The 56,811-nt window shown below is 62.6% G+C and carries 52 protein-coding genes and 2 pseudogenes; 24 read left to right on the plus strand and 30 right to left on the minus strand.

Annotation, left to right across the window (positions count from 1 at the left end; all coding sequences use genetic code 11):
* Nucleotides 1-181 precede the first annotated feature (181 nt).
* A complete protein-coding gene (gene thrS / locus F3J19_RS05810) occupies nucleotides 182-1,390 on the minus strand; it encodes a threonine--tRNA ligase (RefSeq protein ID WP_167038711.1) in 1,209 nt (402 codons plus the stop codon).
* A 361-nt stretch (nucleotides 1,391-1,751) separates the two neighbouring features.
* Between thrS and F3J19_RS05815 the strand changes: the two genes are divergently transcribed.
* On the plus strand, nucleotides 1,752-2,249 hold the full coding sequence (locus F3J19_RS05815; RefSeq protein ID WP_167038713.1) for a GNAT family N-acetyltransferase: 498 nt from the start codon (nucleotides 1,752-1,754) through the stop codon (nucleotides 2,247-2,249).
* 40 nt (nucleotides 2,250-2,289) lie between these two features.
* A complete protein-coding gene (locus F3J19_RS05820; RefSeq protein WP_167038715.1) occupies nucleotides 2,290-2,619 on the plus strand; it encodes a low molecular weight protein tyrosine phosphatase family protein in 330 nt (109 codons plus the stop codon).
* 32 nt (nucleotides 2,620-2,651) lie between these two features.
* Here F3J19_RS05820 and F3J19_RS05825 read toward each other — a convergent pair whose 3' ends face one another.
* From F3J19_RS05825 to F3J19_RS05835, 3 genes are all read right to left on the minus strand, one after another.
* Nucleotides 2,652-3,242 (minus strand): flavin reductase family protein, encoded by a 591-nt coding sequence (locus tag F3J19_RS05825; RefSeq protein ID WP_167038717.1) that lies wholly within the window; start codon nucleotides 3,240-3,242, stop codon nucleotides 2,652-2,654.
* Between the two features lie 216 nt (nucleotides 3,243-3,458).
* Nucleotides 3,459-3,791: a hypothetical protein gene (locus F3J19_RS05830; protein ID WP_167038719.1), complete on the minus strand. Its 333-nt coding sequence runs from the start codon at nucleotides 3,789-3,791 to the stop codon at nucleotides 3,459-3,461.
* Nucleotides 3,792-4,006: 215 nt separating this feature from the next.
* Nucleotides 4,007-5,776 carry a PLP-dependent aminotransferase family protein gene (locus F3J19_RS05835; protein ID WP_167038721.1) on the minus strand — a complete coding sequence of 590 codons (1,770 nt, stop codon included), beginning with the start codon at nucleotides 5,774-5,776 and terminating at the stop codon, nucleotides 4,007-4,009.
* Between the two features lie 110 nt (nucleotides 5,777-5,886).
* On the opposite strand from F3J19_RS05835, the gene F3J19_RS05840 reads away from it, so the two are divergent.
* The 3 genes from F3J19_RS05840 to F3J19_RS05850 all read left to right on the plus strand — a co-directional run bounded on the left by F3J19_RS05840 (nucleotide 5,887) and on the right by F3J19_RS05850 (nucleotide 9,568).
* The gene (locus tag F3J19_RS05840; RefSeq protein WP_167038722.1) at nucleotides 5,887-6,624 is read left to right on the plus strand and encodes a GNAT family protein; all 738 of its coding nucleotides are present in this window, start codon (nucleotides 5,887-5,889) and stop codon (nucleotides 6,622-6,624) included.
* Between the two features lie 348 nt (nucleotides 6,625-6,972).
* The gene (locus F3J19_RS05845; protein ID WP_167038724.1) at nucleotides 6,973-9,165 is read left to right on the plus strand and encodes a GNAT family N-acetyltransferase; all 2,193 of its coding nucleotides are present in this window, start codon (nucleotides 6,973-6,975) and stop codon (nucleotides 9,163-9,165) included.
* Nucleotides 9,131-9,568: a transcriptional regulator gene (locus F3J19_RS05850; RefSeq protein WP_167038726.1), complete on the plus strand. Its 438-nt coding sequence runs from the start codon at nucleotides 9,131-9,133 to the stop codon at nucleotides 9,566-9,568. The genes F3J19_RS05845 and F3J19_RS05850 overlap by 35 nt, the downstream gene beginning before the upstream one ends.
* Before the next feature lie 16 nt (nucleotides 9,569-9,584).
* On the opposite strand, the gene F3J19_RS05855 is transcribed toward F3J19_RS05850, so the two are convergent.
* The gene (locus F3J19_RS05855) at nucleotides 9,585-10,451 is read right to left on the minus strand and encodes a LysR family transcriptional regulator (protein ID WP_167038728.1); all 867 of its coding nucleotides are present in this window, start codon (nucleotides 10,449-10,451) and stop codon (nucleotides 9,585-9,587) included.
* Nucleotides 10,452-10,609: 158 nt separating this feature from the next.
* Between F3J19_RS05855 and F3J19_RS05860 the strand changes: the two genes are divergently transcribed.
* Entirely contained in the window at nucleotides 10,610-11,554 is a 945-nt protein-coding gene (locus F3J19_RS05860) for an AEC family transporter (protein ID WP_167038730.1), read from the plus strand.
* A gap of 13 nt (nucleotides 11,555-11,567) precedes the next feature.
* Here the strand turns inward: F3J19_RS05860 and F3J19_RS05865 are convergent, their stop codons facing one another.
* Nucleotides 11,568-12,023 (minus strand): VOC family protein, encoded by a 456-nt coding sequence (locus tag F3J19_RS05865; protein ID WP_167038732.1) that lies wholly within the window; start codon nucleotides 12,021-12,023, stop codon nucleotides 11,568-11,570.
* A 181-nt stretch (nucleotides 12,024-12,204) separates the two neighbouring features.
* Nucleotides 12,205-13,299: a porin gene (locus F3J19_RS05870; protein ID WP_167038734.1), complete on the minus strand. Its 1,095-nt coding sequence runs from the start codon at nucleotides 13,297-13,299 to the stop codon at nucleotides 12,205-12,207.
* Between the two features lie 290 nt (nucleotides 13,300-13,589).
* Between F3J19_RS05870 and F3J19_RS05875 the strand changes: the two genes are divergently transcribed.
* Complete coding sequence (locus tag F3J19_RS05875) at nucleotides 13,590-14,564, plus strand: zinc-binding alcohol dehydrogenase family protein (RefSeq protein WP_167038736.1); 975 nt, start codon at nucleotides 13,590-13,592, stop codon at nucleotides 14,562-14,564.
* Nucleotides 14,565-14,606: 42 nt separating this feature from the next.
* A complete protein-coding gene (locus tag F3J19_RS05880; protein ID WP_167038738.1) occupies nucleotides 14,607-14,783 on the plus strand; it encodes a DUF1427 family protein in 177 nt (58 codons plus the stop codon).
* Nucleotides 14,784-15,028: 245 nt separating this feature from the next.
* Here F3J19_RS05880 and F3J19_RS05885 read toward each other — a convergent pair whose 3' ends face one another.
* The 4 genes from F3J19_RS05885 to F3J19_RS05900 form a co-directional block, all read right to left on the minus strand.
* A complete protein-coding gene (locus tag F3J19_RS05885) occupies nucleotides 15,029-16,303 on the minus strand; it encodes an RNA polymerase sigma factor (RefSeq protein WP_167038740.1) in 1,275 nt (424 codons plus the stop codon).
* A 17-nt stretch (nucleotides 16,304-16,320) separates the two neighbouring features.
* Nucleotides 16,321-16,734: a VOC family protein gene (locus tag F3J19_RS05890; protein WP_167038742.1), complete on the minus strand. Its 414-nt coding sequence runs from the start codon at nucleotides 16,732-16,734 to the stop codon at nucleotides 16,321-16,323.
* Nucleotides 16,735-16,782: 48 nt separating this feature from the next.
* The gene (locus tag F3J19_RS05895) at nucleotides 16,783-17,196 is read right to left on the minus strand and encodes a YciI family protein (protein WP_167038744.1); all 414 of its coding nucleotides are present in this window, start codon (nucleotides 17,194-17,196) and stop codon (nucleotides 16,783-16,785) included.
* 185 nt (nucleotides 17,197-17,381) lie between these two features.
* Nucleotides 17,382-17,735: a YciI family protein gene (locus tag F3J19_RS05900; protein WP_167038746.1), complete on the minus strand. Its 354-nt coding sequence runs from the start codon at nucleotides 17,733-17,735 to the stop codon at nucleotides 17,382-17,384.
* Between the two features lie 435 nt (nucleotides 17,736-18,170).
* Between F3J19_RS05900 and F3J19_RS05905 the strand changes: the two genes are divergently transcribed.
* Nucleotides 18,171-20,132 (plus strand): carboxypeptidase-like regulatory domain-containing protein, encoded by a 1,962-nt coding sequence (locus F3J19_RS05905; RefSeq protein ID WP_167038748.1) that lies wholly within the window; start codon nucleotides 18,171-18,173, stop codon nucleotides 20,130-20,132.
* A gap of 126 nt (nucleotides 20,133-20,258) precedes the next feature.
* Here the strand turns inward: F3J19_RS05905 and F3J19_RS05910 are convergent, their stop codons facing one another.
* A complete protein-coding gene (locus F3J19_RS05910; RefSeq protein WP_167038750.1) occupies nucleotides 20,259-20,729 on the minus strand; it encodes a hypothetical protein in 471 nt (156 codons plus the stop codon).
* A gap of 1,065 nt (nucleotides 20,730-21,794) precedes the next feature.
* Between F3J19_RS05910 and F3J19_RS05915 the strand changes: the two genes are divergently transcribed.
* Together F3J19_RS05915 and F3J19_RS05920 are read left to right on the plus strand one after the other, a co-directional pair.
* Nucleotides 21,795-22,280 carry a GNAT family N-acetyltransferase gene (locus F3J19_RS05915; RefSeq protein ID WP_167038752.1) on the plus strand — a complete coding sequence of 162 codons (486 nt, stop codon included), beginning with the start codon at nucleotides 21,795-21,797 and terminating at the stop codon, nucleotides 22,278-22,280.
* Nucleotides 22,281-22,304: 24 nt separating this feature from the next.
* Nucleotides 22,305-22,667, plus strand: a complete 363-nt coding sequence (locus F3J19_RS05920; protein WP_167038754.1) for a DOPA 4,5-dioxygenase family protein — start codon at nucleotides 22,305-22,307, stop codon at nucleotides 22,665-22,667.
* A gap of 89 nt (nucleotides 22,668-22,756) precedes the next feature.
* Here the strand turns inward: F3J19_RS05920 and F3J19_RS05925 are convergent, their stop codons facing one another.
* From F3J19_RS05925 to F3J19_RS05940, 4 genes are all read right to left on the minus strand, one after another.
* On the minus strand, nucleotides 22,757-23,074 hold the full coding sequence (locus F3J19_RS05925) for a high-potential iron-sulfur protein (RefSeq protein WP_167038756.1): 318 nt from the start codon (nucleotides 23,072-23,074) through the stop codon (nucleotides 22,757-22,759).
* A 214-nt stretch (nucleotides 23,075-23,288) separates the two neighbouring features.
* Complete coding sequence (locus tag F3J19_RS05930; protein ID WP_167038758.1) at nucleotides 23,289-24,212, minus strand: hypothetical protein; 924 nt, start codon at nucleotides 24,210-24,212, stop codon at nucleotides 23,289-23,291.
* 101 nt (nucleotides 24,213-24,313) lie between these two features.
* Entirely contained in the window at nucleotides 24,314-25,138 is an 825-nt protein-coding gene (locus F3J19_RS05935) for a hypothetical protein (RefSeq protein WP_167038760.1), read from the minus strand.
* A 1-nt stretch (nucleotide 25,139) separates the two neighbouring features.
* A complete protein-coding gene (locus F3J19_RS05940) occupies nucleotides 25,140-26,270 on the minus strand; it encodes a hypothetical protein (RefSeq protein WP_167038762.1) in 1,131 nt (376 codons plus the stop codon).
* Between the two features lie 275 nt (nucleotides 26,271-26,545).
* On the opposite strand from F3J19_RS05940, the gene F3J19_RS05945 reads away from it, so the two are divergent.
* The 4 genes from F3J19_RS05945 (at nucleotide 26,546) to F3J19_RS05960 (ending at nucleotide 30,804) form a co-directional block, all read left to right on the plus strand.
* Nucleotides 26,546-27,265: a FadR/GntR family transcriptional regulator gene (locus F3J19_RS05945; RefSeq protein ID WP_167038764.1), complete on the plus strand. Its 720-nt coding sequence runs from the start codon at nucleotides 26,546-26,548 to the stop codon at nucleotides 27,263-27,265.
* A gap of 99 nt (nucleotides 27,266-27,364) precedes the next feature.
* On the plus strand, nucleotides 27,365-28,132 hold the full coding sequence (locus F3J19_RS05950; RefSeq protein ID WP_167038766.1) for an SDR family oxidoreductase: 768 nt from the start codon (nucleotides 27,365-27,367) through the stop codon (nucleotides 28,130-28,132).
* A gap of 101 nt (nucleotides 28,133-28,233) precedes the next feature.
* Nucleotides 28,234-29,532, plus strand: coding sequence for an MFS transporter (locus F3J19_RS05955; RefSeq protein ID WP_167038768.1), 1,299 nt, complete (start codon nucleotides 28,234-28,236; stop codon nucleotides 29,530-29,532).
* 24 nt (nucleotides 29,533-29,556) lie between these two features.
* The gene (locus F3J19_RS05960; RefSeq protein ID WP_167038770.1) at nucleotides 29,557-30,804 is read left to right on the plus strand and encodes an enolase C-terminal domain-like protein; all 1,248 of its coding nucleotides are present in this window, start codon (nucleotides 29,557-29,559) and stop codon (nucleotides 30,802-30,804) included.
* A 103-nt stretch (nucleotides 30,805-30,907) separates the two neighbouring features.
* On the opposite strand, the gene F3J19_RS05965 is transcribed toward F3J19_RS05960, so the two are convergent.
* Both F3J19_RS05965 and F3J19_RS05970 read right to left on the minus strand, forming a co-directional pair.
* Nucleotides 30,908-31,639, minus strand: a complete 732-nt coding sequence (locus F3J19_RS05965) for a PepSY-associated TM helix domain-containing protein (protein WP_167038772.1) — start codon at nucleotides 31,637-31,639, stop codon at nucleotides 30,908-30,910.
* A gap of 54 nt (nucleotides 31,640-31,693) precedes the next feature.
* Nucleotides 31,694-33,931 (minus strand): TonB-dependent siderophore receptor, encoded by a 2,238-nt coding sequence (locus F3J19_RS05970; protein WP_167038774.1) that lies wholly within the window; start codon nucleotides 33,929-33,931, stop codon nucleotides 31,694-31,696.
* A gap of 468 nt (nucleotides 33,932-34,399) precedes the next feature.
* Between F3J19_RS05970 and F3J19_RS05975 the strand changes: the two genes are divergently transcribed.
* Nucleotides 34,400-35,395, plus strand: a complete 996-nt coding sequence (locus F3J19_RS05975) for an aldo/keto reductase (RefSeq protein ID WP_167038776.1) — start codon at nucleotides 34,400-34,402, stop codon at nucleotides 35,393-35,395.
* Nucleotides 35,396-35,420: 25 nt separating this feature from the next.
* Here F3J19_RS05975 and F3J19_RS05980 read toward each other — a convergent pair whose 3' ends face one another.
* Entirely contained in the window at nucleotides 35,421-35,987 is a 567-nt protein-coding gene (locus F3J19_RS05980) for a YbhB/YbcL family Raf kinase inhibitor-like protein (protein ID WP_167038778.1), read from the minus strand.
* A gap of 230 nt (nucleotides 35,988-36,217) precedes the next feature.
* Between F3J19_RS05980 and F3J19_RS05985 the strand changes: the two genes are divergently transcribed.
* Nucleotides 36,218-36,673 carry a hypothetical protein gene (locus F3J19_RS05985; protein WP_167038780.1) on the plus strand — a complete coding sequence of 152 codons (456 nt, stop codon included), beginning with the start codon at nucleotides 36,218-36,220 and terminating at the stop codon, nucleotides 36,671-36,673.
* Nucleotides 36,674-36,729: 56 nt separating this feature from the next.
* Here F3J19_RS05985 and F3J19_RS05990 read toward each other — a convergent pair whose 3' ends face one another.
* The 4 genes from F3J19_RS05990 to F3J19_RS06005 all read right to left on the minus strand — a co-directional run bounded on the left by F3J19_RS05990 (nucleotide 36,730) and on the right by F3J19_RS06005 (nucleotide 44,163).
* Nucleotides 36,730-37,545, minus strand: coding sequence for an ROK family protein (locus F3J19_RS05990; RefSeq protein WP_167039319.1), 816 nt, complete (start codon nucleotides 37,543-37,545; stop codon nucleotides 36,730-36,732).
* Nucleotides 37,546-37,680: 135 nt separating this feature from the next.
* Nucleotides 37,681-39,300: a glucose-6-phosphate dehydrogenase gene (gene zwf / locus F3J19_RS05995; RefSeq protein WP_167038782.1), complete on the minus strand. Its 1,620-nt coding sequence runs from the start codon at nucleotides 39,298-39,300 to the stop codon at nucleotides 37,681-37,683.
* Nucleotides 39,301-39,381: 81 nt separating this feature from the next.
* Complete coding sequence (locus tag F3J19_RS06000) at nucleotides 39,382-42,102, minus strand: glucosidase (RefSeq protein WP_167038784.1); 2,721 nt, start codon at nucleotides 42,100-42,102, stop codon at nucleotides 39,382-39,384.
* A gap of 51 nt (nucleotides 42,103-42,153) precedes the next feature.
* On the minus strand, nucleotides 42,154-44,163 hold the full coding sequence (locus tag F3J19_RS06005; RefSeq protein ID WP_167039321.1) for an amylo-alpha-1,6-glucosidase: 2,010 nt from the start codon (nucleotides 44,161-44,163) through the stop codon (nucleotides 42,154-42,156).
* An 811-nt stretch (nucleotides 44,164-44,974) separates the two neighbouring features.
* Here F3J19_RS06005 and F3J19_RS06010 point away from each other — a divergent pair.
* Nucleotides 44,975-45,655 carry a hypothetical protein gene (locus F3J19_RS06010; protein ID WP_167038786.1) on the plus strand — a complete coding sequence of 227 codons (681 nt, stop codon included), beginning with the start codon at nucleotides 44,975-44,977 and terminating at the stop codon, nucleotides 45,653-45,655.
* 413 nt (nucleotides 45,656-46,068) lie between these two features.
* On the opposite strand, the gene F3J19_RS32970 is transcribed toward F3J19_RS06010, so the two are convergent.
* Together F3J19_RS32970 and F3J19_RS06020 are read right to left on the minus strand one after the other, a co-directional pair.
* Nucleotides 46,069-46,194 carry a hypothetical protein gene (locus F3J19_RS32970; protein ID WP_275691441.1) on the minus strand — a complete coding sequence of 42 codons (126 nt, stop codon included), beginning with the start codon at nucleotides 46,192-46,194 and terminating at the stop codon, nucleotides 46,069-46,071.
* A gap of 150 nt (nucleotides 46,195-46,344) precedes the next feature.
* Nucleotides 46,345-47,589, minus strand: coding sequence for an aromatic ring-hydroxylating dioxygenase subunit alpha (locus F3J19_RS06020; protein ID WP_167038790.1), 1,245 nt, complete (start codon nucleotides 47,587-47,589; stop codon nucleotides 46,345-46,347).
* Between F3J19_RS06020 and F3J19_RS06025 the strand changes: the two genes are divergently transcribed.
* The 3 genes and pseudogenes from F3J19_RS06025 to F3J19_RS06030 all read left to right on the plus strand — a co-directional run bounded on the left by F3J19_RS06025 (nucleotide 47,588) and on the right by F3J19_RS06030 (nucleotide 48,553).
* Nucleotides 47,588-47,749 (plus strand): hypothetical protein, encoded by a 162-nt coding sequence (locus tag F3J19_RS06025; RefSeq protein ID WP_167038709.1) that lies wholly within the window; start codon nucleotides 47,588-47,590, stop codon nucleotides 47,747-47,749. The genes F3J19_RS06020 and F3J19_RS06025 overlap by 2 nt on opposite strands.
* 133 nt (nucleotides 47,750-47,882) lie before the next feature.
* Nucleotides 47,883-47,975, plus strand: a pseudogene (locus F3J19_RS32545) (IS5/IS1182 family transposase); the annotation flags it as partial.
* Between the two features lie 170 nt (nucleotides 47,976-48,145).
* Nucleotides 48,146-48,553, plus strand: coding sequence for a DUF1493 family protein (locus F3J19_RS06030; protein ID WP_167038792.1), 408 nt, complete (start codon nucleotides 48,146-48,148; stop codon nucleotides 48,551-48,553).
* An 11-nt stretch (nucleotides 48,554-48,564) separates the two neighbouring features.
* Here the strand turns inward: F3J19_RS06030 and F3J19_RS06035 are convergent.
* Both F3J19_RS06035 and F3J19_RS06040 read right to left on the minus strand, forming a co-directional pair.
* Nucleotides 48,565-48,741, minus strand: a pseudogene (locus F3J19_RS06035) (transposase); the annotation flags it as partial.
* Between the two features lie 137 nt (nucleotides 48,742-48,878).
* On the minus strand, nucleotides 48,879-49,688 hold the full coding sequence (locus F3J19_RS06040; protein WP_167038794.1) for a class I SAM-dependent methyltransferase: 810 nt from the start codon (nucleotides 49,686-49,688) through the stop codon (nucleotides 48,879-48,881).
* Between the two features lie 356 nt (nucleotides 49,689-50,044).
* On the opposite strand from F3J19_RS06040, the gene F3J19_RS06045 reads away from it, so the two are divergent.
* A complete protein-coding gene (locus F3J19_RS06045; RefSeq protein WP_167038796.1) occupies nucleotides 50,045-51,304 on the plus strand; it encodes a multidrug effflux MFS transporter in 1,260 nt (419 codons plus the stop codon).
* 64 nt (nucleotides 51,305-51,368) lie between these two features.
* Here F3J19_RS06045 and F3J19_RS06050 read toward each other — a convergent pair whose 3' ends face one another.
* On the minus strand, nucleotides 51,369-52,112 hold the full coding sequence (locus F3J19_RS06050) for a hypothetical protein (protein ID WP_167038798.1): 744 nt from the start codon (nucleotides 52,110-52,112) through the stop codon (nucleotides 51,369-51,371).
* A gap of 372 nt (nucleotides 52,113-52,484) precedes the next feature.
* Here F3J19_RS06050 and F3J19_RS06055 point away from each other — a divergent pair, with 372 nt between their 5' ends.
* The gene (locus F3J19_RS06055) at nucleotides 52,485-52,901 is read left to right on the plus strand and encodes a DUF4279 domain-containing protein (RefSeq protein WP_167038800.1); all 417 of its coding nucleotides are present in this window, start codon (nucleotides 52,485-52,487) and stop codon (nucleotides 52,899-52,901) included.
* Between the two features lie 98 nt (nucleotides 52,902-52,999).
* On the opposite strand, the gene F3J19_RS06060 is transcribed toward F3J19_RS06055, so the two are convergent.
* A complete protein-coding gene (locus F3J19_RS06060; RefSeq protein ID WP_167038802.1) occupies nucleotides 53,000-54,310 on the minus strand; it encodes an MFS transporter in 1,311 nt (436 codons plus the stop codon).
* Nucleotides 54,311-54,599: 289 nt separating this feature from the next.
* Nucleotides 54,600-55,691, minus strand: a complete 1,092-nt coding sequence (locus F3J19_RS06065) for a tartrate dehydrogenase (protein WP_167038804.1) — start codon at nucleotides 55,689-55,691, stop codon at nucleotides 54,600-54,602.
* A 124-nt stretch (nucleotides 55,692-55,815) separates the two neighbouring features.
* On the opposite strand from F3J19_RS06065, the gene F3J19_RS06070 reads away from it, so the two are divergent.
* Nucleotides 55,816-56,742 (plus strand): LysR substrate-binding domain-containing protein, encoded by a 927-nt coding sequence (locus F3J19_RS06070; RefSeq protein WP_167038806.1) that lies wholly within the window; start codon nucleotides 55,816-55,818, stop codon nucleotides 56,740-56,742.
* The last annotated feature ends 69 nt before the right edge of the window (nucleotides 56,743-56,811 follow it).

Raw genomic sequence — 56,811 nt, forward strand, 5'->3', positions numbered from 1 at the left:
CTGGGGACGCGCCGCTCATGATTGGAAGTCGGCCATGAACCAGTTCGCGATTCTTTATGAGGATCGATTCGTTCGACCATCCGTGTGAATTTCAACCCGCCTTGAACACGGAAATTCTGACACTCCCTGATAGTTGAGTTCGCAAACATGCCATTATTATTAACCTCTGACTTCCTGACCACTACTTCCTCCCTAAAGGCACCACCCCCATCCCCCTCAAACACTCCACCCCCTCCCCCACCGCAAACACCTCCCTCCTCCCATCCCGCCACCGAACACTCATCGTCCGATCCCGCTCATCACGCGACCCCACCACCACCAAAACCGGCACCCTCATCCCCCGCGCATCCACGATCTTCTTCTCCAACCGCTCCGGCCGTCCATCGAGTACCGCCCGCACGCCCACATCTTCAAGCGCGCGCAAAACCTCCTCCGCATACCCCAAACTCGCATCGCTAATCGTCGCAACTGCAACCTGCTCTGGCGCCAACCAAACCGGCAACCATCCTTCATCATGCTCGAGCAGCATCGCAATGAACCGCTCCATACTGCCGAGTACCGCGTGATGAATCATCACAGGCCGCTCGCGTTCATTGCGCTCATTGACGAACTCCGCATCGAGCCGCTCAGGCAACACGAAATCGAGCTGGATCGTGCCGCATTGCCAACTGCGCGCGCGGCTATCCGTCAAATGAAATTCGAGTTTCGGCCCGTAAAAAGCGCCCTCTCCTTCGAGTACATCGAATTCGAGTCCCGCCGCTCGCGCGGCATTCGCCAACGCTTCTTCCGCGCGATCCCACGTCTGCTCGCTGCCGGCACGCGACGCGGGCCGCGTCGCCAATACAACCTTGAACTCCGGGAAGCCGAGATCCGCGTACACCTCGCGCAATAGCGCGCAGAAGTGCCCCACTTCCGCCTCGATATGCGCGGCCGCGCAGAACACATGCGCATCGTCCTGCACGAACGCGCGCGTGCGCTTCAAACCTTCGAGCGCCCCCGAGGGCTCATCGCGATGACACGCGCCGAACTCGCTATAGCGCACCGGCAACTCGCGATACGAACGCACGCGCTGATTGAAAACCTGCACATGGCACGGACAACTCATCGGTTTCAGACAGAGCGCGCGCCCTTCTTCGGCATCGGCGAGCGAATACATCGCGCCGCCGAACTTCTCCCAGTGGCCGCTCTTTTCCCACAGCGAGCGCGCCAGCAATTGCGGCGTGCGAATCTCGCGAAAGCCCGCGCGACGCATGCGTGCCCGCACATAATCTTCAAGCACGCGATATAGCGTCCAGCCGCGCGGGTGCCAGAAAACCATTCCGGCGCCTTCTTCTTGTTGATGAAAAAGATCGAGCTTATTGCCAAGTACACGATGGTCGATGTCGTTCACGGTCATGCTCCGTCGGTTCGAATGTCGCGATTACCACGAGGGATGCCGCAAACGGAGAGACCCGAAACGCCAAAGGCCCCGTCCGTTTCCGGCGGGGCCTTTGGGGATTTGCCACTGCTGCTCTGCTTCCGTACTTCCTGCTAGCGCGCGCAATCTCCAGACGACCCGCCTGTGAAGGTGGTCGTCGTGGTGGTGACGGCTGAAAGGAGAAGAGAGTGGAAGTTCATGGAGCAACAGTAAACGAATTCGATCCGGTACGTCAATCGTCATGGCCAGCGCAATCACGACACACTCGCCACAACGACACATTAAACGCTACGATGTACCCACGATCCCTCAAACAACTCATCGAGCCCCAACCTTGACCATCCAGATCCGCCCCGCCACCGCCGCCGACGCCGCCCTGATCCTTCGCTTCATCACCGAACTCGCAGTGTACGAGAAAGCCGAGCACGAAGTCGTCGCCACCGTCAAAGACATCGAAACGAGCCTGTTTTCCGCGGGTGTTCCCGCCAAAGCGCTCATCTGCGAAATGAATGGCGAGCCTGTCGGCTTTTGCGTGTACTTCTTTTCGTATTCGACATGGCTCGGGAAGCAGGGGCTTTATCTCGAAGACCTCTACGTGTCGCCGGCATCGCGCGGCAGCGGCGCGGGCAAACAGATGCTGCGTCATCTCGCGCAGATCGCCTGCGATACCGGCTGCGGCCGTTTCGAATGGAGCGTGCTCGACTGGAACGAGCCGGCCATCGGCTTCTACAAGTCGATCGGCGCGGCCCCGCAAAGCGAATGGGTACGTTACCGTCTCGCGGGAGATGCGCTCAAGGCATTCGCCGAGGGCGACGTCGAGACGAATACATAAGCCGCATGCGCTTCGCTATTGCTGAGCACTCGCTGCCATCGTGATACGCGCGTTGTTTGTCTGCGGCAAGAACCGTCTGCGCAGTCCGACTGCGGAGCAGGTGTTCGCCAGTTGGCCTGGTGTCGAAACGGATTCGGCGGGTCTCGCCGCCGATGCCGATGTACTGCTTTCGCCCGAGCAGTTGCGCTGGGCCGACGTCGTCTTCGTGATGGAAAAGACGCATCGCGCGCGGCTCGCGGCGAAATTTCGCGCGTGCCTGAACGGCAAAAAAGTGGTTTGCCTCGATATCCCCGATCACTATGCGCTCATGCAGCCCGAACTCGTCGCGCTGCTCGAACAGAAGGCGGGGAAGTTTCTGCGCGCGAAATAGGCGGCCTCACCTCAGCGAGCCGCCTCGCGCGCTCACTCCGGCAGCGCCGACGCCGCGCTCACCGGCGTCACTTCGAACGCATCGCCAGTCGCGAAGAACGTGCCGCCCGCCACGTAGTGACAGGTACGCAGGTCGGGATCGTCGCCGAAATGCCAGCGGTTGTTCGAGTACACGCGGCTGTCCGCATACGCGGCCACCACTTCGCCGATGATCAGATCGTGCCGCTGGCTATCGTCGGGAATCACCTTGCATTCCATCCACGTGATGCAGCCGGCCAGCATCGGCACGTCGATCTTTTGCGCGGGAAAGGTTGCGAGGCCGAACGCGGAAAACTTGTCGAGTTCGGTGCCCGCGTTCGTGCCGACCGCAAGCGTTTGCGCGGCGAATCCGCGGCTCGGCAGTTGCAGGCCGAATACGCCGCTCGCTTCGATCAATTGGCGCGTCAGCGTGCGGCTATCCACCACGACCACCACCTTCGGCGGATTGAAATCGAGCGGCATCGCCCACGACGCCGCCATGACGTTCGAGCGGCCGCCGTGCGCGCTCGTGATGATCGTGACCGGTCCGTGATTGAGCAGTTGTGTGGCGCGCGGCAGGTCGACGGGGTTTCGGGTGGCATTCATGCTTGAGGGGCTTGGGGTATGCGTCGGAGGACTGAAGGGAATTGTAGCGGCGCGGGTGATGCGGGTGCGAGCGCGGTGACGGCGTGGCGGTGTGCGGTGCGTGCGTTCATCGGCGGCGCGGGGGTGTGCCGCCGATGAACGTCGAACGTTCCATGATGCGTGGCCCTCGCCGCTTCGCTGGTTCATACACGCGGCGAAACACCGAGGCTCGCACGCTCAATGCGGCGCCTTCCCATTCGGCAGCGCATCGAGCGGCTTGTGCTGCTCGTCCCCGAGCCCGGGGAAGAACACATTCCACGCGGCGCGCACGCCTTCGGCCGCGGCAACCTCGGCGCCGATCGATTCGGCTGCGCCATCGGCCGCTTTCGAAGGATCGGCGGACAGCCCGCGCCAGTGCGTGAACACGAGCAACGGCTTCTCGGTCCAGATGCCGTTGCCGAATTTGGCAAACGCCGTGTCGCCGCTCGTCAACCGCACCTCGTACCACCCTTCGCGGACGGGGCTATGGTCGGCAAGCTCAAACCACGGGGTCGGTTCGATTTCCTTCATGTCGTCTCCGGTCGGATAGAACGTCAAAGATAAGCATAACCAGGGCATTCTTGATACCTATGCCCGTGGCGACTCGCGATGTGCCGCGCGCGATGTTGCGGCGCGGCAGGCCGTGGGCCGGACGTGGCATGCGGGGCGGGGACATCGACATGGCAGACCCGCCGCGCATAAGCAACACGATAGCGCGACATGGGCCGCGCGGACAGACGTAAAACTTACGGACGCGAAGGGGTGGCCCGGCGGGGTTTGGGCTTCGCTTTTGAGCCCGCTTTGGGCTTTGCTTCAAGCCTCGCATTGGGCCCGGCCTCTGGCCTCGCTTTGGGCCCGGCTTCCGGCGTCACCTTAACGCGCGATTTCGACACGCCTTGCCCCGCACTTCCAGCCGTACTTTTAACGGCACGTTTCGCCATCCCTTTCGCCACCGTTCGCGCCGCTTCCACCGACTCGACCTCAACCGCCTCAGCTTCAATCTCCCCGGCCAACTCTGCCAGCACCCGAATCGCAGGCCCCAACTGCTCGGCAGGCGTATCGCCGTACCCGATCACGATTCCATTCGTGTCTTCGGAGGCATGCAACGCAAAACCCGACAGCGCCCGCGGATTGAGCCCTTCGGCCCGCGCGCGCTCGACGAGCGTCCGATCGCACAACCGCGCCGGCAAACGCAGCGTCAGATGCATACCGCAATCGCCACCGAGAATCTGCGCCGGCGCGGCATGCGGCGCCGCTTGGGCAACGGCATAGGCCTCGGCATCCACCGCAAAACGCGACACGAAATGCACGGCAAGCGCATCGCGCAACGCCTGCTGCCGCTCGCGATACAAGCGCCGCATGCGTCCGAGATGCCGTCCGAACTCGCCGCTCCCGATGAAATGCGCAAGCGCCAGTTGCTCCAGCCGATGCCCGCCGCGCAGCATCTCCTGCAACGCGACGGCGGTCTCGTCGGCAATCGTGCGCGGCAGCACCACGAAGCCGATCCGCAGCGCCGGAAACATCGTCTTGCTGAACGAGCCGACATAGAGCACCGGCGCGTCGTCGAGCAGGCCCTGCATGCTCGCGATCGGCTCGCCCGTGTGCCGGAATTCGCCGTCGTAGTCGTCTTCGATGATCCACGCGCCGCAGCGCCGTGCCTGCGCGATCAGCTCCAGCCGCCGCGCCACCGACAGCACCGCCCCGGTCGGATACTGATGCGCAGGCGACGTGTAGACGAGCTTCGGCGGATGCGCGCCCCACGCGTCGGCGGGCACGGCCATGCCTTCGCCATCGACGGGAATCGGCACCGTGCGCAGATCGCCGAGATTGAAGGCGGCCTTCGCGCCGCGATAACCGGGGTCTTCGACCCACGCGACGTCGCCGGGATTCGTGAAGAGGCGCACGCACAGGTTCAGCGCCTCTTGCGCGCCCTCGGTAATGACGACCTGCGTGCCATCGCAACGCACGCCGCGCGCGACGCGCAGATGCGCGGCAATCGCGTCGCGCAGCGCCGGTTCGCCGGCCGGCGAGCCGTAGCCGAGCGCGAGCGGCAACGAGCGCTCCATCGCACGTTCGAGCGCGCGCCGCCACGCGGCGAGCGGAAAGCGGTCGAGCGCGGGCGTGCCGGGCGTCAGCGCATAGCTGTCTTCGGTGGGCGCGCGCGTCGCCGCGAACTGGCCGACACGCGCCGCGTAGGCGACCTCGGACGCGGCGGAACGCAGCGGTGCCGCGCCGCGCGCGGCAAGGTTCGACAGCCGGCTCACGCGCGTGCCCTTGCGGTCGGCAAACACGTAGCCGACCGCGGCCAGATGCTCGTAGGCGATCACGACCGTGTTGCGCGACACGCCCATTTCGGTCGCAAGCAAACGCGACGAAGGCAGCAGCGAGCCGGCCGGCAAACGGCCCGTGAGAATCGCCTGTTGCAAACGCTCGATCAACTGCTTTTGCAGCGACGCCGGTTTGGCCGTGCCCTCGGCGTTCGTCGCATGAACAAGCGGACCTATGATTTCGATCATCGTTGGCTGGACCTATCGAATAAGCGCGTGATGGCTCTTTTGAACATGCCACGTTTGCCGTATCGTACTCCATCATCGACGACTCATTTCATCCGACAAGGAGAGCAGACATGGAACCGAGACTCAACGCGTTCGCGCAGCCGATCGGCGCGCCCGTACCGGGCTGGCAAGGCGCGCAGCCCCCGCGCCGCGAACCGCTGGCGGGCCGCTATTGCCGCATCGAACCGGTCGACGTCGAACGTCACGCAGCGGACCTGTTCGACGCCTACAGCTCGGCCGCCGATAGCCGCGACTGGACCTATCTCGCGGTCGGTCCGTTCGACAGTCTCGCCGGGTATCGCGAGCACCTGACGCGCATGGCGGCGTCGGCGGACCCGCGCCATTACGCGCTGATCGATCTCGCGACCGGCAAAGCCGTCGGCACGTTCGCGCTGATGCGCATCGACCCGGCGAACGGCGTGATCGAAGTCGGCCACGTCACGTACTCGCCGCGCGTGAAGCGCACGCGCGTCGCCACCGAAGCGATGTTCCTGCTGATGAGCGAAGTGTTCGACACGCTCGGCTACCGGCGCTTCGAATGGAAATGCGATTCGCTGAACGAACCGTCGCGCGCGGCCGCGTTGCGCTATGGATTTACGTTCGAGGGCATCTTCCGCCAGGCGATCGTGTATCGCGAACGCAATCGCGATACGGCGTGGTTTTCGATCCTCGACAAGGAATGGCCGCAGTTGCGTACGTGTTATACGCGCTGGCTCGAAGCCGGCAACTTCGATGCGCAGGGGCAGCAGGTTGCACGGCTCGCGGATCTGATTGCGCAGCAGCGGGCGGTGGGTGGGAAGGACGCTTGATGGTGCGTGGTGGGTGGAGTGAACGGCAACGCTTGGCAGGGTAGGGGCGCGCTGCCGACCACTGCACTAAAAGCGCTGCTTTTCGACACGAAGACAAGGTCTCTTACTCCATTTTCAGCACGGATATTTATAAGATAGTTCTTCGCTTAATCCTCATTTAATCATTACGCATTTTCTATAACTCTCATTATTAAGATTGCCTAAACAGTGCTATCTTTACACCTTCCTTTTCTGAACGCTGTCCAAAGACAGCTCAATTCAACCTGACCGCAATAGCCGTCTGTCTGCAGTCGAGTCGCAGCGGGCACAGTACGCTTGCGGCGTCTCGCTGTGAGGCTTAGTAACGGGATGTTTGCCGGAAACCGCTCCATCAGGATTCTCGATCGTTATCACGAAGTCGCGCCATTTGTTCCAGCCGTCAATCAGGCCGCGGACAGCGACAAACATGCTCTTGGATTTTTCCCTTCCAGCATGTTCGAAGACTTTGCTCGAAAAGAACAACTGCTTGTCGCCGTCAAATGTGATAACGAATGCCTCGTGTATGCAGGTCACCTGCTATTCGAAGCAAGGCATCCCAAAGGACATGTGCGGCAGATGTTCGTTGCCCCGCCGTTCAGAAAGCAACGCATTGCGGCCCGTCTGCTCGATCACCTCAAACAGTACCTGACAGACCACGCCTTTATTTCCATCTACGCGCGAGTCGCCGAGGACCTGGTCCACGCGAACCGGTTCTGGGAAAGCCAGGGTTTTTACATTCAACGCATCGAGAAAGGCGGAGAAACGAAAAACCGAACGATCCTGGTTCGCAGCCATGAACTCGACACCCCGCAGTTATTCGCACCAAGCGGCCTCAATGCCGCCGATCCGCTTGGCCTCAGTTCGACCTATACGCCCGAGGTTCCGCTTTTTCTGCTGGACCTGAACGTACTATTCGATCTCGGCCCGCGCAGACGCCGAAATGAGGAAATTCTGGATCTTTTCAGAATGGAAAGATCGGGCTCCTGCCGACTTGCGCTCAGCACGGAAATCTCGAACGAACTGACCCGTACGGCAAGCGTCGGCGTGACAGACCCCATGCAGGCGTATGCACGCATCTTCCCGTCCTTTCCAACGCCGACCTCGGAGGAATGGGAAGCGCTCGCGCCCGGCCTCGCGTCCATCGTCTTTCCAGAGCGTCACGCAACCGGTGCGCTCAGCAGCAATGACATATCCGATCTGCGACATTTGGCTACGGCGATTCAGCACAGGCTGACAGGGCTCGTCACGAACGATAATTCGATACTCAACGCTGCCGTCAAACTCAATGAGAAGTACAGAATTCAGGTTATTTCTCCGCGTGCGTTCAAGGACCTGCATGCTGGAGAGTCAGGGGAAGAAGTCTTCGAAACCCGGACTGGTAGCTCGCTCGCGATTGCCCCTATTGGTCGGGCCGAAGAAATTGCCGTTCACCAGCTTCTGCTGCGGCTTGGAATCTCTGGCTCGGCAATCGTCACGGAATGGGCAGTTGTCGATTCGAACGAGCATGTCTCCAATCGTTATGGCGTATTCTGCGAGGACGTCCTGATCGGCTATCTCGCCTGGCCAAGAACGGTAACGCCCAACGCGCTCATCGCGCACCTGGCTGTGGACAAGGAACAGCCCGAGGCAGGCAATGCGGCTCGCCTCATGCTCGGTTACCTGATCGAACAGGCAACAGCCGGAAACACTTCGCAGATCAGATTGATCTTTCCGCCAGAGCAGGCACAAATACGCGAAATCGCCTCGGTGCTTGGGTTTGGCGGGTTGCCGGGCGATGCCTCGCTGACCAAGCTGGCTTTGGGCGGCATCATCACCGAGTCGAATTGGGTCGAGCGTATAAACGGTATTTTTCTCGCGAGCCGAGTGCGCCTACCTGAAACACCGCCCAGGTTTCGGGACATCGATCAACAGATCCGCTTGCTCAGACCCGACGGCAATGCGGGACATCTCTCGTTGATGGCATTGGAAACCTCTCTTTCACCTGTGCTGTTTTGTCTGCCTGGGCGCCCGGCGGTCATTACACCGGTTCGGCACAGCTTTGCCGAACATCTTTTAGCGCACTCTCCGCAGAAAAGCTTGTTGCCTAACGCACGAGCCAAGCTCTACAAAGAGCGACACTATTTAAGCAGTGCGACCACGCTCAAGCGATTCAAGCGTGGTAACCTCATCCTGTTCTATGAATCCGAAAAAGATCGAGGTCTAGGCGCAATAGTCGCGATCGCGCGCGTCCAGCACGCCTATCTGAAGTCCCAGGAAGCAATGGAACATACGGACCTCGATCCATCCGTTCTGGACTCCACGGGACTCGAAGCAATCGGTCGATCCGACGTAAAAACGGTGACCGTCTTTGACAATATTGTTATCCTTGAACGCCCGGTGCCGCGCTCGACACTCCAGCGTTTGGGCTGCGGCAGTCCAAACCATCTTCTGACAACCCGTGCAATCGACAACACTCAGCTCCACGGAATCCTCGACGAAGGATTTACCCATGGAACATCCGGAACACGTGCTGATCTCGCTTGAAGAACGACACGCCGAGAACATATTTGCAGGCACCAAACACGTCGAACTCCGGCGGCGAGCAATGAACGTCAAGGCGGGGACGTTCGTATGGATTTACGTCAAACTGCCGGTTGGCCGCGTTGTCGGTTATGCACGGGTAAGCGCCGCCCATTCGCTTGCGCCTGCCACTCTATGGCGGCGGTTCGCCAACGTGTGCGGTATTACCCGGCGCGAATTTTTCGAATATTTCGACGGCGTAACCAAGGGCTTTGCTTTAGGCCTGCATGATCCGCAGAGACTGGCCGGCACGGTGTCGTTGACGGAGCTCCGGGAAGTTTCGGCCGGTTTTCATCCCCCGCAGTTCTTTGTCCGTATGGCGCCCGGTAGCCCCCTGCTTCGCGTAATTGAGAATAAGCGGGTGTAAGCGAGTCGCCCGCTCCTCACGCCATCTCCAGAAACCTCACCAGACACGGATTACGATTCGCCGGCGACCACGCGAGCACCTGCTCGATCAACGGAGCATCGACGAGCGGCCTGAACACCACGCCAGCCAACTGCGCCTTGCGCATCGACGAAGGCACGAGCGCGACGCCCACGCCTTCGTCGACGAGGCTCAGCACCGTCTGCTGCAACTGCACCTCGAAGCGGATGTCCGGCTCGAAGCCGCCCGAGCGGCAATGGTCGAGAATCGTCGCGCGCAGACTCGGCGCGACTTCTTCCGACGCGAGCACGAACGGCTCGCCCGCCAGCTGCCCGATCTTCAGGCGCCGCGCGCGCGCCCGCGGATGGCTGCGCGCAAGCGCCACGCACAGCGGCTCGCTGAGAATCGTGCGCGTTTCGAGTCCCTTGTCGGGCACGTTCGGAAACATGATCGCCGCATCGATCTGACCGGCGTGCAGTTGCTCGGCCAGGTCGTTCGACACCACTTCGCGCAGCTTCAACTCGACCTCGGGATACGCGGCGCCGAACGTGCGCGCGTAGCCAGGCACGACGCTATACGCCGAGCACATCGTGAAGCCGATCGCGAGCTTGCCGGCCTCGCCGTGCGCGGCGGCCTGGGCATTGCTAACCGCCTGCTCCACCGAGGCGAGAATCGCGAGCGCGTCGGCATAAAAGCGCTCGCCGGCAGCAGTCAACGTGACGCTGCGCGGGTTGCGCTCGATCAGCTTCACGCCGAGGCTCGCCTCCAGCGCCGCGAGTTGCCGGCTCAACGGCGGTTGCGACAGATTCAGACGCGCCGCGGCACGGCCGAAATGACGCGTTTCGGCGAGCGTCACGAAGTAGCGCAACGGCTTGATGTCGATCACGATACCCTCGCGGATTAACGATGCAGAAAAGGTATTGCTGAAGCTCGAAAACAGTATTGGATTGTATCAACGTAAACCACTACGCTGGCGGATCGCCCCATTTGCCGTACCCATTCACCGTCGCTCGCCCGGCACTTTTCGCACGATTTTTTACACCGATGTTAGCCACTCTCGAGATTCTGCTTCCCGTTTTCGGCCTGATTTTCGCGGGCTTCGCGTGCCGCCGGCGCGGCGTGCTCGGACCGCACTCCGCTTCCGAACTGAATCGATTCGTGGTGTGGCTCGCGCTGCCGGCGCTGCTCTTCAACACGATGGCGCACGCGACCTGGCAGCAGCTTTATCAGCCGGCCTTCGTCGCGACGTTTTCGATTGCCTGCGTGGCCGTGTTCGTGCTGATCCTCGCGATACGCCTGCTGAAGGGCCGGCATCTCGCCGACGCGAGTGTCGACGCAATTGCGGCCTCGTATCCGAACACCGGCTATATCGGCTTTCCACTCGGCGTGATCGCGTTCGGCCAGGCGAGCCTCACGCCGACCACGATCGCGACGATCCTCGTCGCGTGCGTGCTGTTTGCGTTCGCGATCGTGCTGATCGAAATCGGCCTGCAAACCGAGCGCACGCCGCACAAGCTCGGCCTCAAGGTGCTGCGCTCGCTCGCGCGCAATCCGCTGATCGTCTCGCCGATCGCCGGCGTGCTGTTCGCGAGCCTGCACATCGCAATGCCCGCGAGCGCGGACACGTTCCTGAAGCTGCTCGCCGGCGCGGCGAGCCCGTGCGCGCTCGTGAGCCTCGGCCTCTTTCTCGCCGAAAAACGTCCGTCCGACGCCGGCGCGGGCAGCGTCTCGCTGTGGCTGACCGGCGCCAAGCTGATCGGCCAGCCCGCGCTGACGTGGTGGCTCGCGGCGCGCGTGTTCGAGCTCCCGCCGATGCTGGTCGAAATGGCGGTCGTGCTCGCCGCCTTGCCGACCGGCACCGGGCCGTTCATGCTCGCGGAGTTCTACGAACGTGAAGCGCACATCACGTCGCGCACGATTCTGCTTTCGACGGTGGGCTCGGTGGTGACGTTGTCGCTACTGCTGGCGTTGATGGGACATCGCACCTGAGCGGCGCGCGAAATCAGACTTCCGGCGGCGCGGAGCGTAGTTCCGCAACGGGCGTGCTCATCAGGCCAACGGCAACCCCATCAGGGTCTTCGACGACGGCATATCGCGCCCCCCAGAATGCGTCATAAGGTGCCTGAAGTCCGGTGTAACCGGCGCTGGTCAGATCGGCATACGTGGTGTCGACCGCATCGCGCGATGGGAGCTTGAAGCCGACAACGACTTTGCCGCGGAGATCCTGGCGCCCCTGCCAACCGCTATTCCAGATCCGGGCAAAGCCCACACTGTCGAGATCGAAATCGATTGCCGCATTCCCGTCCTCTCCAACGCCAACGTGATGAGCCCCGCTTGCAGTGCGCCAAACGCGCTGCTCCGGGATATCGACACCTAGCCGACGATAAAACGCGATCGACGCTTCAACATCGCCGCTTACGATGTTGATCTGGTCCAACGTAACATGTTGACGGTTCATTCCCAGTACTCCCAAAGAGTCCGCTTGCGAGTGAGCATAATGTACGGCTGTTGGCGGACCACTTCAAGCATCGCCCTGGCGAGTCCGGTGCGTGAGCAAGGTGTCGTGATGAAATGAAAAAGCCTGCAACCCGGTGAGGATTGCAGGCTTTTTCTATAACTACGCCGACTACGCCAAAAAGTTAGAACGACGTGCGAATACCGACGCGCGCCACCGCCTGGTTCTTCGACGACGATTCGGCATTGTCGCCGATCGCCGCGAACACGTCGTGCCCCGAGGCTTTCTGATAGACGCCCTGCGCGTACAGGTCGGTACGCTTCGAGAGCCGATAGTCGGCCATCAGGCCAAACTGATTGCGGTGCGGCGAATTGTGGATGCCCAAATAAGAAATCGACTCGTCGGTGTAAAGATACATCGCGGCGACATACCATGCGGCCGTGATGTTGTACTTCGCGTTGAATTCGAAGTTGTCGAACTTCACGGTGCTGACGGGCACAGTCGGACGATCGACGATATCGGTGTGCGTGTACACGAGGCCGAGCACCGCGGGTCCGATCGAATAGTTCGCGCCGACGCCCGCGACGCGCTGCTCTGCCGACAGATACGGCGAGCCGACGACGGCGCCGCTCGAGTTGGCACTCGCGCCGTCGATGTCCAGATACGCGGCGGCGACCGACAGCGGCCCGTTCAGATAGCGCGCGCCGAGGCTCCAGGCGCGGTTGTCGGCGAAGGCGCCTGCCTGATTACTGAATCCATACAGGCCGCCGAACTGCAATCCCGCGTAATCGGCGCTGCTGTATTTCACCGCATTGTTGATACGGAACGATTCGTTGACGTTGTCGGCATCGAACGGATGCGAGAACAGCGTGCCGCCCCAAGCGCCCGCGGCGGTGAGCGGCGAGACGTAGTCGACGATCGAATCGTATTGCCGCCCGAACGTCAGCGTGCCGAAGCGGTTCGACGCGAGGCCGAGATAGGCCTGACGGCCGAACAATTGTCCGTTCGGCAATGCGCTGCCGTTGTTGATGCTGAAACCGTTTTCGAGTTGAAAGACCGCGCTGAGACCGCCGCCGAGGTCCTCTCTTCCTTTCAGTCCCCAGCGATTGCCGAGTTGCTGGGTGCCGCTCACCAAAGCGTAGGCGGAGTGGCCTCCGATGTTGCTGACGTATTCGAGCCCTTCGTCGATGGAGCCGTAGAGTGCGACGCTGCTCTGCGCATAGGCGCCGCTCGTCAGCAAGCCAAGTGCGGATAAGAAGAGGCCTTTCGCCAAGTTCATTTTTTTCCCCGTGCGCCCTGAATACCGCGTTTTTTAAGTACCTTTTGATGACTCGCGATTCTAGGGTGGGAAGCTTTCGCCAAGATTTCAGGTGTTGTTATTGAGTGTTTTGAACAACGGTCATTTAGCGGACATCGCTTTGCCCCGATAACCGGTTAGCCGGACCCGGCTGCGCCAACCCGCGTCTTGTCCGAAATTCGAAAACCCTTGTCCTGATGCCTTTGCCTGCGTCACTTAGACTAGGCTCCATTCGCTGCACGACGCAGCGCAAACAACCGGAGCAACGCACGATGAAAGCGATCCAGTTCAAATCCTTTGGCAACCCTGAAGTGCTCGAATACGTCGATCTGCCGACGCCGCAGGCCGATGCGCAGCACGCGGTCGTGCGTGCCATGGCGGCCTCGGTCAATCCGAGCGACGTAAAGAACGTGTCGGGACACTTCGAACACACGGCCCTGCCGCGCATACCCGGTCGCGACTTCAGCGGCGTGGTCGTGGATGGCCCGCAGGACTGGCTCGGCGCCGAGGTGTGGGGCACCGGCGGCGACATCGGCTTCACGCGCGACGGCACGCATGCCGAGTTCATCGAGGTGCCGCTCGCGGCGTTGTCGCGCAAGCCTGCCACGCTGAGTCACGCGCAAGCGGCGGCGATCGGCGTGAACTTCGTGGTCGCGTGGCTCGGCACCGTCGAATACGCGCGCGTGCAGGCCGGCGAAACGATTGCCGTGATCGGCGCGGGCGGCGGCGTCGGCGGTGCGGTCGTGCAGATTGCGAAGGCACGCGGCGCGCGCGTGATCGCGCTCGACCGTCGTCCGCTCGATGCGAATACGCCAGCTGGCCGCCTCATCGACGCCTACGTGCCGTTCGACGAACGCGCCACCGAACGCCTGTGCGAACTGACCGGCGGCGCGGGCGCAGACGTGGTCTACGACACGGTTGGCGGCGTCGCGTTCGAAACCGCGCTGAGTCTCGCGAAACGGCGCGGCCGCGTGCTCGAAATCAGCGGCACGGGCAAGCGCCGAGTCGAATTCGATCTGATCGATTTCTATCACAACGAGACACAATTGCTCGGTGTGGACAGCGCGAAGCTCGGCGTCGCGGAATCGGCGCCGCTGATGACGGCGCTCGTCGAAGGCTTCGAAAACGGCAAGCTGAGCGCTCCCGCCATCGCGCAGGAATTCCCGCTCGAACGCGCGCGCGAAGCGTATGAAGCGGTCGCAAGCGGCACGCGCGGCCGCGTCGTGATTCGCATGAACGAGCACTGACGAACCGCTCGCCCCGCCAACCTTCGCATAGGTACCCGAACCATGAAAGCGTATTTGATCTCGCTCGCCGCCGGTGTGCTGGTCGGGCTGCTCTACAGCGTGCTCGACGTGAAATCGCCCGCGCCGCCGACCGTCGCGCTCGTCGGACTGCTCGGCATGCTCGGTGGCGAACATCTGCTTCCGCTCGTGCGGACGTGGCTCGCGTCGGGTCTGCATTGAAGCGACAGCGCACGCCGGTCGTCACACGCTAAGATTGAGGCCAGCGGACCCGCGCGCCGCCCGGCGACGACCAGCAAAGCGTCGCCTCGGAGAACGGGCGGCAATGGATGCGTTGAGGCCGGCACACTTAGCACGCTTGTTGCTGTACGGGTTGCCGTATTTGCGGCAACGTACGTTGCGCGGTAAGCGCGAAGCAAGCTGCCTTGCAGCGGCGCGCGCTTCAATACATGAGCGTCAAATAAGCTTCAATTCGCCAGCCCGCGCGCACGGTCGAGCAGCAACTCACGCTCGCGCGCATTGCGCGTCATCGCGGCCGCGCGCTCGAACTCGGCGCGCGCTTCGTCGATGCGGCCGAGCTTGACGAGCAGATCGCCGCGCACGCTCGGCAGCCAGTGATAATTCGCGAGCGCCGCATCGGCGGCAAGCGCATCGGCAATCTCGAGGCCGGCCGCCGCGCCGAACGCCATCCCCACCGCCACCGCGCGGTTCAACTCGACCACCGGCGACGGCGCAACCTGCGCCAACGCATCGTAGAGCGCGACGATCCGCGCCCAGTCGGTCTCCTCGGCGCGCCGCGCGCGCGCATGACACGCGGCGAGCGCGGCCTGCAACGCGTACGGCCCGCTCGCGCCGCCGAGCGCATGCGCGTTCTCCAGCGCAGCGAGTCCGCGGCGGATCAGCAGCGGGTCCCAGCGGCTGCGATCCTGATCGAGCAGCAGCACGGGACGCCCCTGCGCATCGGTGCGCGCGCGCATGCGCGAGGCCTGAATCTCCATCAGCGCGACGAGGCCATGTACCTCGCTTTCGCCGGGCACGAGCCCGCTCAACACGCGGCCGAGCCGCAGCGCTTCCTCGCATAGCGCGGGACGCATCCAGTCGTCGCCGGCCGTGGCCGAATAGCCTTCGTTGAAGATCAGATAGATCACCTGCAGCACCGACGCAAGGCGCACCGCGCGCGCGTCGGCCTGCGGCACTTCGAACGGCACGCGTGCCGCCGACAGCGTGCGCTTCGCGCGCACGATCCGCTGCGCGATGGTCGGCTCGGGCACGAGAAAGCCGCGCGCGATTTCCTCGGTAGTGAGGCCGCCGAGCAGGCGCAGCGTGAGCGCGACGCGCGCATCGGTCGAGAGCACCGGATGGCACGCGGTGAAGATGAGCCGCAGCAGATCGTCGCCGATGTCGTCGGCGCGCGCGGCATCGAGCGCATCGACGAAATCGGGCACCACGTGCGCCTCGAACGCGTCGAGGTCGTGGCCCAGCTCCTCGCGCTTGCGCGCATGCAGCGCGTCCTGGCGCAAGCGGTCGAGCGCGCGGTTTTTCGCGGTCGTCATCAGCCAGGCTCCGGGATTGTCGGGCACGCCCGCGTCCGGCCAATGTTCGAGCGCGGCCACCAGCGCATCCTGCGCGAGTTCCTCGGCCAGCCCGACGTCGCGCACGATCCGCGCGACGTGCGCGATGACCTTCGCGGCCTCGATGCGCCACACAGCTTCGATCGCACGATGGGTGGCCTGTATCGTCACGGACTTCGCCTCAAGCCTTAGGCCGCTGCCGGTGGCTGCGCGTTCGGGTCCATGTACGCGAGTTCCCATATATGGCCGTCGAGGTCCTCGAAGCCGTGCCCGTACATGAAGCCGTGGTCCTGCGGCGCGCGCGGCGCGGTGCCGCCCGCGGCCAGCGCCTTCGCGACGAGCGCGTCCACTTCCGCGCGGCTCTCGCACGACAGGCACACGAGCACCTCGGTGCCTGTCTTCGGATCGGCAAGCGGTTTGTGCGTGAAATCCTTGAACATGTTCTTGACGAGCAGCATCGCGAAGATGTTCTCGCCGAGAACCAGACACGCGGCCTGCTCATTGGAAAAGCGCGGTTCGAAGCTTAAGCCGAGCGCACTGAAAAATGCCTTCGAGCGTTCGAGGTCGTCGACCGCGAGATTGATGTAGATCTGCTTGTGCATGATGGCGTCCAGTCGGTAGTCGGAGAGGCTCGTGCGTTCAGCGGCGTTTCAGCGCCGCTGTGCTTCCAGTTTGCGGAAGTTGTCTATTTCCGGGCCCGGCTCGAAGTCGTCGAGTTCGAACAGTTGCCGCACTTCGATCTCGCCCTCGGCCTGCTCGCCGAACGGCGCGGGAAAACGCCGCGCCCACTCCATCGCTTCCTCGCGCGAGCGCGCCTGGATCAGCGTGTAGCCGGCGATCAGCTCCTTGGTTTCCGCAAACGGCCCGTCGACGACCGTGCGCTGGCCGCCGCTGTAGCGCACGCGCCAGCCTTTCGAACTCGGCTGCAAACCGGTTGCGTCGAGCAGCACGCCGGCCTGGGCCAGCTGTTCGTGGTACGCGCCCATCGCGGCGATCAGCGACGCCTCGGGCATCTCGCCCGCTTCGCTCGCGGCCGTGGCCTTGACCAGGATCATGAATCGCATCGTCGTTGCTCCATTTTTTATGAATGATTGATGTTCTGAGTCGGTCGCGATCCGGCGGCGGCCACACCAGGCCCCAAGCCCCAGGCCGTCCGGGTTCTCTCCTTATTCACACGACGAGCCATGCGCGGCCCGATCGACATCCGCGACAGGGCCCCAGGGAAAGTACTTAAAAGATGCGCGTGCGGCTACTTGAAGCACGGCCCGAGCTGGCGGACCTCGACCGTGCACCACGCGGCGGCCGGGCAGGCCTCGGCGATCGCCAATGCCTCTTCGCGCGTCTCGCAGTCGAGCAGAAAGAAGCCGCCGATCATTTCCTTCGCCTCGGCGAACGGACCGTCGACGAGCTTCGGCTGGCCGTCGCGCACCTGCACGCGCACGGCATCGCTCTGCGACGTCAGCGATTCGGCCGCGAGCAGCTTGCCGCGCGCCTTCAGGCCCTCGGCGAACTGCACCATCTGGCCGTAGACTTCGCGGCCCGCGGCTTCGCCACGTTCGGCGCGTTGATTCGGGGGTTCGACGATGAGGAGCATATAGGACATGGCGTTTCCAGTTGTCGTCAGGGGGCGTCGGTGGTCGATGCCGAGCGCCGGCGCATACCACGCGCGCGGCGGCGGCAAACAGGCCAAACCAGTCTAGCAAGCGAGGATGACAGCGGCAAACGCGCGGCAGCGGGCGCGGGGTTGCCCGCTGCCGCGCGTTTGCGCCGAGCTTTTGGGGACACTCCTCCGTACACCCGTACGCCCGTACCCGCAGGCAGCCCATCGACAACCTGATGAGCAGCCCGCACAGCTCATGTGCACACGCGACACGCCGGCGCCGCTTTGAAGTATTCTCCGGGATCGCTCGAACCCGCGCTAAAACGGCTGCTTCACCATCCCGCCGCCAAACCGCATCACCGCGTGACCGCGATTCGCGGCCTCGCCTCATGCACGGGCATCGCGACAAATCGAACAATCCGAGCCTCAGGGGACTTCATGCACCGACCGACCGTGCGCACCGGCATCGCAGCCGCCATCGCCTTTGTCTTTCTTCAACTCGGCGGTTGCGGCGGGGGCGGCGATGCCGGCTCGGGATCGTCGGGCACGCCGCCCGCGACCGCGACCTCGATAAGCGGCACCGTCGCGGCCGGCACTGCGCTCGTCGGCGCCAGCGTCACGCTGATCGACGCGGCCGGCAAGCAGGCCACCGCCACGACCGACACGCAGGGTGCGTACAGCATCGCGGTCAAGGGTATGACCTTGCCGTTTTTCATTATCGCCAGCGCACCGGGCGGCCTTGCCGCGCCGCTCGCATCCGTCGTCGCGCGGCTGCCGGCCGGCAGCGCGCCGGCCGTCGCCAACGTCACCACGCTGACCACCGCGCTCGCCGCGATGCTCACGAGTTCGGGCAACCCGCTCGATCTCGCCGCAAGCGGCGCTCTCGCGAAAGTCACGCTGCCGTCCGTGCAGATCGCCACGATCACACTCGACACGATCCTCGCGAACCTGCTCGCGCAGAACGGCATCCAGATGGCCGGCTTCGATCCGGTCGGCACCGCGTTCACGCCGAATCACACGGGCGCCGATGCGGTGATCGATTCGGTCTCGGTCGTGACGAGCGCCAACGGCGGCTCGTCGCTCGTGTCGAACGCGGCGCCGGGCACGGCCGTCGCGCTCGACAACAAGACCGCGCAGGGCACGGTGCTCGCCGCGTCGCCGGTAGCGGCGAACTATCTGGAGCCGCTCGCGGCGCTGCTTACCGCGTGTGCCGCGAGCGGCACGCTCAACGCGTCGTGCGCGCCCGCCATCGACGCCGCCTACAAGGAAAGCGGTTCGACCGATCTTGCGATCGCGCACGGCCTGACGGACGCGGTGCTGACCGGTGCGGTGTTCGGTTCGCCGAAGACGCTCGCCTTTTTCACGCGCAACGGCCAGCAGCTCGCGCTCGTGCAGTTGCCGCTCACGCTGGCGAGCGGCACGCCCGCCGTGCTCTACAGCATCGCGCAGCCACTCGCCACGCCGGTCGCGCTCGCGAACGGCGCGCAGCTCGGCTGGGATTTGATCGGCGATCAATCGTCGTTCGCGGTGGCGATCAAGTCGCAAATCGAGCGCCGCACGTTCCTCGATACGCGCCTGAACGACGTGAACCGCTACGAATCCGGGCTCGACATTTCGATTCCGGCCACCGCGAATCCGAACGTCTATTCGGCGTCGGTCACGGGGCCGGGCCTTGCCGCGCCCGTGTGGCTGATGCCGCGCAGCGCGTCGGGCAGCGGCACGCTCGGTCTTGCCGATAGCACGCTGAGCGCGCCGCCCATTGCGCCCGCGACGACCGCGAGCAACACCTCGCTATACCGCTGGTCGTGGCAATCGCTCTCGTCGACGGCGAACTTCACGCCGCCCGCGTCGAGCGGCGATTATGCGGCGCAAGCGCTCGATGCGGGCAGCGTGCCGCTCTACTCGACCTACACCGTGACGTTCTACGACAAAAACGGCGCGCAGCTCGGGCAAGCGGCGGTCATCAATCCGGGCAGTCCGCTTGGCGCGGCGGCCGGCGGCTCGGTCGCCTGGCCGTCGCTGGTGATGAACGGCGCGACGACACAGTTCCTCACGCCGGGCACGCAACTCGCCGCCGCGCAGTACGCGCTGAGCGTAACGTGGTCGAGCCTCGTCAACGGGATCAATCCCGCGTATCCGGTCACGTCGGCGCAGATTCAGGCGACCGCGCAGACAACAGCGGGTCTGGAAGCCGTGGACGGTTTCTCGGTCGGCCAGCCGAACAACACGACAGTGGGGCAATATCAGACGACGGTCAGCGCGGGCGTGGATGCATCGGGCACACAGAGTTGCACGAACTGCCCGTTCCCGGCGCTGGCCACGGGCGGCTCGCGGCTCATCGATCTTGGCGGCGGACGGGACGGCATCGCGTTCCACGACGTTACGCAGTACAACGACTGACGACCAGGGCTGGATGTGTCTCGTCTTGCGCGCGTTTTTGCCTCACGCGCGCCGAATACGAAAAACGCCCCACGTTGGGGCGTTTTTCGTTTTTCGTATGCTGTGTGTCGGTGTGTTGCCGCTCGCTCAGACCGCTTCGGCGAGCGAATGCACCTGCGCGGACCGCATCAGACGTTCAATCATTTTCGCTTCCGCGTTCGCGATTTCGCTCAGCGAGGCCGCCGACAACTGGCCGTCGAAAATCGCCAGCGCGGTACACAGGCGCGCGTAGTCGTCGTCTTCGAGCGACCAGCGGCCGCTTTCGCGCTCGCGCGCGTCGAGCCGCACCATCGCCGCATGCGCGCTTTCGATGTCGGCAAACGCGTCCTCGCCGAGACCAAGCCGCGCCAGTTCCTGCGATATCAGCAGATGCCGGCTCAGTGTCGTATGCGGGCCGCGCGCGCCATGGCCGCGGCGGAAAGCATCGAGCGCGGCATAAGCTTGCAGCAGCATCGTCTGCGTGACCGGTTCGTGGGCGGTGCGGCTATGGGTCAACGCGCGCAATAACGGGGACATGGCCGACCGGCCGTGCTTGCGAACTCGCGATTTACTGGACATATCGATTCATCCTCCTTCTCACTGCTCCTGCGCGGCCCGATTCCGGCCCGCGCCGGCGGCAAACGCCGCTCTCTCTCATCCGACGCATCTGGCGCCCGTCAGTTCACCACGCAACGCACTATGCGTTGCTGCGTTGCCCGCCATTGCCTGACCGTAGCGCAGAATGCAATGCCCGCATATCGGTTCGAACCCGCCGGAAACAAGTCGAGCAATCCACGATGACGAAAAAAAACCCTGTTCCGCGAGGAACAGGGCTGACAGGATGGAACCGTCGTACATGTGCGTGGAGCCTGCCGACTTCTAACCACCAAACCTGCAAAGCTGTTGCTACGTGTACTGCTACCGCGATGACTGCTGCGTCAAACATTGTTTGAAACATTCGCTTCAACCCGCTACTTTACGGCGACTGCAATTTCTACCGTATGCGCGGGTACTGCTACTGCATACAGCCGGCCCCTCGTTTTTAACTGCGCCTGGCCGCCCCCTGCTGATTCGCGCCTGTTTTTCTGGGTGGATTGCGCGGTGTGTTCACTGCCTCTACTGCGGTGCGTCTACTGCGTACTACCCATGCAACTGCTCACTGCGAACTGCCACTGCCCTGCTGCTCGCCGCGCTCGACTGCCACGGCGTACGGCCATCAACGGTACGGTTCAAACACGACGCAGAGGAAGAGTGCGTCGATGGGCTCGGTGATTTGTCGCTCCATGGAAAACAGTGTAGGCGAGCACATACGGAAGCAATTGCGCGAAGCGAGGGGCATTGGCGGGTTAATTTGCCGAATCGATGTAACAACGGGACTTTGGTCAGACGTAAGTGGAGGGAACGTGCGGGCATTTTTTCTTGTAGCGCTCGCGGTGATACGTTTGCGCCCGCCCGCAAACATCTTCTATCGCCGGAACGCACGCCTCGCGCGTGACGGCTCGTTCGAGCGCCGGATGTCCGCGTTGCATGACAAAGTGGCAAGGCCGGGATGATCGCGTGGTAAAAAGACGCGGCCGGCGCGACAATTCTTATTCGCGCTCCGTGCGCCGAAACGCGCCCGAACGCGCCGAAAAAATTGCCGATATGTCCGCCCGATTCACAGCAGAACGATCCAGCCTGAGCCTGCGTCCCGCGCTCCCCGACGACGAAGCGTTTCTGCTCGCGCTACGCAAGGCCACGATGACCGAGCATCTCGACCGAGCCGGCGAACCGACCGACGCCGACGCCCATCGCGCGCGCCTGCTGCATCGCTACGAGGTGGCGCAGGTGATCTGCATCGACGGCGCGCCTGCGGGTCTGCTCAAGGCGTATCGCAGCGACAACGGATGGTTCGTCGAACAATTGCAGATCGCGCCGGCGTTGCAAGGGCGCGGCATCGGCGGGCAGGTGCTGCGCATCGTGCTGCGCGCCGCCGAGGCCGATGCGCTGCCGGTCACATTGCACGTACTCAAGGGCAATCGCGCGAAACGGCTGTACGAGCGCCTCGGCTTCGAGACCGTCGGCGAGGATAAGACCCAGTTTCACATGCGCCTCGCACCGCGCGCCGCGGCGGAAAGCGAAGCAGAATGAATGTCGGATAAAGACAGGTACAGCATGAACACCGATACGATCTTTCGTGATTCGTCAGCCATCGAAAGCTGGCACGCACACATCTATTTCAACGCGGCAAGCCGCGACGCCGCGTGGACGTTACGCGAGCAGATCGCGGCACACTGGGGCGACAAACTACAGATCGGCCGCTTTCACGAACGGCCGGTCGGTCCGCATCCGATGTGGTCGTATCAGCTCGCGTTCACGCAGGCGCAGTTCGGCGACGTGGTCGGCTGGCTCACGCTCAATCACGGCGCGCTCGACGTGTTTCTGCATCCGAATACCGGCGATGCCTTGCGCGATCATCGTGATGCGGCGGTGTGGATTGGCCGGTCGTATCAACTGGTGTTGAAGGCGTTGATGTAGGCGGGGCACTCGATATCGTTCGAGGAAGGCGGGCGACGCGTTATTGCGTCATGGTGTCATTGCGTTATCGTGCCCGCTTGCATGTTCGCTTACATGTTCGAATACGAGCTACACCAGCCACGCGACGCGACCTGCTTGTCGCCGAACAACGTGCAGCCGCCGTACGTATCCGACGCCTTGCCCTGGAATAGCGAACACGTCGCGCACGATTGCCCGGCCGCGAAGTTCGGGAATTTCGCCTTATCGACTTTCGATGCGTCCTCGGTATAGCCGACCGCCTTCGCTTGCGGATCGGATTCGCTCAGCATATTGGCCGGGCTGGCCGCGAAAGCGGTGCGGGACAGTGCGAGCGCTGAACCCGCGCTGACGCTCAACAAAAGAAAATGACGGCGTGATGTTTTTTTCATTTCCGTATGGCTCTGAATGGGTTTCGGATGGGGACTCGTGTGGGGTAGCGCGGGACCATGTTCGACGCAATTGGCAGGTTCGCGGTCGATCGCGGCGAGCGTTGCGCGGTATGCGTTCGTTGAAGAAGGTAACGACAGACGAATATATATCACGCATGGAGCGAGGCCATGCGGTGGGTTGACTTGGACCCGCTGCTTTTATGGTCGGATCGGATCAGGCCAGTCGTTCCGGGCGATATTCGCCGGACCACATCCAGCGTACTTCGGCAGGTGGCATGTCGAGTCGTAGGTGTGGCTTGAACCTGTCGCCAGCTCGTACCACCGCCTTGCCGACTATTCCGGCTTGCGTCCAGCTTTCCCATAGGCCTGTTTCAGGACACACCATGCCGGTGCGCAAATCCATCATGCCGTACTTCTGGCGCTTGGCGAGGTGGCGTTGTTCCAGTTCTTCGGGTGTCAGATAGTGACGGCTGATGCCGAGGTTACGTAAATCAACGGCCTTTCGTACTTTCGAAAGCTTCGCCTCTCCGCCACCCTGATCTCTCCATTCGCCCAGATAGCCGAGACCCACATACACATCAAAAAGCGAATCTGGCGGCATTGGAAGACGATAGTTGAACCCGAAGAAATTCTCGGGGTAAAACCTTGATGCATCGGCGACTTCGACTGGTACGAAAAAGTCTCCCTGTTCGATGCGTACACCGTCTATCGATTCGCCCCGGACCAGACGGTGCAGACCCAGGCTTTCGAAGCGTTCGTACGGGATGTTTGTGTGAATGTCATCGCTGATCTTGATCGAGAAAGAATCGATACCGGGTTTTCCATCGACCAGCTTGAGCTTGTTGTAGATGAAGTAAATCGACATCACACCTTCCTGGTAATACGCGTATTTAACCAGGTCTATCTGTTCCGACTGATATTGCGGTTTGCCAAGGTGCCGTGTTACGTCATCGAACGTGATTTGCCCTGCGATCCATTGCAGGCCGATTTCTGTGAAGCGCAACAGTTGTTCCTGCTCCCGAGCGGACATGGGTTTGGGAATGTCCTGCAAGTCACTTCCCGTCGCTGAAGGCAGAATGGTCTGCGCTTGAAGAGTCGGGATGCTCATGAACAAAAACACAAGGAACACTGCACTCATTTTCCGCATGCGTGTAAAGCCCGTAATGGCCGGCTTGCATGAAATAGCAACCGGCCATATCTCCACAGTAAAATTGGACACACCGCGATTTATGGATCGGATCAAGCCAACCGCTCCGGGCGATACTCACCGGCCCACATCCAGCACACGTCAGCAGGCGGCATGTCGAGTCGTAGATATGGCTTGAACCTGTCGCCAGCGCGTACCACTGCCTTGCCAACTATTCCGGCTTGCGTCCAGCTTTCCCATAGGCCTGTTTCAGGGCACACCATGCCGGTGCGCAGGTTCATCATGCCGTACTTCTGGCGTTTGGCGAGGTAACGCTGCTCAAGTTGCTCCGGCGTTAAATACCAGCGGGTGATCTTGATACTGCGCAGGTCGCGCGGGTTTTGCAGGCTTCGGAATTCGGGACCGTCGTGTCCGTATTTTCCTTTATATGTCACTGTGACATACACGTCGTATAGGGAATCAGGTGGTAGTAGTTGACGATAGACAAAATCGACAGTGTCGGGGTCACCCCCAATGATTACGCCTCGAGGTGAAAAGTAGGAGCTTCGCTCGTTACGCACACCGTCAATCGACTCTCCTCTGACCACGCGATGCAGGTTCAGCCTGGCCTCATAGCTTTCCTTCGGAATGTCGGTCGTCGTTAGACTGTCAACACCGATCAGGGCCGTCTTGACACTAGGCTGTCCGTCTACGGGATATAACCTGTCGAACATGAATTTGATCGATACGTTATCCCCAAGGAAATAAGTGTAGTCGACTGTGGTAACGCCAGGGTTATCGTATTTCTTCGGTTTTCCGAATCGACGGACTATCTCGTCGAATGAAAGTGTACCTGTTGCCCAGGCCAGCCCGGCTTCGAAGAACGGAAACAGTTGCGCCTGCTCCTGCACGGACATGGGTTTCGGAATGTCCTGCATGTCACTCTCCTTGACTGGCAATGGGCTGCTCTGTGCCCGAAGAATCGGGATGCTCATGAGCAAAGGCATAAGGAGCACTGCACTCATCTTCCGCATGCGTATAAATCCCATAGTGACCGGCTTGCATGAAATAGGCACCTGCCATATCTCCACAATAAAAGGCATCGTTTTCCCAGGGACGGCCGCGGTAGTCCTCTGAGCATCTGTTAGGCTCGGCCACCATGCTGTCGATCATGATCGGAGTGCCGCCGTAACCTGATTTCTGTAGAAGATCGACTGCCAGTTCCCTGACCTTTTCGAATTCACTTTCCAGTGACTGCGTGCTGGACAGATGGCCTGGCGGCCTAACCCTGCCAGTACGCCAGAGATTGAGTACCCAGACATACTGCGCGATGGCTATACGTTTGATACTCGCCAGCATCAAGGGATCGTCAGGTATGGTGGTTTTTCTGGCGAGCTCAACTGCGACAAGTCCATCATCGCTATCTGCGACTACAGCGCCCGGCCACTGATCGATCCGTGTATCCGGGAAATTGTCTGGATGTTGCTGCGCTATCGCGTAGCTCCAGAACCATTGCTGGCAATGTCGCGACTCGTGGTAAATCGTATCGACAAATGCCTTGAGCGTTCTGAAGCGCAGATAGCGTTGACCCGCATCCTCGTCCGCTAACCGGCTTATAAGAATGAGGTCTTTAAGATCATTGAGATACAGGAGCAGACTCCAGTTCGCGGAATCAAAGAAGCCCTGCTCGGAGGCTGAACTTTGCGCTACATCCAGGGAGATTGCCTGAGGTACCGCTTTCCCTGGCATACCCCCAGCCTCCGGTCGATCGGTCATCGCCTTCGTAATGAGCGGCTTTATCGCTTCAATCAGAAAGTCTTGTCCCGATCGGTCAATCGGCCACCTGAGCACCTTCTCCGGCCCCCCTTTCCCAAAGAAAGTATTCCCCCACTGAATCTTCTCGAACAGCGACTCCACCGCAAACGCGTAATCCCTGGCAACCGGAAACATAAGCTTCCCCTTGCGCTCCGGGTCCAGATCAGAAAAGCGCATCCCCCAGCGCTCGGCCGAGCAGAGTGCGTAGGTCGGGATTCTGCCGGCGCTGGTGAGGCCTGGCTGATTGATCTCCACGATATGGTTGCCGACTTTGTGTGTGCGTCTAGCGGGCATTCCTGGCTTTCTCCTGTCAATCGGATTTCGTGCTGACGCCCTTGGCGCGACGGGCGAACCCACAGTATCGAAAGCCCCCACCCCACGGTCTATAGGAATTGGACTAATTTTTATCTCAAGTAAGCAATCAACCTGACGAGCCACGCCCCCACCTCTCGCCAGGGTCAACCCTGATTGCGAGGAAAATGCACCACGCTTATCTTTCTACATCATACGTATGACATAGAGAAGGTAGCATGGCGACCCTGCATCGACAGGTTCTCAATCAGATGGGCGAGCAAATCTGCTCCGGCAAATTCGCTCCGGGCGACGTTCTTCCGTCCGAACCCGAGCTGGCCGAACAACTGCAGGTGAGCCGGATCACGATCCGCGAGACCATGAAGTCGCTGTCGGCAAAGGGCATGCTTCAGGTCCGGCGCCGCTACGGCACGGTCGTCCTGCCTCGGTCGCAGTGGCAGTTGTTCGATCCGGACGTGATGACCTGGCGGGCTCGCGCGAGCAGCGCCGATGCGAGCCTGATCCAGGACCTGATGGAATTGCGTCTGATCATCGAGCCCAATGCGGCCAGGCTCGCCGCCTTGCGCGCCACGGCGGAAGACAAAAAGGCCATCCGCCGCGCCTATAACGCGATGGAGCGGGCGGTTGCCGGTCACGGCGAATATGTGCCGGCCGACCTCGCATTTCATGGCGCGATTCTCACCGCTTGCCACAACCAGTTCGTCGAGCAGATGCAGAACGCGCTATCGGCGATTTTGCGCACGAGCTTCGAACTGAGTTCCGAAATCGCCGGCGGCCCCGCGCGTTCGCTGCCGATGCACGAGGCCCTGTGCGTCGCGATCGAGCAAGGCGACGGCGTTGCCGCCGAACAGGCGGTGCTCACGCTGATCCGGCGCGCGGAACAGGATTTCGAGGATCGGGCCAAACTCGCATCGACGGTGAACGGCAAGCCGGCCTGAGCCGATTCGCCTCTACGACGACGCATGCATCGCGCCCGCATAACGGGCCGCGAGGGGCGCCCGTACGCCCGGTTTCGACACATCGAAAAGGAAGATGAGATGACCCAGCTTTTTGACTTGACCGGGCGCACCGCGCTCGTGACCGGCTCGGCCCGCGGTATCGGCTTCGCGCTCGCGGAAGGTCTCGCGACGGCCGGCGCGCGCGTCGTGCTGAACGGCACGCGCGCGGACACGGTGGCGGACGCGGTCGAGCGTCTCGCCGCGAAAGGATTGGACGTGCAGGGGCGCGCCTTCGACGTGACCGACGAAGCAGCAGTCGTGGCGGCCTTCGAGGCGTGGGACGCGGCAGGCGTGCAGATCGACATCCTCATCAACAACGCGGGCATTCAGTTTCGCAAGCCGCTCGTCGAACTCGAACTTGCCGATTGGCAACGCGTGATCGACACCAATCTGACGAGCGCGTTCATCGTCGCGAAGCATGCCGCGAAGCGCATGATCGCGCGCGGCACCGGCGGCAAGATCGTCAATATCGGCTCGCTGACGAGCGAAGCGGCGCGCGCAACCGTCGGCGCCTATACCGCGGCCAAAGGCGGCATCAAGATGCTGACGCGTGCCATGAGCGCCGAGTGGGCGTCGTCGAACATTCAGGCGAACGCGATCGGGCCGGGCTACATCCTGACCGACATGAACAAGCCGCTGATCGAGAATGCGAGTTTCGATGCGTGGGTGAAGAGCAGCAACCCGTCCCAACGCTGGGGTAAGCCGGAAGAACTCGTCGGCACTGCGGTCTATCTGTCGTCGCCGGCATCGAGCTACGTGAACGGGCAAATCATCTTCGTCGACGGCGGCTGGCTCGCCGTACTCTGAAGCGGAACACCTTCGGAAAACCCCATCAGGACAGGACACGACTCACCCGAGCGGGTGAGTCGACCATTTAATTAGTATGCCGCATTAATCCAGGAGACATCATGGAAGACGTCAAACCCGTTGCAACACAAAGGTGGTGGTATCTCATGCCCATCATCTTCATCACGTACAGTCTCGCCTATCTCGACCGCGCCAATTACGGTTTCGCCTCGGCGGCCGGCATCGACAAGGACCTCGGCATTTCGCACGGCATGTCGTCGTTGATCGGCTCGCTGTTCTTCCTCGGCTACTGCCTGTTTCAGGTGCCCGGCGCAATCTATGCGCAGCGCCACAGCGTCAGGAAGCTGATTTTCTTCAGCCTGATCCTGTGGGGAATCTGCGCGGCCGCAACCGGCGTGGTGAGCAACATTCCGATGCTGATGGCGCTGCGCTTCGTCCTCGGCGTGGTCGAGGCCGCCGTGATGCCGTCGATGCTGCTCTACATCAGCCGGTGGTTTACGCGCAGCGAACGCTCGCGCGCGAACACCTATCTGATCCTCGGCAACCCGGTAACGGTGCTGTGGATGTCGGTGGTATCGGGCTACCTCGTGCATAGCTTCGGATGGCGCGAGATGTTCGTGCTCGAAGGCATGCCCGCGCTGGTCTGGGCCATCGTGTGGTGGTTCACGGTCCGGGACCGTCCCGCCGACGCGCCCTGGATGAGCGACGCCGAAAAGGCCGAACTCGAAAGGCGCCTCGTCGCCGAGCAGGCCCATATCGCGCCGGTGCGCGACTACAAGGCAGCCTTCCGTTCGCCGACGGTTCTGAAGTTCTGCTCGATTCATGCGCTGTGGAGCGTCGGCGTGTACGGCTTCATCATGTGGCTGCCGTCGATCCTCAAGATGGCAGCGCAAATCGACATCGTCTCGGTCGGCTGGCTCGCGGCCGTGCCCTATGTCGGCGCCATCGCGCTGATGCTGATTGCGTCCTGGCTCTCCGACAAGACCCGCAATCGCAAACTGTTCGTCTGGCCGCTGCTGTTGACGGGCACGCTCGCGCTGGTCGCATCGTTCCTGATCGGCAGCGCGCATTTCTGGATTTCGTTCTGGCTGCTCGTCGTGGCAGGCGCCACGATGTACGCACCATATGGACCGTTCTTCGCGCTCGTGCCGGAACTGATTCCCGGCAACGTGCTCGGCGGCGCGATCGGCTTCATCAATGCGAGCGGCGCACTCGGCGCATTCCTCGGCGCGTGGCTAGTCGGCTACCTGAACGGCGCGACCGGCAGCCCCGCCGCTTCCTATGTCTTCATGGCGGTCACGCTGCTGTTGTCCGTGATCCTGACGATGCTGCTTCCCGGCGCTCCGGCGCAACGCGCACAGCGCGACGGGGCACTGCCGGCCGCCACGGAAACCCACTAACTCCGCCGCCACCGAGAAACTGAAATGGCTACGCTTATTACCGATGTCAAGGTCATCCTGACCGCGCCCGAAGGCATCAACCTGATCGTCGTGAAGGTCGAGACGAATCAGCCGGGCCTATATGGCCTTGGATGCGCGACGTTCGCGTACCGTCACCTTGCCGTCAAGTGTCTGATCGAGGAGTATTTGCGGCCGTTGCTGATCGGCCGCGACGCCGAAGCGATCGAGGAAACATGGCAACTGATGCACCAGAACGCGTACTGGCGCAATGGCCCGATCGAAAACAACGCGATTTCCGGCGTGGACATGGCGCTGTGGGACATCAAGGGCAAGATGGCGAACCTGCCGCTGTACCAGCTTTTCGGCGGCAAATGCCGCGAGGGCGTGCCCATCTACCGTCACGCCGACGGCCGCGATCTCAGCGAGCTTTGCGAGAACATCCAGAAGTACCGCGAGCAGGGCATCACGCATATTCGCTGCCAGAGCGGCGGCTATGGCGGCGGCGTGTATGGCAAGGCGCCATCGACCGCACCGGCCGGCGCCCTCGATGGCGTGTATCTGGATAGCCGGAAGTACCAGCGCGAAACGCTCAAGTTGTTCGACGGCATCCGCAGCCGGGTCGGCTTCGACGTCGAACTGTGTCACGACGTGCACGAAAGGCTGAAGCCGGTCGAGGCCATCCGGTTCGCGCGCGAACTCGAACAATACGAACTGTTCTTCCTCGAAGACGCCATCGCGCTGGAAGAAGGCGAATGGATGCGCCAGTTACGGGAAAAGACCACGACGCCATTGGCACAAGGCGAACTCTTCAATAATCCTTATGAATGGCGCTTCCTGATTACGGAACGCTTGATCGACTTCATTCGAGTCCATCTGAGCCAGATCGGCGGCATCACCGCGGGCCGCAAATTGCAGATCTTCGCCGAGCAGTTCGGCGTGAGAACGGCATGGCATGGTCCCGGCGATATGTCGCCGCTCGCGCATGCGGCGAACATCCATATCGATCTGGCGTCGCGCAATTTTGGCGTTCAGGAGTGGTCGGGAACCGAGCCGCCGAATTTCGTGATTCAGGAACTGAAGGGACCGAAGGCCGCATTGCTCGACGTATTCCCGGGCTTACCCGAATTCAGGAACGGTCACGTGTACGCCAACGACAAGCCGGGACTCGGCGTGGACATCGACGAAGCACAAGCTGCCCAATATCCGTGCGAAAACACGGTGACGACGTGGACTCAAACGCGCTTGCGCGACGGGGCCCTGCAAACGCCATGATGAAACGTAGGTAAGCGCGTGCGACGAGCCCGGATAAACGGGCTCGACGCGCTTCGGAAACATCGAACATGGCCTGCGCTGCATAGCCAGGCCACGCGCGCATTTACATCATGCCCATGCACACGGCAGCCGCAATCGATCCAAGCACGAGCACCGCGCCGGCGGTCTTGCGCCTGTTCAACTCGGTCCACAGCAACACGCCGGTCAGCGACAGCAGAATGATGCTGCCCGCGAGCGTATCGATCAACAACACCCAGCCAACGCTCAGGCCGACGCCCTTGTGCAGGTTCGTCAACATCGCGAGGAAGGTGTTGGCGCTGCGCTTGACCGTCACATAGTTATTGCCGACCCAGTACTCGGCCGAGGTATTCTCCTTCGGCGACGCGAAATTCAGTTGCCAGTGCTCGGGCTGCATCACGCTACGATCGCCCCACGCAACCGGATGCCCTGACTCCTTCTGCACGCGGCCCGGATTGCCCGCGATTTTCAACTCATGCCTGAGCCACTTCGCGAGTTCGCGCGGCGACTCGGGCGCCGGTTGCGGCAACGGCACCTGCACGACGGACACCTGCGGCTCGCCGGTCGATACCCTGAGGGGCCCGCCGCGATGGTTCAGAAAGAACCCGGTCGTGCCGAACAGCAGACCGAGCGCGGCGCCCCACAAGCCGATCCAGCCATGCACCTTGCGCAGCCATTTGATGAACGTCGCGCGACGCGAGCGCTGCCGGCGCAGCTTCAGTTCATCGCCATCGAGCCGCCGTGGTTCGTGCGCTTCGTGCGTCTCGTGTTCGCCGACGGCGAGCGGTTGAAGGTCGATTGTGTCCGATACGCTCACGTTTCACTCCAGGTACGCAACAGATTGTGATGGCTCAGCGATGCGCTTGCCGCGTCAGAAGCGGTAATCGAACGTCGCGAGCAGCGTGCGGCCGATTCCCGGCACCGAACGTCCGCCATCGGACGGAATCAGCGCATCGAAGTAGTACTTGTTGGTCAGGTTCAGCAGGTTCAGGCGCACGTCGAATTTCTTCGCGTGATAGGCAGCGGTTGCGTCCCAGCGCGTATAGCCCGGCACCTTCACGTAGTTCGTATTCGACGCATAACGCGGCGACATATAGATCGGACCGCCGCCGATTTCCCAGTGCGGCGTGATCGCATAAGTCGTCCAGAGCGTCAGCGTGTTGCGCGGCGTATTGGCCGGCGTGTGACCCTGAGTGCCGTCGGCGGCCTTCAGGATGATCGCGTCCATATAGGTGTAGCCGCCGAAAATCTGCCACTTGTCGGTGATGTGCCCGGTCACGCCCGCCTGAAAACCGTCCACGCGAATGTCGCCGGCCAGCGAGTATTCGGTCGGCGAGACCTGGGTGCGCGCGTTGTCCATCTCTTCGCGGAACAGCGCCGAGGTCAGCGAAATGTTGCCGCCGAACAGGTCCCACTTGCCGCCCACTTCATACGACTTCGTCGATTCCGGCGCGAGGTTCTGCGTGAGGTTCGTCACCGTCAGCGTTTCGAGCGACGGGTTGAACGACGTGCCGTACGATACGTAGTACGACTGCCAGTCGGTCGGCTGATAGATCACGCCGGCGCGCACGCTCGTGAAGTCGTTGGTCTGACTCGCATAAGCCGGCGCGCTGATCGTGTTATGAATCTCGGCCGAAAAGCGATCCCAGCGCAGACCGCCGATCACCTTCCATTGCGGCGTCAGCGTGATCGTATCGTTCAGGTAGGCGGCAATTTCGTTCGCGCTCGAATCGGCATAGTTGCCGACCGTGGTCGTCACGTTCGACGGCGTGCCCATGATCGGCGGATTGAGCATCGGCACGATCGGCAGATTGTTGCGCGTATAGGCCTGGTTCGTATAGCTGTCGTGGCCCACTTCGACACCGGCGATCACGTCGTGTTTGATCGGCCCGGTATTGAATTTGTATTCGAGCATCGTGTCGTTGTAGATCGCGTGATTCTCGATCACGCGGTCATGACTCTGCAGCTTGATGAACAACTGCGAGGGAGACAGCGTCGTGAAGTTGCCGTTGGTCAGCGCGGTGGCCGACGGCGAACCGGGCAGCACCGCTTGCGGCGCGGTTTCGCGCGCGTCGGTCATCGAGTGCGAGAGCTGTGTCTGGTTGGTCAGCGTGAGGTCGTCGGAGAACTTGTGCTTGATCGCCGCCGTGAAGATCTGCACGTCCTGGATCGTGCGGTCGCTCGTCAAACCGTAGAACGTGTTCTTCGGCACCGGCGAGGGCCGGCCGTTCAGCGCCTGGATGCCGTAGTCGGGCATGTCGTCGTTGTGCTGGATCAGCGCGGACAGCGTGATCTCGGTCGGCGTGCCGATGCCGAAGCGCACTTCCGGCGCGATGCCGAAGTCCTTGCTTTTCATGACGTCGCGCGTCGAGCCGAGGCTCTGGCCGAATGCGTTCAGGCGGATCGCCGAGGTGTCGGTGAGCTTGTGGTTCACGTCGACGGTCGAGCGATAGCGGTCGTCGGTGCCGATCATGCCGGAGACTTCCGCCGAATCCGTCAGGTTCGCCTTCTTGCTGACCTGGTTGATGACGCCGCCGGTCGAGCCGCGGCCGAACAGCATCGACGACGGGCCGTACAGCACTTCGAGCGATTCGAGATCGAACGTGTCGCGGTAGTACTGGTTGCGATCGCGGAAGCCGTCGAGATAGATGTCGTTTTGCGCGGTGAAGCCGCGCAGGTTGATGTTGTTGCCGATCTGCCCGCCTTCGGCCGCGCCGATCGTCACCCCCGGCGCGTTGCGCAGCGCGTCCGTAAACGACGTCGCGCCTTGCGAGGCGAGCAGGTCGCGATTGATCACGGTGACGGTCTGCGGAATGTCGCGCAACGCGGTCGGCGTTTTCGCGCCGACGCTCGAGCGCTCGGCCTGGAAGTCCTGCTGAACGGCTTGCCCCTGCACCCCGATGGTCGGCAGCGTCTGTCCGTCGGCGGTCGGCGCGTTGGTCGCGTTGTTCTGGGCGAGCGTCGTCGCGCTATGCGGCGCTGTTGCCGGCGCGCTCGCGGCAGCCGGTTGCAGTGCGCTTTGCGGAGCGGTCTGCGCGATCACCGGGGTCGCGAAAGGAACGGTAAAAGCTAGCGCAAGCGCTGTCGCGAGCGGCGTGTGGTTGAGCATGGATATCCCGTCAGGAATGCGCTTGTCGAATTCGCATGTCCGGCATGCAATTCATGACAAAGCCGCAATTGGCTGGCTGCCGCTCTCCATTTTTCGACCGGAGATGACGGGATGGCTGGCTTGGTTTAAATGAGAATCACTATCATTCCATATGCATGTTGCGCCAGCAATCTCGACCTGTATTACTTCGCGTAAGGAATTTATTTCCGCGCTTTACTAACGAAAGTACTTTGTAATTTTTAAGGCTGATCTCGCCCAGTTTTATTACGTTTAGTAATGTCTAATTCATGCCTCTCCTCACAATGGCAAGGCCTTGATTCATCCAAACATTACAAATTTACTTTCAAATAAATAACAAACGCGAGTGACGGCTGAACGCACGGGATCGCAAGTCCGTTTATCCTTTTTACAACACCGCTGTCCGGTTACGCTTATGCAGGTTTCCGTTCCCCTCTCTGGAGTCGATCTATGCAATACCGCCAATTCGGCCGCACCGGCCTGACCGTTTCGCGCCTGTGCCTCGGCACCATGACCTTCGGCCTGCAAACCGAAGAAGCGGCCTCGCACCGCATCCTCGACACGGCCGCCGATGCCGGCGTGAATTTCATCGACACCGCCGACGTCTATCCGCTCGGCAGCAGCGAGAACGTGGCCGGGCGCACCGAGGAAATCGTCGGGCGCTGGCTGAAGGGCAAGCGCGAGCGCTTCATCGTCGCGACCAAGGCGGTCGGCAAGATGGGCCCCTCGGCATGGGATCAGGGCGCCTCGCGCAAGCACCTGCTCGATGCGATCGACGCATCGCTGCACCGCCTCGGCACCGACTACGTCGACCTCTACCAGCTCCATTCCGACGACGCGAAAACGCCGCTCGACGAAACGCTCGAAGCACTCGACGTGATCGTGCGTTCGGGGAAGGCGCGCTATATCGGCGTCTCGAACTTCCTCGCCTACCGGCTCGCGCGCGCCTTGGGACGCGCGGACGTGCTGCGCGCCGCGCGTTTCGTGTCGGTCCAGCCGCGCTACAACCTGCTGTTCCGGCAGATCGAGCGCGAACTGCTGCCGCTCGCCGCCGAGGAGCAACTGGCCGTGATGCCGTATAACCCGCTCGCGGGCGGCCTGCTGACCGGCAAGCACCGTCACGACACGGCACCCACCGAAGGACGCTTCACCGGGAGCGTCGGCAAGGCCGGCGCGATGTATCAGGAGCGCTACTGGCACGAACGCGAGTTCGAGACGATCGAGCGGCTCAAGTCGATCGTCGCGCCGACCGGCGAGTCGCTCACGAAGATTTCGCTCGCATGGGTACTCGCCAATCCGCTGGTCACGTCGGCGATCATCGGAGCGAGCCGCGCCGAGCAGCTGACCGACACGCTCGCGACCGTCGACTTCGTGCTCGATAGCGAAATCAAGGCACAACTCGATGAGGCGAGCGTGCAGTATCGCTGGGGGGATGCGGCGCGCTAGTTCGGCGCTTCAGCGCTGAAGTACTTCAGCGTCCATAGCACAGCACGGTACTCGTCGCGGCGATCACATGATCCTTGATCGCCGCGAGGAACGCGTCCCGCGTCAAGCCGGCCGGCAGCGCGCTGGGCGGCAGATCGAGCGCATAGACCTGCGCGATGTAGTGATGCGGCACCTCGCCGACCGGCGGACACGGCCCGTAATAGCCGGGACCACCGGTGCGATTGGTACCCGCGACGCTGCCCGGCGGCGCTGCCTCGCCCGCAGCGAGCCCCATCGTGGTCGGCGCGATGCCGTACACGATCCAATGCACGATGCTGAGGCCCTTCGCGCCGTCGGGATCGAAAATCGTGACGGCGAAACTCTTCGTGCCGACCGGCGCGTTCTGCCATTGCAGCGCCGGCGACACGTTGCCGCCACCGCAATTGTTCGCGCTCGCGGCATGGCGCGCATCGAGCGTGCCGCCATCGGCGAGTCCAGGCGACGACAGAGCGAACGCCTGCACCGCGTAGGCATGTGCGCTCGCCCAGGCAAGCAGCGCGCAAACGCCGACTGAGGAGAGGCGCCGGACGATGTTGAGATTGCTTCGGATCATTTAAGTCTCTCTGGCTGGAAAATCGCCGAGGGCTTCGGCAGGAACGCGCACGCGCGGCGGCTTCGGCGGCCTCTCTCGCGAGAACGTTGTTTCGAGACAGAACCGCTGGCATAGTGCGCCAATCTCACACTCCACTCACTCTGTCGCCGGGCATTCCGGCCGCAGCCCTATAGGCATTGAACAATGGGTACTGAACAATGCGGGTAACGTCCTCGCTCCTTGCGGTCTTCATGATTGGCATGATCGGTACGCTGCCCGGTGCGGCCCGCGCCGGGTCGCTTCCCGGTTTCGCGGATTGCCCCGTCGCCGTCGCGGCAAAACACGGCCCCGTGCCACGCCTGACCTTCACCGACGCCCAGGCCAGGCGCTACAGCAGCGTCATCCGTGACGCCGCGCGGGGGCCGGAGAATTTCGCGGGCCACTACATTCTCGCGACATGGGGATGCGGCGCTGGATGCGTGATGGCCGCGGCCATCGACGTAAAAACAGGCCGCGTCACCTCGTTGCCGTTCACCGTTTCCGACTGGCCGATCGACGTGACCGAGCCGCTCGCCTATCGCGCCGACAGTTGCCTGCTGATCGTGCGCGGCAGTCGCAACGAAAGCGCGGAACACGGCACCTACCACTACGCATTCGACGGCAAAACGTTCAGCCTGCGCAAGACCGCGAGCGAATTCAAACGCTAGCTAGCCAGCCCGCGCGACAACGCAACGCGAGGCACCCGCCTCGCGCAGTCCACCACTTACCGCCACTTGAACGGGCCAGTACGCTGATTCGCTTCCGGCAACTGCCGCGTCTCGCGCACCGACAGCGGATGCCACAAACGCGCGCCGCCCTCGATCCCCGCGTCGTTCGAGACGGTCGCCACGTTCGCCGGCAATTCGAACTTGAGACGCGCCGCATTGCCGCCGCCGATCCACAGCTTGTCGTAATTCACGAGCGCATTGAGAATGCCGATCACTTTCTCGACGCGCCGATTCCAGCGCTTGTTGCCGACCTTCGCGCGCGCCGCCTCGCCGATGTATTCGTCGTAGGCCACCCCCTTCTTGCTGACCGGATGATGCGCGAGTTCGAGATGCGGCATCAGCTCGCCATCGCGAAACATCGCAGTGCCCGCGCCCGTGCCGAGCGTCAGCACGAATTCGAGGCCATGCCCTTGGATCGCGGCGAAGCCCTGCATTTCGGCGTCGTTGATCATGCGCACGGGCAAGCCGCCGAGGCGCCGCGCGAGCGCATCCGCAAGCGGAATGTCGTGCCAGCCCTCGACGCCGAAATGCGGCGCGGTCAGGATGCGGTTATTGCGCACCACGCCCGGAAAGCCGATCGACATCAGCGTGGGCGGCGCCTGTTCGACGAGCGGCGCAACGAGTTGCGCGAGCGCATCCACGAGTTGATCGGGCGTGCACGGATGCGGCGTGGCCACACGCACGCGCTCCGTTTTCATCCGGCCATCGGCATCGATGATCGCAGCCTTCAGTCCCGTACCGCCGACATCGATCGCGAGAATGTTTTCGCCGCCGCCCTTCGAGACACTCCGTTTCGGTGCGGCCTGTTTCACCGCGCTCCGTTTCACCGCGCTCTGCTTCACTGCACTCTGCTTCACCGTGCTCTTCTTGCGTGTCGCCACGATATCCCCCCGAATGTGGTTGATACGATTGCCTATCTGCATTGGCAGAATTGGCGAATGCCGCGCTCACTTCTTCTCCACCGCGCTTCGCTGCAACGGCCGCCATGCATGACCGTCGCGCGCGAGCAGCGCATCGGCCGCGGCCGGCCCTTCGCTGCCGGCCGCATAGCCGTGTACGGCAAGCGCGCCGCCGCGCTTCGGATGCAGCACGTCGTCGACCGCGCACCAGCTCGTCTCGATGCTGTCGGCGCGCTGGAACAGCGTGGCGTCGCCGAGCATGCAGTCGTAGAGCAGCGTTTCATAGCCGACGTTCGCGCGCTCCGCGAAGAAGTCGGCGTAATCGAACGACGACTGCACCGCGCCGACCTGCATGACCGGCCCCGGCGTCTTCACGTTGAAGTCGAAGCTCGTGCCGTGTGCGGGATCGATGCGCAGGGTCAGCACGTTCGGCGTAAGCGCATCGACCGGTGTATCGCGAAACAGACGGAGCGGCACCGGCTTCAGTTGCACCGAGATTTCGGTGCGGCGCACGGCAAGCCGCTTGCCCGTGCGCAGATAGAACGGCACGCCCGCCCAGCGCCAGTTCTCGACGAACACGCGCGCCGCCGCATAGGTTTCGGTCGTGCTGCCGGGCGCGACGTCCGGCTCCTCGCGATAGCCGATGCCGGCCGGCCCTTTTTCGTACTGGCCGAACACAACGTCGTCGGGCGTGAGCGGCTGGATCGCGTCGAAGATGTCGGCCTTTTTGTCGCGCACCGCTTCGGCATCGAACGAATTGGGCGGCTCCATCGCGACCATGCCGAGCAGCTGGAACAGATGGTTCGGCACCATGTCGCGAAACGCGCCGGTCTGCTCGTAAAACTTGCCGCGCCCTTCCACGCCGATCGTTTCCGCCGCGGTAATCTGCACACTCTCGATGTACTCGCGCCGCCAGATCGGCTCGAATAGCGCATTCGCGAAGCGCACCGCGAGAATGCTCTGCACGGTGTCCTTGCCGAGAAAATGATCGATGCGATACACCTGCGATTCCTGCGCGTACTGCAGGATATGCGCGTTCAGATCGCGCGCCGAGGCGAGATCGGTGCCGAACGGCTTTTCGATCACGAGACGGCGAAAGCCGCCGTTCGCGCTCTCGCCTTCCTTCAGCAAACCGGCCTTGCCGAGATGCTCGACGATCGGTTTGAAAAAGCGCGCGCCAACCGCGAGATAGAAGATCACGTTGCCACCCGGCGATTGCGCGAGTTTCTGCTTCAATTGCGCGAACGTGTCGTCGGATTCGAACTCGCCCGCCATGTATTCGAGGCGTTGCGCGACCCAGTTCCACGCGTCGTCGTCGAGCTTGCCGGCGTGGAAGGTGCTGGCTTTATCGGCGGCGAACTGCTGTAGCGACGTGTGCAGATCGTCGCGCCACGCGCCCGTTTCGCGCGCGCCATGATTGACGCCGACAATCTTCATGCCGCCGTCGAGCAGACCGTCGAGCGCGAGGTTGTAGAGCGCGGGCATCAACAAACGCTTGGTCAGATCGCCGCCCGCGCCGAAGATCACGAGCGTGCAGGGCGGCGCCGGATTCTTGCCGGCCGGCGAGGGCAACGCATCGTGCGGACTCGCGCTGACCTTGCAGCTACGCGCGGGCGTCGCGCCGGTTTGAGCGGAAGAAGCAGCGGGGGTATTCGATGGAGTCGACATGGGATTCACTCGTGCAAGCCAATGGACCGGATATAGCGATAGATGAAAGACCACACGCGCACCCGCACAGTTCAATCGCGTTCACGCGACCGGCGCAAGCGCCGGCTCGCCAGTGAGCGGCACGTTGCCCGAGGCGGCCATCGCGCGCGGCTGCAACAACAACGCGACGAGCCCGCTCCAGCCGGTCTGATGCGAAGCACCGACGCCACGGCCGTTATCGCCATGAAAATACTCGTGGAACAGCACCAGATCCTGCGAGCGCGGGTCCGCCTGCAACAGCGGATACGCGCCCATTACGGGCCGCTCGCCGTCCCGGTTCTTCAGAAACAGCGTGGTCGCGCGGCGCGCGAGTTCGTCCGCGATCTCGGCCAGCGAGAACTTCTGCCCCGAGCCGGTCGGGTACTCGACGCGAAAATCGTCGCCGTAATAGCGGTGGAATTCGTATAGCGATTCGATCAGCAGATAGTTGACCGGCATCCACACCGGCCCGCGCCAGTTCGAATTGCCGCCGAATACGCGCGTGTCCGACTCAGCCGGCAGATATTTGACGCAGAAGCTGTTGCCGTTGTGTTGAAACACGAACGGCTGATCGCGATGAAAGCGCGACAGCGCCCGCACGCCATGATCGGAAAGAAATTCGCTTTCGTCGAGCGCACGCCGCAACAATGCCTTCATGCGATGGCCGCGCAGCAGCGAGAGCAACAGCGCATTGCCCTTGCCGGGCTCGTTCCAGCGCGACACGAGCCGCGCGAGATCAGGGCGATGTTCGAGGAACCACACGAGCCGCTCGCGCAGCCCCGGCAAGCCGCCGTGCAGACGCTCTTCGAGCACGTGCACTGCGAACAGCGGAATCAGCCCGACGATCGAGCGCACGCGCATCGGAATGTTGCTGCCGTCGGGCAGGCGCAGCTTGTCGTAGAAGAACTCGTCCTGCCCGTCCCACAGGCCCGTCTCGCAGTCGTCGTCGCAACTCACCGCTTCCGCGATATACAGGAAGTGCTCGAAGAACTTCACGCCGATATCGACGAACACATGATTCGCGTACGCGAGTTCGAGCGCGATGCGCATGAGGTCGAGCGCATACGCGGCCATCCACGCGGTGCCGTCGGCCTGATCGAGATGACCGCCGGTCGGCAGCGGCGACGAGCGATCGAAAATGCCGACGTTGTCGAGCCCGAGAAAACCGCCCTGGAAAATATTGTGGCCGTCGGCGTCCTTGCGGTTGACCCACCACGAAAAATTCAGCAGCAGCTTGTGAAACACGAGTTCGAGGAAATCGCGATCGGCCTTGCCGGTCAGCGCGCGATCGATCTCGTACACGCGCCACGCGGCCCAGGCATGCACGGGCGGATTCGCGTCGCCGAGCGCCCATTCGTAGGCGGGCAGTTGCCCGTTCGGATGCTGATAGCGGTCCTTCACGAGCAGCAGCAACTGCTTCTTCGCGAACGCGGGATCGATCAGCGCGAAGGCGGCCGCGTGAAACGCGAGGTCCCATGACGCGTACCACGGGTACTCCCACTTGTCGGGCATCGACACGATGTCCGCATTGCACAGATGCCGCCAGTCCACGTTGCGGCCGTGCTTGCGCTCGGCGGGCGGGCGCGGCTGCAACGGATCGCCGTCGAGCCAGCGCTGCACGTCGTACTGGTAGTACTGCTTCGACCACAGCATGCCCGCGAGCGCCTGGCGCTGTACGAGGCGCGCATCGGCATCGGCGATCTCGTGTTGCAACGCGCCATAGAATGCGTCGGCCTCGGCGAGGCGGCGCGCGAATACCGCATCGGCGTCGAGCGGCGCTTCATCGCCGGCCGCTTGCGTGCGCCAGCGCAGATAGACGACCGCGCGCGCATGCGGGCCGAGTTCGAGCGCCGCATGCACGCCGGCCTTGGTGCCCGCATCGTGACGGATCGCATTTGCGTCGCCGTGCACGAGGTAATCGTTGAAGCCGTCCTTGAACGGGCCCGCGCCGTCGACGTTGAAAAGACGCTCCACGTTGGTGTCGTTTTCGCAGAACAGCCACGCAAGCGGCGCATCCTTCGACCACGCGGTCACGACAATCGGCTCGTGCAAAGGATGATGGCCGACGAGATGAAGCGTGCCGTCATGATCGGCGCCCATCACGAGCTTCGGCTTGTTGCCGTTCTCCTTCCACGACCACGAATTGCGCGCCCAGATTTGCGGCAGCACGTCGAGCGAGGCGGCTTCGTCGGCGCGATTCTCGATCGTCACGCGCATCACGATGTCGTCGGGCGTATGTTTCGCGTATTCGACCTGCACGTCGAAATAGCGCGCGTCGTCGAATACGCCGGTATCGAGAATTTCGTACTCCGGCATGTCGCCGCCGCGCCGCGCGTTTTCTTCGATGAGGTCCTGGTACGGATACGCCGCATGCGGGTACTTGTAGAGCATGCGCATATACGAATGCGTGGGCGTGCCGTCGAGATAGAAGTACAGCTCCTTCACGTCCTCGCCGTGATTGCCCTGCGCATTCGTGAGGCCGAACAGGCGCTCCTTGATGATCGGGTCCTTGCGGTTCCAGAGCGCGAGCGACACGCACCAGCTCAGACGGTCGTCGCCGAAACCGGCAAGGCCGTCCTCGCCCCAGCGGTATGCGCGGCTGCGCGCATGGTCGTGCGGGAAGGAGTCCCACGCGGTGCCGTCGGCACTGTAGTCCTCGCGCACCGTGCCCCACTGGCGCTCGCTCAGATACGGCCCCCAGCGCTGCCAGCGGCCGCACTCGGCCGAATGCAGCCGTGAACCTTCGACGGTGGCAAGCAGATTGGCAGCGCGCAGCGGTGGCATGACGGAGTCCTTGCAACAGGCCTGGCGGTCGGCCCCACATCGTAGCGCGGTTTACGCGCCGCCGCGCTCGAATCGGGCCAGCAGGTTTTCGACGCGCAGCAATTCGCCGAGCGACCACGCCTGAAACGGCGTGCCCGCCGGTGTGTGCGGTGCATCACCGTCGGCGATTTCGGACAGATGATCGAGGCCTGCGCAATCGAGATGCGCGTACAGCGGAGCGAGAAAACGCGCCCTCGCCTGAGCGAGATTCGGCGCGCTCGCGCCGTTCACGCGCAGCCATGCTTCGACGAACGGCCCGATCAGCCACAACCAGACCGTGCCCTGGTGGTAAGCGCCGTCGCGTTCGAGCGGCGAGCCGCCGTAGTGTCCGCGATAGGCGGGATCGGATGGCGCGAGCGAACGCAGGCCGAGCGGCGTAAGCAATTGCGCTTCGACCTGACCGAGCACCGCGCGCGCCGCCGCGCCTTCGAGCAGCGGAAACGGCAGACCGCCGATCGCGAAGACCTGGTTCGGCCGGATCGCGCGATCCACCGTGCCGGGTACGTGATCGACGTCGACGTTGTCGAATAGCGCCTGCGTGGCGGGGTCGACGAAGCGCTGGCGAAATGAGAGCGTGGCGCGCTCGGCCGGTTGCCGCCACCGCGGGTTCCATGCCGAGGCGATACGCAGCGCGTTGATCCACAGCGCCTGCACCTCGACCGGCTTGCCGATGCGCGGCGTGACGACCCAGTCGCCGACTTTCGCGTCCATCCACGTAAGCTGCACGCCGGGGACGCCGCAGCGCAGCAAGCCGTCGTCGGCGCAGGCGGCGATGTTGAAGCGCGTGCCGTTCGTATAGCCGGTGAGGATCGCTTCGGCCGCCTGTTGCAGATGCGCGCGCGTCGCGGCGCTCGCATGCTGCATCGCGAGATACTCGTGCAGGGCGACGACGAACCAGAGCGACGCATCGACCGAGTTGTATTCGGGCGCGTCGCCATAATCGGGGAAGCGGTTCGGCAGCATGCCTTCCGAGAGCGTGCCGGCCCATTCGAGCAGGATCGCTTCGGCGTCGTCGAGACGGTTCGACGCGATCAGCAGGCCGCGCATCGCGATGAAGGTGTCGCGGCCCCAGTCGGTGAACCACGGAAAGCCCGCGAGCATCGTGCGGCCTTCGTTGCGCGTGACGATATAGGCATCGGCGGAACGTTGCAGGCGCGAGCCGAGTGCGTTGCGGCGTTGCTGTTCGGTTTGGGCGAGATAGGCGGCGTGAGTGGTGGCTGTGGTTTTGTCGTTGGCAATTGGGATTGATGTTGCCGTGTCCGACTTCCCCGAAGCGCTCGAAGCACTCGAAGCGCTGAGGATCATCACCGCTTCGCCGCTTGCGATGTCGAAGCTGAAGACGCCGGGCGTCGCAAGGTCTTCGCGGTAATCGAGCCCGCGCTCCTGTTCCCGCACGTAGCAGAAGTTGCGATACCAGTCGGGCGCATGCGTGTAGACGCCGTTCGTCGCCGCGCCAACGACAGGCAAACCGCCATACGGCTGCCAGCTTACGCACGACTGGTCGCCGCTGATTTGCGCGCTGAAGTTGAACGCGGGATTCTCATGATGCAGCGCATGATAATCGCGGCCCGACAGCAACGGCCTGACCTTCAGCACGGGCACGCCAAGATCGCCGAGGCCGTTGCCTTCGAGCCGCCAGCGCAGCACTGTTGCGCCGGTTGCCTTGCTGACGAACGCTTCAGTTATCGCCACCGTCCGTGCATCGACCCGCACCCGCCACGTCGGCCACGGCACGGTATCGAAGCTATCGAGACTCCCGCGCAGGTCCGGGTAGATCACGTCCGGCCCATAGCGCTGCATGCTCAACGGAAAGCGTTGCCCGTGCGCTTCGAGCCACACCTCCACGCCATTGACGAGCACCATGCGCCCGCCCGGCGCGCGCGTCGCGCTCAACAGCAACGCGTGATAACGACGCGTGCGCAGCATGCCGGCCGTGCCCGAGGCGAAACCGCCGAAGCCGTCCGCTTCCAGCCATTCGTCTTCGAGATGCGAGAGGTCGAAGGGTGATCCGATGCGTGTCATGAAGTCGGTCGCGCTCATGCGAAATCGTCGATTGGCGTAGTGTGCCAAACATTCACGCAGAGGGTGTTCGCGGGACCGTTCTTCTTGCCGGTACTTTCTACTCTCGCCTCTGTCTCCACCGCGCGCCGGATCTACTGACGGGCCGACGGCATCCAGACGCAAGCCCGCGAGGAGGATTCGGACGAGGACTGCCCGCAGGTGATCATCGGTGTAAAACCAGACTGCGGCAGAGAACGCGTAACGCTCAGCAACAGTTATCGCGCATCAGTTTTTGCTGGCTGGCAAATTCTCATGGCGATCCGCGAGTGCATGTGAAATGGGAATCTCAAATAGTGCTTCTCACAGATGTTCATATGTTCGCCTCGGTCGAGAGCAATCTCGCCTCCGTCGGATATAACAGCTCTTTTTCGCACCTATTGAGGCAACCTAAGTGGCAAATCCCCATCGGCTTGGCAGCAACTTCGATCTCCCGAGGAGTGGTTACGGTGCACCCTCAGCGCATTCGACACATCAACAAGCGACTGGCAGCACTCAGAGATTTCCCACGGCGGCGCCTGCCATGGGGACGCTATCCGGATTGCCGGCGATGGAGACACGCCCGCAGACTTCCACGCGAGCTAACCCAGTCGGCCGTCATGTACAGATTTCTTCGATTGAAAATTCTCGGGTCCGTCAGGAAGCCGAAAATCTTCGCGCGGGCATTGAGAATTTTGGCGAATCTGCCCGCCGATAACCGCCTCGAGCAGCAAGACAATCCACGGAATACGAGGACTGGACGACCCGACTCGGTGCCGTAGAAGAAGTCGTGGATATGATCCAGAATCAAGTCAACGACGGGTCAATCATGCCCGGGGATGCGGTACGGGTAACAGCTGGCGAACATACCACCGGCATCATGACCGTCAGCGTCTCTCCGAAAGAGGAAGACGCAAAGGATGCTTTCTGGATCGACAACATCGTCACGCACCCTGGTGCTGCCGGAGCAGGTGAGTTGCTGATCGAAAAAGCCGTTGCGATGTCGGCAAGCAAGGGGTTTGGCGGTACCGTCAGGCTGATGGCGTTCTCGGGGCAGACTTTCTACAAATCGGTCGGCTTCAAGGATCTCGGCGGAGGGCTCATGGAACTTCGCCCGGCACAGAGCAATAAGTGGTCAAACGTTAACGGCACTTTGCTTCTGAGCCGGCGAATGCACAAATCCGGCCTCGTCCAGGATATTCCACGAACTGTACCCCAAGCTGAATTACAGCTTCAAACACAACTGGGACAGGCCAGCCCCCAGGACAGAATCGAATACGCATTGCAGCTCCGCCGGCACCCGGAACTGAGTCGGTTCGCACAGAGTGTCATGCAGGGACTACAGCAGGCAGTAACAGCCAATCGACAACTGCCCCCGATGCAGGTTTGTGACCAGACGTTACGCCAGTGGTGGAGTGCCAACGAGGAACAACGGCCACTGTATAACAAGTTGATTCGCGCATTTGCGGCTCGCTAAAGCGGATGCGATTTCAACGTCCCGACGCACGACGACTGTGGGTTGGTGTGTGCCGGGACGCGTTGGCCATATGCTGTAGTCCTGCACGTGATTTGGCTTAGGCTTGACACATAAGAATCCCAAAGTGCCAAAGCTGGCCGAGTGTCATTCGTGGCAGGATCGGTTCCGTCGGATCGGATTAAATCCGCAGTAGCGCCCGGACGATAGGTAATCTCTGCCGCGCCCCAGGGGCGGAGACGACTCGGACAGGCCTTCCTCCATCCGGCGCATCATTCTCCACCTGGCTGGCGCCGGCAATCTGCAACTACGATCGAAACGCCATACGGGACAACGGCGCGGGCAATGACGGTCGGAGCCGTTTCAGCAGCCGAAGTGGCATTCCCATCGCCATCGCTCGCGGAGCAAGCAGTGCCTCAGCGCGTCTGAACCAACAGATTCAGCGCGATCGCAACGATCAAAGCCACACCGCCGATGAGGCCGAGCAATTGCAGCAGAGTGAGGGATTTACGCGAATTGGTGGGGGTCTGTTGCGTAGTCACGAGCGTTTCTTGAAGTTCGGAAAAAGCGCAATGGTACACGGGCGCGCATGCGACCCGTCTCGACTGGCGCAAACTCGCGTGCAATCAAGCACCGCTTGCCCCAATCGCCACTCGCGAGCGGCGTGCAACGCACGCCGCACACTGCCCCGCTCAGGTCTTCGCAATCGGGTTGCCGTGCCGCGAATCCAGGAAGCGGATCACCGCGGTATCGCCCGTACCCGCGCCCACCACCTGATCGGGCACCCCGCATTCGCGCAGCAGCGCGCGCAGTTCGTTGATGACCGGAAACACCTCGTGATTCCAGTCCGCGCCCTGCGCATCGTGCGCGCGCTGCTCCGCCTCGACGATCTCGCGATCCTCCTTGAAAATGCGCTCGGTAAACCACACGAGCAGCGGCCACAGCAAGGTCATCGCGCCCGGAATGCCGGGCTTGCGAATGGATAGCAGCCCGAACGTCCGGTTGGTGCGCTGCTCGCGATCGAGCGGCACGTAGACGATCCACAGGTCCATCACGAGCGTCTGCTCGGCATTGCGGATTTGCAGCGTCTGGTACGGATACTCGGTGCGGATCGTCATCACGTCCTTGTCGTTGTTGCCGCCGGTCTTGCGATTCTGGCCGAACACGATCGCCTCGCCGAGCGGCTGCTGCCCCTCCATGCGCGCAAACGTGTAGTCGACTTCGACCCAGCCTTCGCCGCGCCGCCGTCCGACCGAACGCGCACGCATCTTGCCCATCTGCCGGCGATGCAGGAACTGATGGTTCATGTCCATCAGGTTCTCGTGCATGAACGAGTAATGGCAATTGACCGGACGGCCGAAGCGGCGCGTCCTGTACTTCGGGTCCGACACCGAGCCGAAACCGGGCAGCGGCCGCTGGTCCGCCAGCGCGGCATCGCCGGGAAACACGAAAATCAGCCCCTCGACTTCCCGGCACGGATACGAGCGCACGCCGTTCGGCAGCCGGTCGCGGCCGAGGTACGGCACGTCGATACACTTGCCCGAGCAGTCGTAGGTCCAGCCGTGATAGCCGCAGCGGATCGACTCGCCATCGACGACGCCCTGGTGCAGCGGCACCTGGCGATGCGCGCAGCGGTCTTCGAGCGCGAACACCTTGCCGGTCTCTGTGCGCGCGAGCACGATCGGCTCGCCGGCAAAGGTCACGCCATGCGTCTTGCCGCGCTTCACTTCGTGCGACCACGCAAGCGGATACCAATGGTCCGGGTGAATGGCAACGCGGCGCAGATCGCGCACGGGCGCCTCATGGGCGGCACGGCCGGGGGCATGCGCACCGGCTGGCGATGCGGCAGAAGCGGCATTCTGCGACGGCGCCTGAAGAGGCTCCGCGGCGACGGCCGCATCGGCGATATCGTGTTCGAGCGGGGGAACAGCATTCATGGATCAAGCCTCCGTTCGCGGGCAGATGGAAGGTGCCGCCCTGCATGTCGAGGCCGGCGTCCTTGCCAGTCTACTTGAAGCGGCTAAAGCGTGGCGTCGCTGGCGGCACACCCGGCATGAGCTGGCGCAAACGCTCCGCGACGTCGACGCACACGTGTGAACGAACGACCTGCGACGTACCGGTGCTATGAAAAAAACGGCCTGTGAGGCAACGGTGAAAAATGGTCTCGGGAAGTGGCCTTAGAGTGGCTAACACAACCGGGACATGAGGCTGAAGGCCATATCCTGACAGCATGTCCGGACGCAAAATCAGTAACGAGTTATGGGCGGCGCTGGGGCCGCTGATTCCGGTGTTCGCACCGTCGCCCAAAGGCGGGCGACGCCGAACGGTGTTTGATCCCGTTTCGCGTGAGGTGGATATATACAACACACCTGGCCGCTGTCGTTGGCCGAATGGTTCCGGTTCTTGACTTCATGGTGTTCGGCTATGATGCGACGCTCATCATGTATCGCACCATGAAGCGTTACAACGAGATCGTCAAACCGGAGGACAGACTTGGCGAATGATCCACAATGGGAAGCGCTCGTTGCATTCACGCGTGAAGAAATACCTTGGGCCGGAAAAACCGAGCCGCTCACACCATCAACAAGCATCAGTGACGATCTGCGCATCGATGGCGACGATGCGTTCGAATTCATCGATCAGTTTTTTGAGCGGTTCGATGTTGCGGGCGGTGAAAACTTTCCCGTTCTTCGCTACTTCGGCCCCGAAGGAAATGCGTTATTTGCCCTGCTCATCGTTCCCGTGCTTGTGGTGGCGTTCGTTCGTTTCGTGCTCAGGCTTAAGCCAGTCAACCTGTTACCCCGTAAGCCCACGCTGACTCTCGGCATGCTGCTCGATGCGATACGCGTAGGCCGATGGGATACCAAAGCCATTGAACGCGCGCACAAGCCGCCCATTTAGCCTTTTGTCAGAAGTGCCTGCGGCAGGTCTTCCCATGGCATCCCCGTTTGCAGGACATACAGGATGCCATTCAAGGCCGCACGGTCATCTACCGTTCGGCGTCACCCGCCTTTGGGCCACGGTGCGAACACCGGAATCAGCGGCTCCAGCGCCGCGCATAACTCGTTACTGATTTTGCGTCTGGACATGCTGCCAGGATATGGCCTTCATAGCCTCATGTCCCGGTTGTGTTAGCTACGCTTAAGAAGCAGCCTCAGGAAACGGCCTCGATTCAGGGCTCGTTTTCAGGGCTCGTTATCCGACACGAAGCCGAAGCGGAGTCGCCTCACGCGCCACTCACCGGCCGCCGCGCGATCAACGCGATCGATTCGATCCGCTCGTCGAGCCAGCCCTCGTCGTTTGCATGGGCTTCCAGCAGTACGTCGATACGCGCGAGCAATTCGTCGAGCCGCGCGCCGAGCCGTTCGCGCGACAGACTCGACATCGACATGGCCCGCGCCCGCAGCGCTTCGGCCGACACGCGCCGCGTTTCGATAACCGCAATCCGTTCGAGCGCCGAAAACGCCGACTGCGCGAGCACCGTCTCGTGGCTCTCCCATGTTTCGGCCCTGCGCTGCTCGCGCGCCGGATCGTCGCTCGAATATTCATCGAGCAGCGCGCGATAGGGCGCGAGCCATGCAATCGACGCATCCGCCACGGGCGAAGTCGAGAACAACGCCAGCGCGCCCTGCGCTTCGATCAGCGCATCGAGCCGCGCGAGCGTGTCGGGCCGGTCCATCCAGTGAAATGCGCGGCCGATCACCGCGAGCCGGAACGATCCGAGCGCGGGCGACAGATCGTACGAACTGCCGTGGCGATACTCGATGTTCGGCGCGAGCCCCGCGCCGAGGCCGGCCGCGATGCGCAGCATTTCCGCTTCGGGATCGAGCGCGAGACCGGCGCCGACCCACGACGAAAACGCCACCGACAACTGCCCCGGCCCGCAGCCGAGATCGAGCAGCCGATGCGAGCCGCGCAATTCGCATGACTGCGCGACGCGCCGGATCAGTTGCGGAGAATACGCGGGACGGCCCAGCAGATAGTGGGGCGCGCTGAACCTGAAGCGGTCGGGGACAAAGGGAATCGGGGCGGTCATGGCGGTTCCGTCCGGTGAGGGTGATAGCGAGGCGATCGGGAAACTCGCCGTACGGGGGTCCATTATCGGCGCACGCACCATTGCTGCGCAGTTTCGCGGGCAACGCCGAGGGCGCGCCGGCATCGGCGGCATCGAGTTCGCCCTGCGCGTTCGCCCATGCGAATCGCCACCTCGCCCGGCCGCCCCACAGGCCGCCCAATCCATTCCCCCACCAGGGAAATCCCGTCTTCCCCGCAAACCACAGGCACAATACGCACCAACCATGTGCCGCGCCTCCGCTTTCGTTCGGGATTTGTTCCAAATCCGAACACGTCCACGTCGATGCCGCGCCGCCAGAATCCCCTTTTGACGCAGTCATGACCCCCGATACCCCTACGTCCGTCCTTCCCCAGTCCGCGCCGAACTCGCCGCGCTTCCTGCTGTACATGATTTGCCTGTTCGCTTCCGCCGGGCAGCTCGCCATCGACATCTACGTGCCCGCGCTGCCCGCGATGGCGCGCTACTTCGCCACCTCGCCGCAGGCCATCCAGACGAGCGTCACCGGCTACATGATCGCTTACGCGTTCGGCCAGCTGATCTTCGGACCGGTCTCCGATGCGTACGGCCGCAAACGCGTGCTCGCTTTCGGGCTCGTGGTGTTTACGATCGGCTGTCTGCTGTCGCTCACGGCGCCGAATCTGGAAACATTCGTGTTCGCCCGCTGCCTGCAGGGCTTCGGCATCGCGACCACCAACCTGCTCTCGAAGGCGATCATCACCGATTCGTTCGCGGGCACCGCGCTGATGCACGCGTTCACGTACATGTCGATCGCGTGGGGACTCGCGCCGATCATCGCGCCGGTGATCGGCGCGCATCTGCAAACCCTGTTCGGCTGGCGCGCGTGCCTCGTCTTCCTGCTTCTCTATTCGATCGTGATGTGGGCGATGCTGTGGCGCTATCGCGAGACCTTGCCGAAGCCCGTGCATCTCGAACCGCGCACGCTGATTGCGAACGCGCGCAAGGTGATATCGAGCCCGGTGTTCCAGAGCTGCTTCCTCGCGCAAGGGTTGTGCTACAGCATCCTGCTCGTGTTCAACATCATCGGACCGTTCATGGTGCAGAACACGCTGCACCGGCCGCCGACGTTCTTCGGCTATCTCGCGCTCGGCATCGGCATGATGTATTTCCTCGGCGGCCTGTCGAACCGTCTGCACGGTCCGCGTCTGCCGAGCGCCGAGCAACGGCTGCGCATCGGCGCGCGCGTGATGGCGGGCGCCTCGCTCGCGATGCTGCTGCTCGCGCTGACGGTCGGCCTGCGCGTATGGACGCTCTCGATACCCGTCCTGTTGATGGGCCTCTGCGCGGGCGCGATGTATCCGACGCTGATGGCCAAGGGCAATTCGCTGTTCCCGCACATCGCGGGCCTGACGAGCGCGATCCTCGGCTGTGCGCTGCTGCTCGTGTCGTCGGCGCTGATGGGACTCGCCGGCTTCGTGTCGGTGCAGATTCTCACGCCGCTCGCGGTGTTCTTCGTGATCGTCGCGTTCGTCGTGGTGCTGATGGTGACGAAGCTGCTGCGCCATCTGGAGCAGGCGCGGCCGGAGGCTGCTGTGTGTGCGGGTAGTGAGGTTGCGTGAGCACCGGCACACGCGACGCAACGCAGTAAGCCACTCATCTCGCATCCAAACTGGCAGCCCGCAATCAATGAAGCGTGCCGCCCAACCGCTCGATCCTGCGCACCTGGCGCGGCAACACGATATACATCCCCCACGCCGCGATAAAAACCGCACGCAGCAGATTCTCCGCATGATGCGGCAACGCAATGGCCAAGCCGGCCATCGCGAGGCTGGCGGGCACGGCCCACGCATACGTCGTTACCCCGAGCAGCGTGGCCTGCCAGAAGCCGAAGCGGCCCGATCCGCGTATCGCATGCGCAACGAGTCCGCCGCGCACCATGTACCCTGCAAGCGGCAAGCTCGCGAGCATGTAAATCAGGAACAGCACGATCGCCGGCATTGCCGCGATCGCAAGCGACCATGCCCGCGAATTCCTCGCAAAATCAGGCGTGAGCACGTCGAATGAGAACGTCATGAGCGGCACCACCGCCCTGGGAATCAGAAAGTGAAAAGCGAACATCGAGATCACAAGGAACAGGATGCCAGCAAGGTACTGACGCCACGCGCACGACCACCACACGTACAGACGCCGGCCGAAGCTCATGCTCCTGCCGAGACGGAAGGGCGCGCCACCGTCCTTTAGCGCGGCAAAGCCGGCCAATACGGCAAATAGCACGACCGCTATCGCGAGAATATAAGAACTCCATACAAAGAACGCCGGATGCGTTCCGCTCGTAACCGAAGCTGGTCCCGGCGTAGAAAAATTCTGCAGATGTCGAGCGACATAGTCCGACGGGTCGAGCGCCTGCGAAGAGTCGTGCGTTGCCATCTTGTCTCCCTGTTTTGTGACGTCACGGTGCAAGGCCAGTGATTCGAAACGCAGCGCAGCGGGCAAGCCGCGAGTGCTTCCTATGCCTCAGCATAGATGCCAGGCGGCCTATTTGTCATACATTTTTGATCTGGCTGTTCCAGAGTGCTTCGGCGTCGCATGCAATGATGATCGAATGAGTGAACCTCACACGCGCCGATGCGATGCACGTAGTTCACAACGAAGACGAAAACATGATCGACACCACGGCATGCACTGATGCCCGGGTTGTGTGCTTCTGAACGGGATGACCGCTTCGGCGGAGTTTTTTGGATGGTTTCATGCTGCACAATCGCAAACTTCCACGATTGGGCAAACTAACGAAATCGGCCAATGACCAACCATCCTCTGGCATATGCGACGTTTCACGTCATGGGTGATGCAGTCGTGCCCATGTTCTGGACCGAGTACTTCGGCTTGTCGCCCGACACGGCTATAGCGAAAGGAGAGCCTTTTGTGACGCCATCGGGGCGCCTGGCCGGCCCCGGTCGCGTCGGCCTGTGGGGCTCGAGCAGCAAGCGATTCATACACAGTAACGACCTCACCCCGCATCTTCGCTTTCTCGTCCAAAGACTGAATCTCGCTCGCGTCGATCTTCCACAAGTCGTCGCCGAAAAAGAGGTGAAGCTGCGCTTTTTCTGCTACTGGAACACTCGAAGTGGCGACCGTGTAACGGATATCCCGCAGGATATCCGCACGATGATGGAAGCCCTTGGCGGGACCATCGAGATCGACGAGTACCGCGATTAGAATCACTGCGCGGGGCTGGCCTTGACGGCCCAGCGCGCCCCGAAAAATCGAACACGGCGCCACTCATCCATGCGGTGGAACAGCCTGCCTGAAACGCGCTAATGCCCGTGCCGCTCCCCCATCGCCACGGCATCCTGCTTCGACTGCCGGCTCAGCATCAACGTCACGACCGCCGACACCGCCAGCGTCGCGCCGACCACATAGAGGCCCGCGGCATATCCGCCCGTCACGTTCTTGAGCCAGCCGATCGCGAACGGACCGACGAAGCCGCCGAGATTGCCGACCGAGTTGATCATCGCGATCCCCGCCGCCGCGCCCGCACCCGACAGGAACATGCTCGGCATCGCCCATAGCGGCGCCTTCGCCGCGCTGATCCCGACGTTCACGACCACGAGTGCGAGCACGATCATCAACGCCGTGCTCGCATGGCCGGCGAACACGAAGCCGACACAAGCCAGCGCGCACGGAATCACGACGTGCCACGTGCGCTCCTCGGTGCGGTCCGAGTGCCTCGCCCACAACACCATCGCGATCACCGCGAGCACGCTCGGCACGCCGGCCAGCAGCCCCGTTTCGAACGAGCCGAAACCGTATTGGCGGATAATCAGCGGCGCCCACAAGCCGAGCGTATACAGTCCCGCCGAGGTGCCGAAGTAGATCAACGCGAGCGCAAGCACGCGCGGATCGCGCAATGCGCTGAGCGCACCCGCCGTGTGGCCCGCATGCGCATGCCGCGCGTCGGCTTCGAGCTTCAGCTTCGCGATCAGCCAGTCGCGCTCTTCCGGCTGAAGCCATTGCGCTTGCGCGGGCTTGTCGGTCAGATACTTGAGCACGAAAAAGCCGAGCACGATCGCGGGCAACGCTTCGAGTATGTAGAGCATTTGCCAGTCGGCGAGTCCGGCGAGGGGCGGCAGCTTCATGATCGCGCCGGAAATCGGCGAGCCGATTGCGGTGGAGATCGGCGCGGCGGCCATGAACCACGCGGCCGCGACCGCGCGCTGGCGCGCCGGAAACCACAGGCTCAGATACAGGATGATGCCGGGAAAGAAACCCGCTTCCGCAACGCCGAGAATGAAGCGCAGCGCGTAGAAACTGTTCGGTCCGACGACGAACGCGGAGGCGAGCGACACGAGCCCCCACGACACCATCACGCGCGCGATCCAGCGGCGCGCGCCGACCTTGTGAAGGATCAGATTCGACGGCACTTCGAACAGAAAATAGCCGATGAAGAAAAGCCCACCGCCGAGTCCGAAGGCGGTCGGCGAAAGCCCGATGGCCTTGTTCATCGACAACGCGGCGAAGCCCACATTCACGCGGTCGAGAAAACTCACGAAGTACAGCAGCATGACGAACGGGATGATCCGCAGCATCAGCTTGCGGGTCACCCGGCTTTCGAGTTCGGAAGTCATTGTCTCCTCCTGCGGCACGCAGCCGTGAGCCGCGCGCGGCTTGCACGCTGGCCGGCTCCGGGTCGCGCCAGTCGGGTTGGGATGGTGTTCTGGCCGTGTCATGGCGCGGTATAGCCGCGCGTCGGCCTTGTCTGAAGCGAATACGGTCCGTGCGTTCAGGTCGCGCTCGGGTCGCGCTTAGCTCACACTTAGGCAACCGCCGGATCGAGCACCGGCCAGGCTTTGGCCGGTGCTCGATCGCGCGCTCAGGCCGCGCCTGAGGTGCGCTCCGTTCGCACCTCGCATGCACTCACGCGGCGTTCGGCACCGACGCCGCTTTCTCGATGAACGCGCAAACGGCCGCCGTCACCTGGGCGGTCGTGGCCGTGCCGCCGAGGTCGCGCGTATGCAGCGACTCGTTCGCGGTGACCGCTTCGACGGCCTGCATCACACGCTTTGCTGCGTCGAATTCGCCGAGGTGTTCGAGCAGCATCACGACCGACCAGAACGTGCCGACCGGATTCGCGAGCCCCTTGCCCATGATGTCGAACGCGGAACCGTGAATCGGCTCGAACATCGACGGATAGCGGCGCTCCGGATCGATGTTGCCGGTCGGCGCAATGCCGAGGCTGCCGGCAAGCGCGGCCGCGAGGTCGCTGAGAATATCGGCGTGCAGGTTGGTGGCGACGATCGTGTCGAGCGTCGCCGGACGATTGACCATGCGCGCGGTCGCTGCGTCGACGAGTTCCTTGTCCCACGTGACGTCCGGAAACTCCTTCGAGATCTGGAGCGCGATCTCGTCCCACATCACCATTGCGTGACGCTGCGCATTGCTCTTCGTGATGACGGTCAGCAGCTTGCGCGGACGCGACTGCGCGAGCCGGAACGCGAAGCGCATGATGCGCTCGACACCGGCGCGCGTCATGACCGACACGTCGGTTGCGGCTTCGATCGCATGGCCCTGATGCACGCGGCCGCCGACGCCCGAATATTCGCCCTCCGAATTTTCGCGGACGATCACCCAGTTCAGGTCTTCGGGCTTGCAGTACTTCAGCGGCGCGTCAATGCCTGGGAGGATGCGCGTCGGGCGCACGTTCGCATATTGATCGAAGCCCTGGCAGATCTTCAGGCGCAAACCCCACAGCGTGATGTGATCGGGAATGTCCTTGTCGCCCGCCGAGCCGAACAGGATCGCGTCCTTGTCGCGAATCGCGTCGAGCCCGTTCTCCGGCATCATCACGCCGTGCTGGCGATGGTAGTCGCCGCCCCAGTCGAAGTTCTCGAACTCGAACGTGAAGGCGCGCGTGCTCTTCGCGAGTGTATCGAGCACCTGCGCGCCGGCCGGCACGACCTCCTTGCCGATGCCGTCGCCGGGAATGGTTGCGATGCGATAGGTTTTCATGTCTCCGTCCTGTGCTGTGTGAAGGGTGTGATCGCACTCTAGCGCTGTCTCGCGGGTAAAAACCGGTGCTAGACTCAAAGCATCTTTAACCTGCATTCACAAATAAAAGGGGGCTGAGGACGCGATGAGCGCTACCGTCCAGCCATCGGATCTGAGCTTTTTCTCGACGCTCGCCGCCTCCGGCAGCCTGAGCGCGGCCGCGCGCGAACTGGGGCTGACGGCCGCCGCGGTCAGCAAGCACCTCACGCAGATGGAGCAGCGCGCGGGCGTCGCGCTCGTCAATCGCACGACGCGCCGCATGATGCTGACGCCCGAAGGCGAGCTGTATGTCGAGCGCGCGCGGCGGATTCTCGATGAAATCGACGAACTGGCCGAACTGCTCGGCTCGGCGAAGAAAACGCCGAAGGGTCTGCTGCGCGTGAACGCAACGCTCGGCTTCGGGCGCAGCCACGTCGGGCCGGCCATTTCGCGCTTCGTCGCGAAGTATCCGCAGGTGTCGGTGCAGTTGCAGCTCTCGGTCACGCCCCCGCCCCTGACCGACGACAGCTTCGACGTCTGCATCCGCTTCGGCGAGCCGCCCGATACGCGCGTGGTCGCGCGCCGCCTCGCGGCGAACCGGCGCCTGCTGTGCGCGGCACCGTCGTATATCGCGGCGCACGGCGTGCCGCAGACCGCGCATGATCTGACGCGCCACAACTGCATCGGCATCCGTCAGGGTGACGAAGCCTATGGCGTGTGGCGCCTGACTTCGGGACGGGGCGCGGCACGCAGGACGGAAGCGGTGCGCATCAAGGGCTCGCTGACCACCAACGACGGCGAGATCGCCGTGAAGTGGGCGCTCGAGGGACACGGCATCCTGATGCGCGCGGAGTGGGACATCGAGCAGTATCTCGCCGACGGCTCGCTGGTCCGGCTAATGCCCGATCACGACACGCCGAACGCGGATATCTTCGCGGTGTATTCGCCGAGGCATCAGATGTCGAATCGTATTCGCGCGTTCGTGGAGTTTATTGCGCGGGATCTGGGTGGTGAGGTGAGGGTGGCTGGGTAGGGTGGTCGGGTGAGAATGAGCGGCTGTGGTTGTGTTTTCCGAGTTGTCTTATTGATGCTGGTCTTGCGG

Origin of the sequence: Burkholderia sp. Ax-1724, assembly GCF_011752995.1 — a bacterium.
Classification (GTDB): domain Bacteria; phylum Pseudomonadota; class Gammaproteobacteria; order Burkholderiales; family Burkholderiaceae; genus Paraburkholderia.

Coding starts and splice junctions, on each gene's coding strand:
- F3J19_RS05825 (WP_167038717.1), bottom strand. CDS start 3,242: ATGAATGCCACCCGAAACCCCGTCGACCTGCCGCGCGCCACACAACTG.
- F3J19_RS05830 (WP_167038719.1), bottom strand. CDS start 3,791: ATGAAGGAAATCGAACCGACCCCGTGGTTTGAGCTTGCCGACCATAGC.
- F3J19_RS05835 (WP_167038721.1), bottom strand. CDS start 5,776: ATGATCGAAATCATAGGTCCGCTTGTTCATGCGACGAACGCCGAGGGC.
- F3J19_RS05840 (WP_167038722.1), top strand. CDS start 5,887: ATGGAACCGAGACTCAACGCGTTCGCGCAGCCGATCGGCGCGCCCGTA.
- F3J19_RS05845 (WP_167038724.1), top strand. CDS start 6,973: ATGTTTGCCGGAAACCGCTCCATCAGGATTCTCGATCGTTATCACGAA.
- F3J19_RS05850 (WP_167038726.1), top strand. CDS start 9,131: ATGGAACATCCGGAACACGTGCTGATCTCGCTTGAAGAACGACACGCC.
- F3J19_RS05860 (WP_167038730.1), top strand. CDS start 10,610: ATGTTAGCCACTCTCGAGATTCTGCTTCCCGTTTTCGGCCTGATTTTC.
- F3J19_RS05865 (WP_167038732.1), bottom strand. CDS start 12,023: ATGAACCGTCAACATGTTACGTTGGACCAGATCAACATCGTAAGCGGC.
- F3J19_RS05870 (WP_167038734.1), bottom strand. CDS start 13,299: ATGAACTTGGCGAAAGGCCTCTTCTTATCCGCACTTGGCTTGCTGACG.
- F3J19_RS05875 (WP_167038736.1), top strand. CDS start 13,590: ATGAAAGCGATCCAGTTCAAATCCTTTGGCAACCCTGAAGTGCTCGAA.
- F3J19_RS05880 (WP_167038738.1), top strand. CDS start 14,607: ATGAAAGCGTATTTGATCTCGCTCGCCGCCGGTGTGCTGGTCGGGCTG.
- F3J19_RS05890 (WP_167038742.1), bottom strand. CDS start 16,734: ATGCACAAGCAGATCTACATCAATCTCGCGGTCGACGACCTCGAACGC.
- F3J19_RS05895 (WP_167038744.1), bottom strand. CDS start 17,196: ATGCGATTCATGATCCTGGTCAAGGCCACGGCCGCGAGCGAAGCGGGC.
- F3J19_RS05900 (WP_167038746.1), bottom strand. CDS start 17,735: ATGTCCTATATGCTCCTCATCGTCGAACCCCCGAATCAACGCGCCGAA.
- F3J19_RS05905 (WP_167038748.1), top strand. CDS start 18,171: ATGCACCGACCGACCGTGCGCACCGGCATCGCAGCCGCCATCGCCTTT.
- F3J19_RS05910 (WP_167038750.1), bottom strand. CDS start 20,729: ATGTCCAGTAAATCGCGAGTTCGCAAGCACGGCCGGTCGGCCATGTCC.
- F3J19_RS05915 (WP_167038752.1), top strand. CDS start 21,795: ATGTCCGCCCGATTCACAGCAGAACGATCCAGCCTGAGCCTGCGTCCC.
- F3J19_RS05920 (WP_167038754.1), top strand. CDS start 22,305: ATGAACACCGATACGATCTTTCGTGATTCGTCAGCCATCGAAAGCTGG.
- F3J19_RS05925 (WP_167038756.1), bottom strand. CDS start 23,074: ATGAAAAAAACATCACGCCGTCATTTTCTTTTGTTGAGCGTCAGCGCG.
- F3J19_RS05930 (WP_167038758.1), bottom strand. CDS start 24,212: ATGAGTGCAGTGTTCCTTGTGTTTTTGTTCATGAGCATCCCGACTCTT.
- F3J19_RS05935 (WP_167038760.1), bottom strand. CDS start 25,138: ATGCAGGACATTCCGAAACCCATGTCCGTGCAGGAGCAGGCGCAACTG.
- F3J19_RS05945 (WP_167038764.1), top strand. CDS start 26,546: ATGGCGACCCTGCATCGACAGGTTCTCAATCAGATGGGCGAGCAAATC.
- F3J19_RS05950 (WP_167038766.1), top strand. CDS start 27,365: ATGACCCAGCTTTTTGACTTGACCGGGCGCACCGCGCTCGTGACCGGC.
- F3J19_RS05955 (WP_167038768.1), top strand. CDS start 28,234: ATGGAAGACGTCAAACCCGTTGCAACACAAAGGTGGTGGTATCTCATG.
- F3J19_RS05960 (WP_167038770.1), top strand. CDS start 29,557: ATGGCTACGCTTATTACCGATGTCAAGGTCATCCTGACCGCGCCCGAA.
- F3J19_RS05970 (WP_167038774.1), bottom strand. CDS start 33,931: ATGCTCAACCACACGCCGCTCGCGACAGCGCTTGCGCTAGCTTTTACC.
- F3J19_RS05975 (WP_167038776.1), top strand. CDS start 34,400: ATGCAATACCGCCAATTCGGCCGCACCGGCCTGACCGTTTCGCGCCTG.
- F3J19_RS05980 (WP_167038778.1), bottom strand. CDS start 35,987: ATGATCCGAAGCAATCTCAACATCGTCCGGCGCCTCTCCTCAGTCGGC.
- F3J19_RS05985 (WP_167038780.1), top strand. CDS start 36,218: ATGATTGGCATGATCGGTACGCTGCCCGGTGCGGCCCGCGCCGGGTCG.
- zwf (WP_167038782.1), bottom strand. CDS start 39,300: ATGTCGACTCCATCGAATACCCCCGCTGCTTCTTCCGCTCAAACCGGC.
- F3J19_RS06000 (WP_167038784.1), bottom strand. CDS start 42,102: ATGCCACCGCTGCGCGCTGCCAATCTGCTTGCCACCGTCGAAGGTTCA.
- F3J19_RS06005 (WP_167039321.1), bottom strand. CDS start 44,163: ATGACACGCATCGGATCACCCTTCGACCTCTCGCATCTCGAAGACGAA.
- F3J19_RS06010 (WP_167038786.1), top strand. CDS start 44,975: ATGATCCAGAATCAAGTCAACGACGGGTCAATCATGCCCGGGGATGCG.
- F3J19_RS06025 (WP_167038709.1), top strand. CDS start 47,588: ATGGATCAAGCCTCCGTTCGCGGGCAGATGGAAGGTGCCGCCCTGCAT.
- F3J19_RS06020 (WP_167038790.1), bottom strand. CDS start 47,589: ATGAATGCTGTTCCCCCGCTCGAACACGATATCGCCGATGCGGCCGTC.
- F3J19_RS06040 (WP_167038794.1), bottom strand. CDS start 49,688: ATGACCGCCCCGATTCCCTTTGTCCCCGACCGCTTCAGGTTCAGCGCG.
- F3J19_RS06045 (WP_167038796.1), top strand. CDS start 50,045: ATGACCCCCGATACCCCTACGTCCGTCCTTCCCCAGTCCGCGCCGAAC.
- F3J19_RS06050 (WP_167038798.1), bottom strand. CDS start 52,112: ATGGCAACGCACGACTCTTCGCAGGCGCTCGACCCGTCGGACTATGTC.
- F3J19_RS06055 (WP_167038800.1), top strand. CDS start 52,485: ATGACCAACCATCCTCTGGCATATGCGACGTTTCACGTCATGGGTGAT.
- F3J19_RS06060 (WP_167038802.1), bottom strand. CDS start 54,310: ATGACTTCCGAACTCGAAAGCCGGGTGACCCGCAAGCTGATGCTGCGG.
- F3J19_RS06065 (WP_167038804.1), bottom strand. CDS start 55,691: ATGAAAACCTATCGCATCGCAACCATTCCCGGCGACGGCATCGGCAAG.
- F3J19_RS06070 (WP_167038806.1), top strand. CDS start 55,816: ATGAGCGCTACCGTCCAGCCATCGGATCTGAGCTTTTTCTCGACGCTC.